This window comes from Vibrio sp. Isolate34, assembly GCF_022397915.1.
GTDB lineage: Bacteria > Pseudomonadota > Gammaproteobacteria > Enterobacterales > Vibrionaceae > Vibrio.
In genome coordinates, this window is the sequence record NZ_JAKEUO010000006.1 from 1 (window position 1) to 57,671 (window position 57,671).

Sequence of the window (57,671 nt, forward strand, 5' to 3'; positions counted from 1 at the left end):
GAAACGGTAATTGCCAAACGCAATTATGGACAAGATATAGACAAAGACAGTATGGATTGGTGTCTATACAAGTATCGTCACTTGGTCGAAAATGCCTTTGGGAGAATTAAGCATTATCGAGCTATTTCAAGTAGATATGACAAGCTAGAAAGGAATTATGCCAGCATGTTATCGCTGGCATTCATGTTAATGTGGCTACCGATGTATTGTTGAACACGAAATGTACAGCAAAGATCAACACGCCCTAGTTAATGCCACGACTTGGTCCCACATTTTTCACATTGGTATTCGTAATCACTGTCGACATAAAAACCGGGAACATTATGGTCACCTTTAAACAATAACGTCATCAAGTACTCCATCAACACGCCTAACTTCCATTGTTTCTTTTCAGATTCAGCATCGGAAGCGTTAACAGCAAGGTGCGGAGTAATTGCGTTACACTGTTCACAATGATAAGGGTGTTTAATATATTTATTATCAAGCATTTATATAAGCCAGCTAACATGTATAAAGTTGATGCATACTAACAACTTCTCACTCGGTTCTCGAACTTATTGTTGTCCATTAGAGTTTTATTAGAAAGAATTGAGACACAAGGTAAGTGCCATGCATCTTGAATCAGTTGTCATCGAGATCTCTATCATTGAACCGCTAAGGTATTAAATTAGATTTTATTTTAATAGCCCTTTGTCTGTGGCATCTTCAAGTTGCGCTTCTAGTTCTTTCCATAGATCACGACTGCCTTTAGAAATGCGTTCACCATTAAAAGTCATTACTTTATCTTTGGATATGTTGTGCTTCTTCCAGCTATGACCACCACCATGGATGTTATGAAGTAAAGGGGGCACTCTATCAATCGCTTTACCAAATCGAGCTTCTGGTGACTCTCCCACTTCGAATTCAAGCCATAGTTCTAAATACTCTGTTCTTAAATGGCTTGGCAATGACTTAAGCAAGCGCTCAACGCAGTTTCTCTCTTTGAGTTTATTTTCTTCGGTCTCACTGGCGTAAATGATCGTGTCGCCTGCGTCGATTTCCCCTAGGTCATGAATCAGAAGCATCTTCATCACTCGTGCAATATCGATTTCTTCGTTGGCATAGTCTTTCAACATAAGCGCGCTTAAACAGACGAGCCAACTGTGCTCAGCCGAATTTTCATATCGATCCAATCCAACCGGTTTTGTTTGTCGATGAACATCCTTTAGCTTTTCGATTTCAACCATGAATTGAAGAATTCCTTTAATCTCTTCCACGATGATCTTCCTTAACTTAACTTGAGTTGATGAGCTTAGATAGGTAAATGGTCAGCGTAATCAGCCAGAGCCATTAACCCCATTGAACCGCCATTTTGTAATAAGAGACACCCGATTTTTCGAATTCACTTCCCTCAACCGCCATCCCAAACCTTTGATAAAAACCTAAAGCAGAGGTTCGAGCGTCACACCAAAAGTAACTCACATTGAACGCTTGCAGGTCTTTGATGGTGTGTGCGATCACTTTAGATCCAATACCCTGCCCTTGAAATTCGGGCAACGTAGCGAACTTGCGCAGCCTTGCTTCGTCGCTTTCGACATAAACGGATGCAACACAAACTAATAACTCGCCGACAAACGCACCATAATGTGTAGCTTGTTCGTCACCTGGCACCATACAAAACGACATTGGTTTATCAGGCCATAACACCTGATGCCTAACCGGAAGCACCTCTGTCGCTGAAATCTTTCTAATTTCCATATTCGCTCTTTAAACTTCCGACTTGATTACATTGGTTACGATGTTTGGGGGCGGTACGTCATTAAGTGATAACGCTCTAAACCCTCTCCCTTAGTGGACGAGATTACAAAACCTTGCGAGTGATAAAAGCCAATGGCGTTTTCATTTGAAGTTAAACACTTCAATTTCAGAACGGAGTAATGCTCTTTGCACGTATTGAGTAAAGCAGAGCCCATACCAGAACGTAACGTTTGGGGGCAAACATAGAGATGATGGATGAAGCTCTCAGGCTCCCAAACGGAGACAAAGCCTAAGACCTTTTCACCAGAAACAGCCATCCACATTTGCTCACCTTGTGTGTCTTGGTCAAAATCAGACAACTTAAAATCGTTGGCATCGGCCCAATGAAAGGTGTTCTGTCTTGATTCTAGATAGAGTACCCGCAAAGCAGCTAAGTACTTGGGTTGATACTTTCTGACTTCCATGGCGTTCCTAAAAGTACGTATTACTAGGATTAAGGTTAAGGCTTACAAGCCCCTTTCATTTACAGTTGCCAAAAACCGAGTTCAACACCACTTTGAATGACAATGGTACATATTCCGTGACGTGGTAACTCCATTGGTGGTACTGCAACTACAGCACCGAGTGTCTCTGCTGCATTTACCGCTGATTGAATATCTTCAACTAACGTGTAATGGCGTACAACAGGCTCTTCTGTTTCACGAAGTAGCCCTCTGATACCAATAACGCCACCGTTAGACAATTTGGCAGTGCGAGCGCCTCCAAGGTTCATATCGGCATCACTGAACTTGACGTTATAAATTTGAGAATATGTAGCGCAAACTGCATCTACATCAGGGGTTACAATCTCAAGGTATTGAACTTTCATCGATTTTCCTTCTAATTCTCTATGTCAGACGGTTTTAATTGCACCACGCATTATGAATTGTGGACCAGCAGCCCCACCCAAATATTGAGCATTGGTATCTTCAAAGCCACCTTTTTTATAACAGTTAAATGCTGCGGGATTCTTGCAATTGACCGTTAAGTAAACCCAATCATACTTTTCGTAATTTGCTTTAAGGTACGGAAACAGAGCTCTTACTGTTCCAGTGCCGAGCCCCTTACCTTGTTGGTTTTTATCAAGGACAAATGCTCTCAACCCAAGGCTTCCCTCTGGACAGAAATCATAGTGAGTAGCGTAAGCGATATCGAGTTTAAAGAAACCAACAACGTTATTATCAGACTTGATGACATGCAAATGTGTGGTGTCGCTACCATCTAGCAAAAACTCGGCTGCTGTTCCCGCAAATTTCACTTGGTCATCCGCCAACTGAATATCGCGAACTGACGCTACCTGAGAGTCGTTAAGCCTTTCGATAGTTATCATCGTTATTCCTTTTTATCTATCTGGTTGTCCATGATTAAGAAACGGTGTTATTGCTGATGCCCCGTAATCCAATGAGAGTTGATTAGTAAGCCAAAATCTAACCGGCGAGATTAAAACTCGTCACGTGTATCGCGAGAGCTATGGTCAGGAAAATTAAACTTGAGGACGTTATTGTCTTCCAGTGTAAATAGCACACGCCCATTTTCCACACCGGTTTCATTCCTATCTGAACAACCTAGAAAAAGCTCCCAATCAAATGAATACTCAAGTCGGTATTGATTCGCGCTCACATGAACCACGTTTTTGATATTAATGCCGTTAACGACATGTGCCATTTCATCGATATACGACAAATCCGGAACAAGTTTACTTTCAAACTCGCTTGCAATTTCGGTTAAGAAATCGGTCAGCTCAGAGCATAATTTAGCGCCATCAACTGAAGGCTCAGATTTTCGGTCAAACAGCATTCCCATGCTCCTATGGCTAAATTTTAGTGTGAGTACAATGCCCGATTCAGGACAGCGATTATTATGCGAGTTTGTATTCCATTGGCTCCCTATCCCAGAGTTAATGTTTTTTCGTAACAAATGACTAGGGCATGTTGATCTTTCGAGAGTGTTTTTTGAACAGCATGGTAAAGAGTTATAATTTGCTTCGCCAAAAGTAAAAGTAAAACCATAACCAATACCATGCCAAGAACAATGTTAACTGATATTCGCTGGGAACTGTTACTCCAAGTTATGAAAAGTACAGGTCGTATTTACGATAAAATTGAACATCGAATGACATTTGAAGGGATACTTTATCGAATGAGAACAGGTATTCCTTGGCGAGATCTACCCTCTGAGTTCGGAGAGTGGAGTACCGTTTACAGACGATTTAATCTTTGGTCAAAGAAAGGGGTTTTAGATAAGCTTTTCAAAAGCTTATCTAAAACCCCTTTCTTTGACCAAAGATTAAATCGTCTGTAAACGGTACTCCACTCTCCGAACTCAGAGGGTAGATCTCGCCAAGGAATACCTGTTCTCATTCGATAAAGTATCCCTTCAAATGTCATTCGATGTTCAATTTTATCGTAAATACGNTGTTAACTGATATTCGCTGGGAACTGTTACTCCAAGTTATGAAAAGTACAGGTCGTATTTACGATAAAATTGAACATCGAATGACATTTGAAGGGATACTTTATCGAATGAGAACAGGTATTCCTTGGCGAGATCTACCCTCTGAGTTCGGAGAGTGGAGTACCGTTTACAGACGATTTAATCTTTGGTCAAAGAAAGGGGTTTTAGATAAGCTTTTCAAAAGCTTATCTAGCATGGCTGATTTTGAATGGGTCTTTCTTGATGGTTCTATAGTTCGAGCACATCAGCATAGTACAGGTGCAGCGACTGAAAGCTCAGAGCAAATAGGAAAAAGTCGCGGGGGCAACTCAACTAAAATTCACTTAGCTGTGGATAGTGGTGGCCTTCCGATTTGCTTTGATTTATCAGAAGGACAACGCCACGATATAGTGCATGCAGAAAGCTTAGTAGAGCAACTCGATGAAGTTAATACCATCGTTTGTGATAAAGGGTATGACAGCGAACCTTTCCGTACCTTTGTTAAGGAACGTGGCGGAGAAACGGTAATTGCTCAACGCAATTACGAACAAGATATAGACAAAGACAGTATGGATTGGTGTCTATACAAGTATCGTCACTTGGTCGAAAATGCCTTTGGGAGAATTAAGCATTATCGAGCTATTTCAAGTAGATATGACAAGCTAGAAAGGGATTATGCCAGCATGTTATCGCTGGCATTCATGTTAATGTGGCTACCGATGTATTGTTGAACATAAAATGTACAGCAAAGATCAACACACCCTAGTGAAAATACAGAATATTTCTGTCTAGTATGACCAAACTCCCACATTAAGAATCTGGTCAGGATAGCTTATTTAAGCTCGTCTGGAATGCGGCGATCTTTGTGGTAATACTCTCGGTCGCGTTCATTGATTTCTCGTACCACTTTGCACGGGTTACCGACGGCAACCACATTGGCTGGGATATCTTTGGTGACTATACTACCCGCTCCGATAACCGAGTTTTCACCTATGGTGACACCCGGTAAAACAACGGTGTGTGCGCCAAGCCATACATTGTTACCGATACGGACAGGAACGTTGAATTGCGCGGCCTTGAGCCTAAGTTCTGGACTGATGGGAGGTGTGCCTGTCGCGATGGTTACGTTAGGTGCAATCATTACGTTATCACCGATGAATACGTCGGTGTCGTCAACAAGCGTCAGGTTGAAGTTTACGTATACGTTATTACCTAGGTGAGTGTGACGACCCCAGTTGGCATGAAGTGGTGGCTCGATGTAACAACCCTCGCCGACATCTGCGAACAGTCGCTTCATGATTTGTTGGCGTTTGTCACCTTCACTCGGGCGAGTGTGGTTGAAATCGTAAAGCACTTCTAAGCATTGTGTTTGCTCGGCGACCAGATCAACGTCATCACAATAATAAACGTCTTGGTTGTGCATTTTAGCCTTTATATCCATGTTTTAACCTATTTGATAATTACCGAGAGCGGTATAAATTAAGCGATATATGGATAATTTGAAGCGTTTCACTGGCCTTAAAACAAGTTTACGGGCTAACGTGGCCTGATGTTCTCGGCAACACGCCATAGCACGCCACTTGGGTCAGTGATACAAAACTCAAGCATTCCCCAAGGTTGTTCGACAACCTCAGTAACGGTTACTTCAAATTCCGTCATTACATTAGAGTTTTGCACGTGTTGATACCAACTTTTTACGTCTTCCACCAGCAAGTGCATCATGTAATTGTGACAGTGCGCAGGTTCGTAAAAATCTTGTAAAAGGAATGCATAATCGCCGTGACGAAAATAAGCGATATCATGGAACTCCGACATGATTTGAAAGCCTAGAGTTTGATAAAAACGCTTTGATAAGCCGAAGTCTTTCGCGGGTACGAACGACTTTATTTCAGTGACTTTGACGTTTTCCATGATAAACAATTCCTTCTGTTTTAAAGCCCAGAAGCATCGCTAGGCTTTATGTTTTAATTTGTTTTAGGTTACTGGCTGAAAGAGCTAACTTCATCTTCGGTGAGATAGCGCCACTGGCCTTCTTCGACATCTAAACTGACTTCGCCTATTTGCTCTCTGTGCAGCCCTACCACTCGGTTTCCAACCGCAGCGAACATTCGCTTAACTTGATGGAACTTACCTTCTGTGATGGTCAGAAGTACTTCTTTGGGGCTTATCACTTCTAGTTCTGCGGGGCGCGTGGGATTCTTCTCACCTTGCAGTTGAACCCCCGCTTCGAACTTATCTGCGACATCGTCTTTGATGTCACGTGACAATGTCACACGATACACCTTTTTACACGACTTAGTTGGCAGTGTGATATTGAAAGACCAACGTCCATCATCAGTGATCAGCACTAAGCCTGTAGTATCGGCGTCTAACCGCCCTGCGATGTGCAGCTCAGAGGCTTTATCCACCTCAAGATGATTGAAAAGCGATGGGTACACTTCATCGATATTGGAACAGATAGTACCTGCTGGCTTGTGCATTAAAATGTATCGAAATGCGCGTAGCGTTAACACGTCGCCATTAAGCAGGATGGTGTTACTTTCATGAACCTGAATGGATTCATTAAGCACGACTTCACCGTTTACACTTACGTCACCATTATGGATTCTTTCAATCGCTTCTGGCTTAGTGAGATCTGTGCTTTTACAAAGGTATTTATCAAGGCGCATTAATCGTCGGCACCACATTTAGCACAAGGCTTGTAAGTGCGCTCACCTTGCTCAATCACCACATAATCACACACGCAGTTTTCACATAACGCCAGTTTTGGATAAGCGTCTTTCTGTTTCTTTGCGTTGATATCGCCTTCAGTGGTGTAGATCGTTCTCATTTGGAGCCTTTGTATTAATAACTTACGAAGAGAAATTGTATCACTGTTTGCTGTGCGTCGGCGGTTCACTTTGCGAATGATTGTTTGTTCCTCTCCCTCTTTTTGAGCTCTGAGCAACAAAATCAACGTGCCGCATCGTATCAGTGATAATATTAGAAGAGTAAGTTAACTAAGAAGCCACGAATGAAAGATTGTAATCAATGCGGAAAATGCTGTATCAAATATGGCGATGGTGACCTTGCCGCAACTCAAGAAGAGATTGATTTGTGGGAGCTGTTCAACCCAGACATCTTTGAATATGTTCGCGGTAGTGAGATTTGGTTTGATCCTGAATCTGGTGAGCGCCTAACTCGTTGTCCATTTCTAGAGCTCGTTCCGAATAAAGACACCAATGCCCAAGCCAAATACACATGCAGTATTTACTTAGACCGACCGGAAGATTGCCGACACTACCCTAGCCTAATCAATGAGATGGTGAGGGATGAGTGCGAAATGATTGAGGTGGTGGATCTGCAAGATACGAAAAAAGCTCAAAGAAAACTCGACCTTCTAATGAGAGATAGCCGTCCTTCAAGCTTTTCATAATAGGGATCTTTTGAGGATCGTGCTCTGCCGTTAAGCCAAGTACTGGTTCTCTTCTAACCAATCTAGCGCAACCAGTGCTGCTAATGAACATACTGCTCTGTCGTTGCTATCAACAAATTTAAGCTCTTCGATTTCAGCATCTGGAGACAGTTCACCCGTGTAATCTGCAGCGTAGCAAGTCAATTGCACCGATACACCTTCCGCTTTGCCATCGGCTTGTCCAGTAAACGTCTCAACGTATTTGATTGAATCAGGTACTAAATCGACTGAAATCTCTTCTTTGATTTCACGAACCAATGCTTGCTCGTCACTTTCGCCGGCTTCACGCTTGCCGCCCGGTAAGTAAAACAGTTCTTTGCCCTTTGATCTCACCATCAACAGCTTGCCATCTTTAATGAATGTCCAAGCGAGCTTATCAATTACCTTATTCATGTTCTTAGACCTTGTTATTTGGTTATTCTTCTAGTTAGCGCGATCGTATCGCTGTAGGCGCATGTTACATGTAGCAATAAACATATTCTATTAAATTACTTAGGGAACGGCCTTGAGAATAGATAGACGACAGCCTTCAAGGCGGTTCCTTCCGCTTACCACCAGCGACAACAACTTAGCCGCGAATCCATTAGTCAATCAGCCACTCAATGGCAGAGTCGTATTCTTCAAATGACTTAATATCGCCAGACACAAACCAGCTACCGACTTTTGATGCCAGCTCTTGCCAACTTTTATCGCCGCAAATCGCAATCTTGTCGATCTTAGAGTTGAGTTCTAGTCCGAGTTTGAAATCGTCCCATGCGGCGCGCAACTCCCAACCGGTTAATGTTGAGATGTCGACCAGTATCTTCAATGCGGAAGAGTCGAGCTCTTCTATTGTTGTTTTTAAAATTGGTATCATCGCTTGATAATCGTCGTGCGTTAGCTTTCCTTTCGCTTTAAACACGATGATGGTTTCGCAGCTAACACGTTCAATTCCAACCGATATTCCATGACGTTCAATACTCATAACCTAGCCCTTCTATCGAAATCTAGGCTTAGCTTAGAGCATTCAACAGATAACAAATGAGAGGTTGGCTTCAAAACAGACAAGCGCTTGATCTCGGCCGAATATCAGAGAGTTAGTCGTTCTTCTCCGACAGTTCGCTTAGAGATTTAACGTGCACGATATGGGGATGCCCTGACTTAAGTTCAGTTCCTTCCGTGTTCAGCCAAACCACTTGCAAGCCGCCTTCTAACGCAGGATAAATGTCTTTTTCTAGAGTATCGCCAATCATAGTGACATCTTGGGGGGCAATGTCGAGTTTGGCAATAATGGCAGGATAGAAGCCAGAATCGTATTTAGATAAGCCAATACTCGCCTTACAGAAGTAACCATCAATGTATTGGGACAATCCAACTCGCTCAAACGCGCGGATGATGTCAGTTTTGCTGGAATCGGCCGCATTAGTAGCGATGTAGATGTTGTGATGCTTGGACAATTCAGCGAGTAAAGCTTGTGCTCCACTCACTTCTTGTACGGTTTCCCAGTCACACATTTTCCCTTGTGCGTCTGGGAAGTCGATCATTAAGGTGTTACCCCAATCAAATAAGACGGTTTTGGTTAGCTTTGTTTGAACTGTTGATTTTGTAGCTTTGTTCATCATGCCTCCTGCATCGATGATTCTTTCTCATAAGCTAAGATATTATCAAAAGCGACAGTCTAAAAGCCACGCCTTGCAATTCAACAAGACACTCACGGTGACTTCATTATTGATGAACCACTTTGAAACGCTCAAGTACCAACATCATGTCTTCACTCGGTGTGATCTTGAGTTCTTCACATTCACGTGAGAAGAAGTTCCAATGCGCTTTTCTCCACCATGCTAGAGTTTTGTCACCCTCACCTTCTGCGGCAGCAAATTCAGCAGTCACTTCATTGTATGGACACAAGGAAACAGACGTGATTTCAACAATACAGATAGGCTTACCGTCCCAATCGGTAACAACTTGCAAGTGGCCAACAATGGGCATCACTTCATCTTCGTGGCTATACCAATATTCAAGGCTGCAAGACGCCTGCTTTTCGCCTTTCAATATCAGTTGTGCGCACAAATTGGCGTTGTATTCGTCTCCGCAGAAATAGTCGGCACTGAATGATGTGTGCTTCTTGGCCGTTTCTGTCGGCAGTGAGTTTAGGTAGTTATCGAGATAAGCTTGGCTTCTTTCTTCCATGATGGTTCCAATTTCAATATAAGGTTCAGTGAGTACAAGCCTTTGGGCAAACGACGGACTGTGATGTTGGTAACCTATCAAGGAGCGAGATCGGTGTAAACCTGACGAATGTCAAAATGGGGATTTGAGTGGACACGGTAACGGGAAGAAAGAGCTAAAAGCGTCTCTGAACTTTGCTTTCAGCTCTTGGTAGAGAGTATTTTGTAACTGCTGAAAAGCCTAACGGTTAAGGAATTCTACCGCTTTGTCTGGGAAGTCGGTAAACACGCCGTCGACTTTCACTTGGTTGTAAAACACATCCAACATGCCATCGAAATTATCGGCATAGCCCGGAATTCTGCCTGGGTCAGCACGGAACGTATACGGGTGAACGTCTAAGCCTGCGTCTTTGGCAGATTTCATCAACGGTTTAACGATGATGTTGTCTTTGGTCGATGCGTCGTCCACCAGCATAGGTTTCCACGGGCCAATACCATCTGCATAGGTTGCAACTTTTGCCATGCCGCCTTTCTCAAACATCCAATCGTAACTATAAGGTGTTGCCTTATCGCCCTTGTAAGTCATGGTTTCGTTCCAATCGGTGTAAGCCATGAGCTGAACGAGTTTCAAGTCCATTTCCATTGCTGGCATCAGTTCATCGTTGATGCGTTGAAGTTCGTTAGCGTCAAAACACTGCAAATAGACCTTATCGTCTTTTGTTAAGTAACCATATTGATGCAAGGTCGCCAGTACCGCTTTAGAGATGTCTTTGCCTTCATGAAGATGGAACCAAGGCGCTTTGATTTCTGGGTAGATACCTACGTCGTAACCAAGAGTCTTATTCAATCCTTGGATCATTTCGATCTCTTCTGCAAACGTTGGAACGCGGAAATCAGACTGCCACATTGGGAAGCGAGTTGGATACCCTGCCACTCTGTTACCTTGCTACTCTGTTACCTTGCTCATCAAGGTTAAAGCCTTCAGTCACCTTTAATGATTTGATCTCAGCAAGCGTAAAATCTATCGCGTAGTAACGACCATCTTCCCGAGCACGATCTGGAAATCGGTCTGCTACATCGGTAACGCGATCTAGATAATGGTCGTGAAGTACCACCAATTGATCGTCTTGAGTCATTACGACATCTTGTTCGATGTAATCAGGTTTCATTGCATACGCGAGCGCTTTTGCTGGCAGTGTGTGCTCAGGTAAGTACCCCGATGCACCTCGATGAGCAATAACTAAAGGATCAGCAAGTGTATTAGCCGATAAGCTCAGTGCCAATAAAGTTAGGGACAGTGACGTTGTTTTCATTGTTATATTCCTTGATAACAAAGAGGCAGGATATCCCTGCCTCTGTCATTTATTAGTATGGTTGTGTTTGTTAAAACTCACTTAACAAACAATCAAGTTAACGAGAGATTAAGCTATGGCTTCAAGGCTTTTCTCTTTGTGATGCTTACGTTCACCAATAAATGCGTACACCAAACAGATGATTGAAGCGATACAAGCGCCAACCAAGATAGTGAAACCACCATCCCAGCCGTAATGGTCAACCATAAAGCCTAATACTGCGTTTGCCGCAACCGCACCACCTAAATAACCGAATAGTCCTGTTAAGCCTGCCGCTGTACCCGCGGCTTTTTTAGGAGCAAGCTCAAGTGCGTATAAGCCGATTAGCATTACAGGGCCATAGATTAGGAAGCCAATCGCAATTAGAGCCAACATATCAACCGTTGGGTTACCCGCTGGGTTAAACCAGTAAACCAATACTGCGATAGTCACTAGCACCATGAACAAGATACCTGCAGGCGCACGGCGTCCTTTGAATAGCTTATCTGAGATCCAACCACACAATAACGTACCCGGAATACCTGCCCACTCGTATAAGAAGTAAGCCCAAGATGATTTATCTACAGAGAAGTCTTTCGCTTCTTTTAGATAAACCGGAGCCCAGTCAAGTACACCATAACGAATCAAGTAAACGAACGCATTCGCGATAGCAATTGACCACAACAGCTTGTTATTGAATACATACTTAAAGAAGATCTCTTTTGCTGTCATCTCTGTTTCGTGAGACTTGTCGTAATCATCTGGGTAGTCATTTTTGTGTTCTTCAATCGGCGGTAGACCACAAGACTGAGGCGTATCTCTTACAGTGAACCAAACGAAAATAGCAACGAGAGTGGCAAAAAATGCAGGAACATAAAAAGCGGTTCGCCAATCGTCATTGAAAGCCCACAGACCCAATAGGAACATTGGACCAATCAATCCGCCGCCCACGTTGTGAGCAACGTTCCATACCGACACTATCTCGCCACGCTCTTTGCGTGACCACCAGTGCACCATGGTTCGTCCACACGCAGGCCATCCCATACCTTGGAACCAACCATTCAAGAACAGAAGGATAAACATCGCGGTAATGCTGCCCGTTGCCCAAGGCATGAAACCAAAGCAGAACATCACAAGCGCCGACATTAATAAGCCGCCACTGAGGAAATAACGAGGGTTAGAACGGTCAGAAACGCTACCCATTAAGAACTTAGATAAACCGTAAGCAATAGAAACAGCTGCTAACGCAACCCCTAACTCACCTCGGCTAAACCCCTGTTCGATAAGGTAAGGCATGGCCAAACTGAAGTTTTTACGAACTAAGTAATAGCCTGCGTAGCCGACAAAAATACCAAGAAACAGCTGCCATCGTAATCGTGTGTAGGTGCTATCGACTTTATCTGATGATAAGCGATCGATATGCGCCATAGGTTTGAATATTCCAAACATAGGAACCTCATATTATTGGGCGAAGGAAGAATAAAATGCTCGAACGAAAAAATTTACGCTCATTCGAAAACAGGAGGGATTGTATGTGCTTCAGGATTAATTTCTGTGACAGAGATAGCCATTAACAATTAGTTACTTTAAATACAGCAAATTAGTTTCATTTAATTAGACTACGCTTCATATTTTCGACTACATGAATATTATTTAACCAACCAGTAACCGAATGAAAAATAGACAAAAATGAGCAATCGAACACAAAGCAATCAAAGCTGATCGCGTTATTCTTGTTAATGCATATTTGGAAAGACGTTTTTTGTCGCAAGATGAACATGGTTTATCGTTTCGGAGGAGACATATCGTAGATTACAGAGCTAAAAAAGGGCCTAGATTTCTCTAGACCCTTCAATAAATTGCTTTTGGCAGCTACTGAATGAGCTACTACATCTATTAGTCTTCGATGTAGTAAGCTTCTACAGTGCCTTTAAGAGTAATAAGCATTGGCTGACCACGACGATCTAGCGCTTTAGGTGAAGGGATCTTAACCCAACCTTCGCTGATGCAGTATTCTTCAACATCAGTACGCTCTTTACCATTTAGACGAATGCCGATTGGGTATTCGAAACACTCAGCCACGTGGTGTGGGCTGCGTGGGTTGCCTGCAAGATGATCTGGTAAAGCTGGTCTTGAATTAGTATCGCTCATGTTCATTACCTGTATGTACGTAAATAAAAAAAGTGCGTCATTCTAGTCAATATAGGCTTTGTGCTCAACAACTGCTGTAATAAATCGTATTGATAGTTTTAATCAGCGTCTAGTTGTTTGATTTATCGACAATAGTTGCAGTATTTCTAACAAGATTTTGCTTGCTCGTTTCTAACCAATCATGGATAACTTGCAGAGCAGATTCAGACGGCGGTGCATTTCTTTTGCCACAGATTTGGTCAATTTCAAACGGAAATACTTTGCTCGGCACACGGCGCAAGCCTATGGTCAAACGCTGAGGTTTCAATACTCTAAACACCACATAACGGTCGCTCATGATTCGATTATGGTACACCCCTATACAGTGTTTTTGCTCGATGCCCTCTTTCTCGAGGTCGTAGTAATCGGTAATTGGGTGGATGTTGTCATTACCAAGCAGAGGCACAGGATAAGGAATATCCATGTCTACTGGGCGACTGCCTTCTAAACGACGCAGTTGACGCTGTTCCGCCCAACGGTCATGCAGTTGCTCAAACATCGCGAACGAGTTTTGACTGGTAATCGAGCGCAGCGGATCATCGATTTCTAAATCCTGCCCTAACAAAATTGCATCTTGGAACATCGCCATCTTCGATGGAGCATTGAGCCTGCCCTCTTCAACCATCGCAATACCGAGTCGACTGCCTGTCAAAAATGGGGGCACTTGGTCTAAACGCAGCGCTGTGTAGCCAACCTTTGAGTAGTGCTTAAACTTAAGAACGCGTCTCTGTAATGGCTCGAGAATTCGAACAATGTGATCGAGCTCATCACCAACGTTGTAGTGTAGCTCTAGCTTATCGATAAATTTCAGCGTCGCTTTACTGCTGTCTAAGCCCAACTTGGCTAAGATCTTCTTTTGTCCTAAACGGCTGAGCTCTAGCGCCTTTTGGTTATCAACACTGTATTTCATGCAAATCAGCGCCAAGATAACCGGCCTTAATTCAAGCAGTTGCGCCGCTTCATAGGTGTTCGCAGCCAACCATAGCATTTGATACTGATACTCGGGAAAGTCATCAGTGATTTCACGATAACGAGCAGGCAAGGATTCTAACCAGCGACCATTAACATCAAACTGCTCCACAAGATTGAGACTTAACCCAATGCCACCATCGAGCGGGCGTCTACCATCTTCAAACACATGAAAGCCCACGAGCTTTTGCGACCAATCACTGATCTCAATATCGTAATCAAAGCCGAGTGTTCGAGTGGGAATGGTAAGTAATGCTGTCATTGATGCCTCTTCGTTAATGGCGCGTTGAACTGTCGAGCCTGTCTCCTAGCATAAGCTAACGCTCTCACCACTATAACAACCTTTTGTAAATTTCTTATCAATCAAAGCGATATAAATACGAGGGTACTTAGAAGATCTTTGAATGATGATTTTGCGCAATATGAGACATCTTCGATATCATTTGCGCCAACAAAAACTATGCTTAATACATAACCCACAATAAAAGGCTTAAATTATGGAATACCGACATATTCTAGTCGCCGTTGAACTATCTGAAGACACCAAAGTACTTATTGATAGAGCGGCTTTCTTCGCCGATAAACTCGATGCGAGTATTTCGTTTGTTTATATCGACGGTACTCATGGTGAAATTTATCCTGAACTCGTTGATATTCAAGAAAACGACGGTGATTTACCCATCAATGAAGATGCAGTTAATCATCTGAAAGAGTTTGAGGCTTATGCAAAGCACCCTATCAAGCATATCTTCGTGGGTACCGGCGATTTGAACGATAAACTCAAAAATACCATCGAAGCAAACAACGTCGACCTATTGATGTGTGGTCACCACCATGATTTTTGGCATAAGCTTATTTCCCATTCGAAACAGATCATCGACACCTCTCCTATCGATATTCTAGTCGTTCCTATGGAATAGAGGCTTTAACACAACTCCTATAAACATCCTGTCTTGCCAACCTCTATCGGTATTATTGGTTGGCTTATCCTACCCCTATTAAATCACCTTCTTAAACCCAATCTAACTGTCATTCAATCGCTGAAATCATTTGTGATCTTGTTAGCCTATCAACTCGTAAGCGTCTAATAATTAAAAAATAACGAGTGTAAGCAATGAAAAAGATTGGCCTCTATCTGTTTACAAATGACTTAAGAATCAATGACAACCTTTTGCTACATCATGCCACGCAGAGTGTCGATGAACTCATCTGCGTGATTGTAGAACCAACTTTATCTCAATTCTCCGCAGACTTCGCCCAAGAGCTTGAATACGGTTCCCATCGTCGTGATTTCGTATCACAATCCATAGTCACTCTTGCAACGAATTTAGAAGGCCTTGGGCAGAAACTCATTCTTTTAAGTCAGAACCAACTGGAGCCTAATACAACCATTCAAACACTCAGTCGTGTTATTGCTTCACAAAACGTCACACACTTTTTCGCAAGCGCACACTGTGGTTACGACGAACGATCTTTAACGAACGAATTGTTAGACAAACACCCAAATTTGATATCGAGTTTGTCGCACCAATCCACCTTGTTTGAGCAAGATGAACTGCCGTTTGAGTTATCAAAACTTCCACGTTCGTTTACCAAATTCAGAATGCAAGTTGAGCACATAGACATTGATATTGGCGAAACGATCATTTCCCATCTTCCACCAGCTCCAGCATCTCTATCTGAGGAGTCTGAGGTTTTGACTGAGAGTCCGCTCTCTACGCTATATGTGGGTGGCGAAACAGCAGGTTTGGCGCATTTAAAACACTACTTTTCACAAAGCTATGCTCGCTCTTACAAACAGACCCGGAATGCGTTTGATGGCATTGAAAACTCAACCAAATTCTCGTCTTGGTTAGCACTTGGCTGTGTTTCGCCGAAAACAATCTATCGCCACTTAAAGCAGTTTGAAGCGCAACATGGAGCAAACGACTCAACTTATTGGATCTACTTTGAGTTGTTATGGCGCGAGTTCTTCTATTGGAAGGGCTTATCGCTCGGCTCGTCACTGTTTGGTACAAGCAATGAACTCGATAATCAAAACACCTCAACAACATCTAACCTCTGTTTCGCTAAATGGAAAAGTGGCAACACCAACTACCCAATTGTCGATGCCTGTATGCGCCAGCTTAATGCCACAGGTTATATGTCTAACCGAGGAAGACAGCTTGTCGCAAGCTGTTTGATTTATGAATTAGGGATCGATTGGCGACATGGTGCGGCTTACTTTGAGAGTCAACTCATCGACTATGATGTGGCATCAAACTGGGGTAACTGGGCATATATCGCGGGAGCGCTCAACTCTCAAGCAAACAGTCAGGACAACAAGCAAGACAGTGCCAATCAAACGCAACCTAAATCACGTCATTTCGACTTAGTTAAACAGATAGAGATGTATGACCCGAACCATACATTTATCAATAAATGGCAAGCCAAAGATGATACTTCGGTCTCACTTAGCCTTCAGGAAGTGATATGAAATACAAAACCGTGCGCCTTATTTTGGGTGACCAACTCAACATCGAGCACTCTTGGTATGCTCAAGTTAACGATGACGTTATCTACATAGTTGCAGAGCTCAAACAAGAAACCGACTACGTCGCGTCACACGTACAGAAAGTCGCTGCGTTCTTCTCTGCTATGGGCTACTTCGCTGAAGAACTGACACAGCGTGGTCATCAAGTGTTACATCTAACCTTGGATGACACGGCACAATTCAACAACCTCGATGCATTGCTACAGCACTACACACATGAGTTTGACGCTGAAAAGTTCGAATACCAAAGGCCCGACGAATACCGCCTATTACAACAGTTGAACCAGCTAAAACTAACCAAAGCGATCAAAGGTTGCTGCGATACAGAGCACTTCCTGTTCCCATTTGACGAAATTGAACAGCAGTTTCCTAAAGACAAACACATCATGATGGAACACTTCTATCGTCGAATGAGAAAGCGTTTCAACATTCTATTAGAAGACGGAAAGCCGGTCGGTGGTAAATGGAACTACGACGCAAACAACCGTAAGAAGCTTAAGAAGCAAGACATTGAAAACCTCCCCCAGCCTTTGATGTTTGCTAACGATATCTCCTCTATCTTAGAAAGGATCGAACGCCATCAAGTAGAAACCATAGGACAAGTGGGTAACCAGTTATTATGGCCGGTCAATCGGGCGCAAAGCTTGTCTCTACTTGCCCACTTCTGCCAAGTTTGTTTGCCGCTATTTGGACACTTTCAAGATGCGATGACCACAGAACACGACTCGAAATGGAGTTTGTATCACAGCCGCATTTCGTTCTCGTTGAACAGCAAACTTCTTAGCCCCAAAGAAGTCATCGATGCGGCGCTCTCCGCCTACCAAGCATCTTCCAAGGTAAACGCTACAACTATCGATATTGCACAAGTCGAAGGCTTCGTGCGTCAAATTCTGGGGTGGCGTGAATACATACGTGCGGTGTATTGGGCGAACATGCCTGCGTACGCCAACAAAAACCACTATGCCGCCGACCGCCAATTACCGCATTACTTTTGGGATGGTCAAACCAAAATGAACTGCATGAAGCACGCGATTGGTCAGTCATTAGAGTTTGCTTACGCGCATCATATTCAAAGGCTCATGGTCACTGGCAACTTCTGCTTAATCACGGGGATTGCGCCCGACCAAGTCGACAGTTGGTACCTTGGCATTTACGTTGACGCGATTGAATGGGTCGAAATGCCAAATACGCGAGGTATGGCACTGTTTGCCGATGGCGGGATCGTAGGAACCAAACCATACTCTGCCAGCGGTTCGTACATTAATCGCATGAGTGACTACTGCAAAGGCTGTCATTATCAAATTAAAGAACGCAGTGGTGAAAACTCGTGTCCATTCAATAGCTTGTACTGGCGTTTTATGAATCAACACCGTGAAGCATTAAATCGTAACCCACGAATGGGGATGCTGTATCGCTCTTGGGACAACATGGATGAACAAGACCAGCAAGCAATACTCGATACCGCAGAACAACGCCTGACTAACTTGGAGGACTTATAATGGTGGAGCAACTCAGATTACACATATTGGTTATTGGTGGTAACGGCGGCATCGGTTTTGCCGTGGTTAAGCACCTATTGTCTGAGCTGTCTCGCTTTGATTTTCTCGATGTGCATGTCGACGCCACTTATCACTCGCAACAACCTGAACTAGAAGATCACCGTTTACATTGGCACCAAGTCGATGCGACTAGCGAAGTCGATATAAAAGAGCTCAGCACTCAATTTGAAAGATTAGATTGGTTAATTAACTGCGTCGGTATGCTGCATACGCCAGACTTAGGGCCAGAAAAGAATCTATCGTCTATCGACCCAGATTTCTTTCTGAAAAACATCTCCGTCAATACCCTACCTAGCTTGCTATTGGCTAAGCACTTCACTCCAATCCTTAAAGCCAGCGACAATCCAAAATTTGCTGTGGTATCAGCTAAAGTAGGCAGCATTTCAGATAACAGGTTAGGCGGTTGGTACAGCTATCGTTCATCCAAAGCGGCACTGAACATGTTCATAAAAACCATGTCAATTGAATGGCAACGAACACTCAAAAAAGGCACGGTGTTAGCGCTGCACCCTGGTACAACTGACACCGCTCTATCGAAGCCTTTTCAAAATAATGTGCCTCAAGGAAAGCTGTTTGAATCGAGTTATGTCGCCCATCAATTGGTCGATATCATCCGCACTGCGACACCAGAACAAAGCGGGCACTTTTTCGCATACGATGGTGAGCAACTGACTTGGTAATGACGAATAAAAGAAAACCCAACAGAGCAGTTGTTCTGTTGGGTTAATTCGTTTTAGAAAGAGATGGTTCGAAACAAAGAATAGCGAAAGGCTTAAGATTCAGCCCAATTAAACTTGCTCTCGTCCACTCCGTCTTTCTCTTCCTTAGCACGTTCACGTCGATGTTGCTCTTCAATTCTGGCCGCGTCTATCTCATGCATAATCGCGTCGATGTCTGCCAAAGCATCACTTTCTGTAAACTCGCCAGTTAACTTGCTGTCTGGCTTAAGGTCGCCTTTTTCGTAGAGCGCCCACATTTCCTTGGCGTACTCAGTTTGTGCCAACTCAGGTGCAAACTGTGCGTAATAATCACGAATGTTATTGATATCACGAGTCAGCATCCACTCGGCATTGTTATTCGCCGAAGCATCGACCGCTTGTGGTAAATCGATAATCACTGGGCCGTATTCATCAACCAAGACGTTGAATTCAGACAAGTCGCCATGGATCAAACCGACACACAGCATCTTAACCACGTAGGTCATCATCACTGCGTGATCTTCAATAGCTTGCTCATGTGACATCACCACATCGTTCAGTCTTGGAGCAACGTAACCTTCGTCGTCCGTAACCAGCTCCATCAGTAACACACCGTCAAAACAACCATATGGAACAGGCACACGAACGCCCGCTTCGGCTAGCTTATACAGAGCATCCACTTCTGCGCTTTGCCACACCTTCTCTTGTTGCTCGCGACCAAAACCAGAGCCCTTTTCCATCGCTCTCGCTCGGCGGCTATTACGCACCTTTCGGCCTTCTCGGTATGCAGTCGCCTTTTTAAAGCTACGCTGGCTAATTTCCTTATATACCTTGGCACAACGGATCGTATCGCCGCAGCGCACAATGTACACCGATGCTTCTTTGCCACTCATAAGTTGGCTTGTCACCTCGTCGACTAAACCATCGTCAACTAAAGGTTGTATTCTTTTAGGTATCTTCATGCCGCCTTTATACATTACTTATCTTACAGATAGAAATATAAACTTAAGAAATGAAGGGATAAGCGATTAAAGACTTTTTAAATGAAACAGAAACGAAAGGAGATCTTCAGTTTGGTGTTACGAAAGTTGGATTCTATGCGGAAGGATCTGGTGAAGGCTTAGGTTTGTGACGACGACACCGTTCAGAGCAATAGATGACTTCATCCCAGCAGCGCTGCCACTTTTTACGCCACGAGAAAGGTTTGTTGCAAACGGGACATGTCTTGGTTGGGAGGTGTTGTTTCTTATGCATACCCGACTCCTTCTGTGTGAGACACTCTCCACTCTACATGCTAAACAGCGAGATTCCCTATTGCACTCGTTCAGACTGTTGGGAGTGACGACAGAGTGATTGATGACAATTCCCGACTCTTTCATCCTCGAGAAGGAGGAACGACTGAGTCGGGGATCTGCTTTTACCACAACTGAATCCATTTCGGTTCAACTGGCTATGCTTCCAATATCAAGCACCAGTCACATGGAAATCACGCGACAACTTTGTACTGCTTCTCCATCTCACTGACACCAAGACCAGAGTGTTTCGTCACTTTCAATTGAACTGGCACACGCTCTTTTAGTGCTTCAACGTGACTGATGACACCAATCATCTTGCCAGACGCATTCAGGTTATCGAGCGCGTTCAGTGCGATGTCTAATGTGTCGCTATCAAGCGTGCCAAAGCCTTCATCCAAGAACAGAGAATCAATACTGGTTTTGTAACTCACAAGATCAGAAAGTGCTAATGCCAACGCCAAACTCACCAAGAAGCTTTCGCCGCCTGATAGAGTTTTGGTGTCTCGCATCACATCGCCCTGCCAAGTATCCAATACTTGCAGCTCTAAGCCATCGTCTGCTTTACGTTTTAGCTCATAACGACCGTGCAAACGCTGAAGTTGCTTGTTCGCCAAATATACCAAGTTTTCCAGAGTCAGCCCCTGTGCAAACTTACGGAATTTGTCGCCATTCTTAGAACCAATTAAAGAGTTCAGACGAGAAATGTCATCAAACTCAACTTGCTGCTCAGAGATCTGCTTGAACAAGTCTTGTTGGTTACTACGATTCTGACGATCCGTTTCGAGGTTGGCAGAAATCGCACCGATCTTCGTCGCATGGCTTTGTTGCGCGTTTTGGCATTCAGTTGTCGCTTCTTCAACTTGCTGTTGATCTAGAGCTTGCCATGCGTGTGCGTTGTCGTGGTTTTGTAGCTCCACTTGGCTTGCTTTAGCGGTGTTTAACCTTGCTTGCGCACTAACAATCGCTTCATCTAACGACTTCTTAAGGTTTTGCAGTTGAGTTCGAACTTCTTCGTCTAACAATGCGGCTTCAAAATCAATTTCAGCTTCGAATGGGCTCGCTTGTAAAGCTTCGATCCAAGCAGTCGTTGCTTGCGTGTGGCTTGATTGCTTACTCACTAATTCATCAGAAAAACCAGTGTGTTTGGTTTGCTCGGTTCGATGTTCCAGTTCACAGCGATTGAGAACCAGCTGAGCAGCATCAAATGCCGTTACTGCATCCGTCACTTTTTGTTTCATGGCATTACTGGCAATTTGAATATCTTTATCACCAAACAATTGCACCCTTTCCGCACTAATGCGAGCCAATTCCGCCGCTAACGATTCGGTCTCTTTTGTCAGCATATCCAGCTCTTGCTGCGCACTGCTTAGCTTGTCATCCAACGTTTTTTGCTCAGCAAATTGAATAATCAGTTGCTTCTCTAGTTCGGCGTGTTGCTGCTTGGTTTCCATCCATGTGTTTGATGCTTGGAGCTTTTCAGTGAACCAAGCGTCAATATGTTCAAGTTCAGGCGCTTGGATAGAAGTTTCAACAATACTCTCTCTTAGCGAGTTCCATTGTTGATCTTTCTGTTGAGCCGTGTGGTTTATCTGTTCGTTTACACTTTGGTTTTGCTTGTTGATATCAGCTAAGCGTTGCTCGGCCAGTTCTAGGTTTGCTTGCGCTTTTTCTGCCGTCATACTCGCTGATAAACGCTGCTTCTCGGCTTCAGCAAACAAAGTTTTAGCATCGACGAGTGCTTTTAACTGTTGCAAGGTTTGATTAAGTTGAAGCTCACATTGCTCAACAAACGTCGTCACTGCAGCTTCATTACCTAAGTCGTTAACCGTTAACAATGCCAACTCTGGAGCTGTGTTAGGGAAATCAGACAAACTCTGTTGAAGCTTGCCAACTATACCTTGCCAGTTCATTTGAGCTTGTTGAATATCCGCTTGAGCACGTTGAATATCATCGTTAAGCGCCGAAATCATAGGAGCAAGAGAATCCAGCTGCTGACGATGCTCTTGACCGTCTTTCTTGATAATTGCTAACTCATGCTTTTCACGCTCTTGTTGAGCAACCAAGTTTGCAATGTCTTGCGATTGCTCAATCGAATGGTCAGTTGAACCACACAATGGACACTCAGATCCAGATTCCAGTGCTGCTCGGTATTTCGCCAGCTCTCCCTCTTGCGCAATCAACAAGGTTAGGCGTTCAAGTGATGTCTCTTTCTCTTTGTAACGCTCAACTAACACTTCGCGTTCTTTCGATAGCTTGTCAGCTTGCTGAGTATTAATTTGATGCGCTTGAGTTTTAGCCCCAAGCTGTTGCTGGGCGTTTAAAAAATTACGGTTAATTTCCAGTAACGAGTGCGTGTTGCGATTCCAGAACTCCAACAATTCTTTTTGAGTATGTAACACTTGTTCGCTGGTATTGCCTTGTAAGGCTTCCCATTGCTGCTTGGTAGTGTTTTCTGCCACAACCAATTCGGCTAAGGTTTGATCTTGTGTTGCTTTGGCTTGTTGCGCACTTTTGATTACCGCTTGCTGAGCATCAAGCGCCGACAAAGCTTGCTTAGCCGAGTTTAACTGCTCTGAATGCTGACGCTCTAAAGCACGAACTTGTTCGACTTTGGCTTGCCACTGACCTAAGTATTTTTCTAACTGTTGGTCGGCTTGGTGTGTCGTTAAGTAATCAGAGCTGCGCTTTTCTTGTTGTTTCAACTCATCAATCTGCTGCGTTAATACAAGCTGATGATTTCGCTGCTGCGAGTGTTGTTCATTGAGTGCATTCACTGATTTAACTGCAGCAGATTGCTTGTCTTTAAGCACCGCGATTTGGTTATCTAGCGGACGAACCTGTTCAATGATCTTTTCTTGATCTTGTTGTTCGGTTTTTACCTGTTCGACAATGGCACTGCTTTGAGTCAGCTTAGCTTGTGCGTCTTGTTTCTCCACGTCACGAACCGCCAGTAATTTAGTGCTGTTATTTAGGTTAGCTTGAGTGGTAATAACCTCTTGCTCGCAACGCTTTAAATCTTTATGCAGCGGGCGCAGTTTTTCAGCTGGTTCGCTGTTTGCCAGGCGTTCTAACGATGCTTGGTTATCTTGCAAGTCACCCTGTGCAGTTTTTAAGTCGTGCTCGCTCGTCGCAATCGTGTGTTGCACTTTGGTCACGTCTTTCCACCAGCTCAGGTGGGCTTGCCACTCTTTGAGTTGCTCGGCTAAACGCTTCTGCTCTGCTTCTAGCGTGTCACGTTCTGCTGTGAGTTCTTGGATTTGATCTTCAGACAATAAGCTCACACCCTCGGCTTTCGCTTTCAGGTGGTTCAGTGCTTCTTCACTCGATTTAAAGTGATCGTAAATACGCTCTGAAATTAGGCTATAAACTTCGGTACCCGTTAGCTCTTCTAACAGCTCGGCGCGATCATTTGCATTGGCATTGAGGAATGCAGCAAATTCGCCTTGAGACAACATGATCGATTTAGTAAATCGTGAAAAGTCCAAACCCGTTACCTGCTCAACTAGCTTGGTCTTCTTGGTTAACATGGTTTCTAAGACTTTATCGGTGTCGGCATCTGCAAATTCACAAGTCGGTGTTTGCAACGCGCCATCGTGTTTACCGCGCGCTCGCTTTTGATGAAAGTTAGAACGGTAGGTTTTACCTTGAACTTCAAATTCAAGCTCAGCAAAACATTCGCCAGTACCGCGCGTCATCAGTTCATTATTGCCTTTCGCAATACTCTTCAAACGCGGCGTTCGGTGGAATAACGCTAAACAGATCGCATCGAGAATGGTGGTTTTACCCGCTCCAGTTGGACCTGTAATGGCAAACAGACCATTTTCTGCAAACGGTGATTGGGTAAAGTCGAGCTTCCAGCGACCTTTCAAAGAGTTCAGGTTTTCAAATTCTAGGCTTAAAATCTTCATACTCGTTACTCTTCTACTTTGTTTGGTGCTTGAGCGCTTTCAGACACTTCGACCATTACTTGCTTAAACTTCACCGTCATTCGCTCTAAGCGCGCTTTTTCAGAGTCCGTTTCAAACTCCTCTAAGGCAATACGTTTAGTAAACACATCCATAGGGCTCAGTTCAGACAGCGTCTCTGCTGATTCTTGTTCTAAAGCTTGGTTGCGACGTTCCCTTGCTCGGCGAAGTTGCAACACTTCTACGTTCAAGCCTTCAGTCAAGGCACGCATACGTTCTTGGAGATCTGAAAGGTAATCTTGCGCTTGAACTTCAATCGACAACCAGACACTCAGTTCCCCATCTGAACCAATGTATTGGTTCAGTTGAGATTCAATTTCGCTCAAGTCGCCTTTGATTTCAGCAAGGGGTTGGAATGTTGGGACTACCAGTTGAGAAATCGTGCGCTCGCCTTCTACAAATTCGACCACACAAACCTGTTTCTGAGACTTAAGCTCATCAAAACTGAGGGGGATCGGAGAGCCGGAATAGCGAATGTATTCACGCTTTGCCACCACTTGTGGGCGATGAATATGACCAAGTGCAATGTAATCAGCATCTGGGAAACCATCAGCTGCAAAACCATCGAGGTTACCAACATAGATATCACGCACTGAATCTGACTGTTGAACACCCATAGCAGTAAGGTGTCCAGTGGCGATGATCGGCATGTTGTCGCTGTTTTCAAACGTGTCACGCTTTGCGACCGCCGCATCGTAAACACTTTGATAATGCTGCTTAATGGCATCACCTAATTGTTTTTGGCGCTCAACACCAGACACACCAGCTTGACTGATCAGCACATCTCGCGGACGAATAAAGGGAATGGCACACACCAAGGCTTCTACATCACCCGTTTTACCTTTGAGCTCGACAACCTGAGTCGCGTGATCTTCATTGGTGTTCGGAATCACGTCTGCGCCCATGTATTTGAGCAATTGCTGTGTCTCTTTCAACACAGACACCGAGTCGTGGTTTCCACCTAGTAGCACCAACTGGCAGCCGATCTTATTCGAGTCGACAACAAATTTGTTATACATCTCACGCGCATAACTTGGCGGCGTACTGGTATCGAAAATATCGCCAGCAACAATAATCGCGTCGATGTTGTGCTCAGTAACTTGCTCAAGTAACCATTGTAAAAACCGTTCGTGTTCATTCTTACGGCTTTTATTGTAGAAGTTTTGGCCAAGATGCCAATCGGACGTGTGAAGAATCTTCATTGCTGCTCACTGGAAGTCGGTAATACTCATAATCTACCAAAATAGTTCAGATATTTCCTTTTTATAAGCTTGTGAAAACCAACTAATTTCAGGCTTTGTCGACTCTGTGTTCAACACTTCATTGAACGTTGTTTGTTATATAAAAAAACCGCTCAAAGTTAGAACGGTCTTTATGTGTAAATCTAGCTAAGTTGAAACTTAATGGTTTGGGCGATTTAGTTGAAGTAAATCCCACTTGTTGCCGTAGAGATCTTGGAATACAACCACAGTCCCGTACTCTTCTACTCGTGGTTCTTCATTGAATACAACGCCATTTGTTTTCATCAGCTCATAGTCGCGCCAAAAATCATTGCTCTGTAGAAATAGAAAAACACGGCCACCGGTTTGGTTACCCACGGACTGCTTCTGCTCTTCATTACTTGCTTGAGCCAGTAATAAGTTCGTTCCGTTTGAATTCGGAGGAGATACCTGTACCCAACGTTTTCCGCCACCTAGGTTGGTGTCTTCGATCAGAGTGAATTGAAGTTTCTTAGTATAGAACTCGATCGCATCATCATAGTTCTCTGCGACTAACGCGATATTTCCGATTTGTTGTTGGATTAGTTCAGACATCCGTATTTCTCGATTTTCAAAAGAGGAATTCTATCGTTAAACCCAAGATTAGACGAACCCTCTCGACAACCTTTTTTTGGCTATTAACTTTTGAACTCGTACTAGCGCAGTTCGATCGTCATAAATTGACTGTGAGGATCGAGCTCGTAATCTGAAAAAGGTTCGCAATAACCAAAGCCAAATTTCTCGTACAAGTTACGCGCAGGTTTAAAGTAATCTTCAGAGCCAGTTTCCAAACTAATCTGTCGATATTGGCGAGTGCTTGCTGTATCCAAAACATGTTGTAATAGTCGGCTAGCAACACCAGACTTACGCGCAAACTGAGAGGTTCTCATCGATTTAAGTTCAGCATGTTGAGTATCCAGCTCTTTAATCGCGACACAGCCCAGTAACTGGCTGTCTTTCCATGCGCTGAAAAATGTTATCTCTGGTGACTTTAGCCCATCAAGATCAAGGGCATGAACGCTTTCTGGTGGTGATGTTGCGTACATATCAGCTAAATGTTCTTCAAGTAGCCCAATCACCTCTCCGCCAGACAAGTCATCAATTTTTATTTCCATAACTCTTTAATTATCCTTAATAAATTTTTAATCCGTTCTCGATACAGTAAAACCACGGTACTCTCGATAAATCATGAATATCATACTTCGCTTCCATAGTCTCGCGGCAATTACTGCGCCTTATTGCATGGTACTTGAAATTCTCAAAGCCTACTTTGAAGTTCATATCTTTGAACACGATTACGATAAGTTGTTGCCGTGGGATACCCAATCGGGCAATGCTCTCATCACCTGTGTCAAAAGCTAACACTTGTCGACACCTAAGCTCGCTCAAGTTACGAGTTCCCAAATCAAAAGAACCCACACTCGCTAATCTCTTTATAGAGTCTCCAGCCAGTGTGGGTTCTTTGTTTTATATGTTTCTATCTACCGAATCATACACAGGTTGATTAGAAGTCTGCAGTCATACCTACGTAGTAAGTACGTGGCTCTTCAACATAACCAATGTACTCTAACTCTTCCGATACTGACTCATCTGTTAGATTTGAGATACCTGCGCGCAGTCGCACTGAATCATTCACATTGTAAACCGTACCGAGGTTCAACGTTGTGTAAGCATCTTGCGTTAGGTCGCCGTCAATCTGACGCTCACCACGGTAACGCGCACTCACGAAGGTACTTAGATAGTAAGTTGGGTTCCAGTTAAGCTTCACAAAGCCTGAATGCTTGTAACGCTCAAGTAACTCTTCACCTGTCGACTTGTCTTCTGTATCTAGGTAAGTGTAGTTACCAGAAACGGCCCACTCGTCAGAGATTTGGTACATACCGCCAAGCTCAACACCTTGAATGATAGCTTCAGACACGTTTTGATACGTCTTCGCGCCTAAATCTCCCGTTGGTGTACCGTCAGGGTTTTCACATTGAAGAGCACTTTCGTTCCAATCACCACCTTGCGGGCAGTAACCCTGCGTTCTTTCGATTAGGTCATTAATCTCATTACGGAATAATGCTGCTTCTACATTCCAACGTGGTTGTGTGTATACCGTCGCAAGTTCGTAGTTAATGCTTGTCTCTGGATTTAAGTCTTCATTCCCCACTAACGCACAACCGCCCTTACAGCTTGAGACTGTGTAGTCGGATTGGTTTTGAGTCAATGTTGGCGCCTTGAATGCCTTGCCAACACCACCTTTGATGATTAGGTCATTCGTTGTTTGGTGAACTAAATACACACGTGGGCTGAACTCTTCGCCGTACAATTCGTGCTTATCCAAACGACCACCAATCGTTGCGGTTAGGCTGTCTGTCATGACCCATTGGTCTTGTACAAACAATGCACCTTGATATGCCTCAGACGTTCCGCTCGATAGGTTTTCTTTGTTAGTTAGTTCACTTAACTGGTAGTCCATACCAAATGTCAGCGTGTGGCTGTCACCAAGGTAAGTCGTAGCAGATGCTTCAACGATTTGAGTTAGCTCTTCGATATCGCTGCTGAAGTTGTTGCCTAGATCAGCTGCATCATTATCTGTTACGTTCTCGCGTGAATAACGAACTTGAGTATCACCCCAGCTCCAGAAGCCACTGTGTGTAATTGCTTGGCTGTGACGTACTACACGAGTGTCGGACTCAATAACTGATTTTGCACTTTCTGCCGCTGATTCACGTTCGTCGTCGCTGTAACCAAAATCAAAATCGATGGTTTGATTATCCGTCGAATGCCATGACAGGCTTGCTAATAGGCTAAGAGTGTCGCGGCCTTCTAGTGCAGTAATATCTTCACGATCATAACCAGAACTGTGTGTACCTGAGTATGGCTGCCATGCATTACGACTAGTTTGGTTTACAGAAACACGTGCGTACAACTCATCTTCAATTAGAGCACCTGATGTCGTTAAGCCAACCGAGTATTCTTGGCCGCCGTTACCATCCATAGGTGAAGAGTTGTCCATGCTTAGTGTAGAGCTCCAATCATTTTCTGGAGCCTTAGTGATGATGTTGATTGTACCGCCCATACCATCTGAACCGTAAAGTGCAGACATTGGGCCACGAATGATTTCAACACGCTCGATCGAATCAGCAGGGATAGTAGATAGGTCGAAGTCATTACCACGTATGATAGCGCTCGCCGAACTTAGACGACGACCGTTTACCATAATAAGCGTGTAATCAGAATCCATACCACGAATAGAGATCATTTGACGGCCAGCACGCGTGCTATCGAAGTCAGACTCAACACTCGTTGATTCAGCAACGATGTCTGCCAAGGTAATACCTGGGCTGTCTTCGATGTCTTGAGCGGTGATAACCGACATTGAAGCTGGTGCTTGTTTTAGTGCCATTTCGGTACGAGTTGCCGTAACTACCATTTGCTCATCTGTTGCTTGCGCTTCTTCCTGCGCTAACACGTGAGCTGAAAGCGAGGTACAAATAACAGCGACTGCGATCGAAAGGGGTTTGCGAATCAAAAGAGATCTCTCAGACATGATATTCATTCTTATATGTGATTGGTAATGATAATGGTTTGCATTAAACAACCAGTTACCATTCTTATCAACGAAAGTTTCATACCAAAAATCGATTCTCGCTATTCACCATTCAAATAGCAAAAGAGATCCATATTCAATTCGATAAGTACCTATAACTTCCATTCACCTTGTGGATGGAAGTTATGTATAGAGCTCTTTAAATATATTGCGAACCCAACGACACATAGGGTCATTATGAAAGCGCTTATGCCAGTATAAGTAGACATCTTCTGATGGGTGGCGCAACGCTTTAGGCACACGTTTGCAAACAAGATCTCTTTGCTTAGCGGCTTGTTGAGCAAAAGGTGTCGGTAAATGGAAAATGATGTCGGTTGCTTCAGCCATATCCGGTGCAACGTTAAAATTGGAAAGCTGAATTGGAATGGACAACTGGCGTTGCTTATCAATTAAGCCAAGATCTTTAAATCGACTTTCGATCGAGAGCTTCTTATCCCCTTGCAATGAGATTTGACCAAGTTGACTATTCAACAAGTCATCGACTGTGATCTCTTTATCTGCCAACGGATGGTCTTTGCTCATCAATAAACGGTAATCACGGCTTATCACGAACATTCGATACAAGTTTTGCTCTGAGCTTAAAGGTTCATGGGTCGACAATACAAAATGCGCATCCCCCGACAACAAAGGTTCGAAATGTCGTTTCGGAATAGAATCGATATCAACGACCATGTTTGGCGCTTGCTTGCGGATCTCCGCCACTACCTTTGGCAATAAATGCGAAACCTGAGGAACCAAACCGAAGAAACGAACAGTACTGTCACTCGTTTGTGGTTCGAACACATCGCCATGAACCAACTTTTCTAAGCGTGTAAGGACAGAATTGAGGTCTTGCTTAATGGCTTCTGCTTTTGGTGTTAGCTCATAGCCGTAAGCCGCTCGCACCAATAGGTCATCATTGAAAACGGTACGCAATTTTTGCAGTGATCGGCTCACCGTAGGTTGGCTCATATCCAGTGCCAATGCCGTGTTGGAAACGTGCTTCTCTTCAAGAAGGTGTTTAAGAATAACGAGTAGATTGAGGTCGACTTGAGCAAGATTCATTTTGCAAATATTAATAATATAGAAAATTCAATGAGTGCATAGTGCAACTTACTAACAAGTAATACAATTGATAATCACTCTTATTTTGATCTGGAGCAAGACAATCTACGGCTTAAGATAAATAGTCGTCTTACACATCGGGAAAAGTGAACCGACACAACACAATTTTGACTAAGAAAGGACACTGAGCTTTAGCTACAATAGTATTCTCAAGCGCTCGAACCAATGGTTCAAAACTCTCCTAGTATCGGAGAAAGATTATAGAGCTACTAAAGCGAATACCGATTTTTTAAACACACGAACTAAACATCAATCAACAGAGTAAACATATGGACTCAGCCTCGTATATTGCTACTATACGTACCATCATAAAAGTTTAAGCCGTACAACAAGGTGTTCCCTTTTGGAGGGAGTCGAAACACTACGATGGCAACGGTTATAGCACACTTAATATAAAGAACATTATGGCAAACATAAGAGACGTCGCGAAAGAAGCTAAGGTATCCGTTGCTACTGTATCGAGAGTAATCAACAAATTACCTCATACGAGTGAAACAGCAACGAAAGCAGTTCACGAAGCGATGGAAAGATTGAATTATCGCCCAAATGCGAACGCAAGAGCTCTTGCAAATAAAACTTCGTCTTCCATTGGTGTGTTAGTGGCAGACGTATCTAACCCATTTTATGGTGCTATGGTTCAAGCTATTGACGAAATCGCACGTGAACACAAAAAGCATATACTGATTACGCATGGCTACCACAACGAAACCTATGAAAGAGAAGCGATCGAGCTGTTGATAAACAACCAGTGTGAGCATCTTGTGATTCATAGCAAAGGTCTATCGGATCAAGAGCTGATTGAGTTTTCGAAACAAATCCCTGGTCTTATCATCATTAACCGCTTTATCCCAGAAATAGCGGAACGCTGTGTCGCTTTAGATAACATTCGAGGCAGCAGCCTGGCACTAAGCCACCTAATCCGCTTTGGCCATAAGAGAATTGGTTACTTAGCCTCTTCTCATAATATCGATGATTCAATAGATAGAAAACTGGGTTATCGTTCTGAACTAGAAAAGAACCAACTGCCCTACTCGGAGGCTCTGGTGGTGTCCGGCGAACCGAATGAGCTTGGCGGCGCAGATGCCATGCGTAATTTGTTAGCGAAGAATGAACCGTTTACCGCGATTGCTACATACAACGATTTAATGGCTGCAGGTGCCATTGCAGTGCTTAAAGAAAACAACCTACGCGTACCAGAAGATGTCTCTGTCATCGGGTTTGATGATGCCATGATAGCCAGCTATTTACAGCCTACCCTGACCACCGTCCGCTACCCAGTACAGATCATGGCGAGCCAAGCGGCAAAGCTGTCTATCCAGTTGGTAGAAAAGTCTCCTCACGAGCATAAAGGAAACCTTTACCTTCCTACACTGGTGAGCCGTAATTCCATTGCTTCACCTAACAATTAACCTATGATTTGTTAGGGAATCAACACTGAATACAAGCTTGGCTTTAGGCTCTTATTCTCGCATTCTGTTTATAAAAGAAACCCCAGCCTTATTCAGACTGGGGTTTCTTTATTATTACTAGCTAAATTTTACGTTATAGTGAGCCAACAAATGTCACCGTTGAGCGCGGAGGCACAAGGTAATCGTCTTGTTCTTTTTCTAATTCAACCAACGCCAAATCATGCTGTGCATTGGTAATGTGTGTTGTATAAGTGGCAGAATTAACAACGCCTTCTAAGTTAATAGAAACACTCTCTACCTTGTCACTCGTATTAACGGCAACAATCACCACTTTATCTTGTGTTGGACTGACATAAGCCGATGCCATCAAGCCATCAAGATTGTCTACCCCACTCAGTTCTACACGCTGATAACCCGGGCGAACAAAGCGACTGAAGTTACCGACAGTCCACATCATTTTCGAATCTTCTACCGTATTGGCTTCTAAAGATGGGTCAATTTTCACCATACCATCTTTGTAATCATATGGCGTCAAACCTAACCACCAATGCCATGCTGAAGCGTTCAAACGAGTCAGGTCTCGATGCATGATACGTCCCACATGTAACGCATAATCCATATCATCAGCCTCAAAACCATGACCATCAAAGTCACGAGAATAACCGCCACCGCCCAAGATACTCATTTCACTCATCCAAATTTCTGCACCCGGAGACACATCTTGTAGGTTTCCATATGTCATATCACGCAGCTTGCCTAAACGGTCTGGCCAAGCGTCAGAAAAGTAGCCATGTACTGAGATTTGGTTACCAATGATGTCTCTAATTTCAGGATCCCCTAACAGTTCATCAATGTAGTTTCGGTACAAGCCAACACCACGAGAATTCATGCCATTAGTTTGAGATGAACCGTCAAAGTTACGCTTATAAGCATCACGAAGTGCTGCTGTGAATTCGACCACTTCACCGCCATCAATATGAATGTCGCTACGAATACCCGCTTCGTTCAGCTTTTTATCTAAACTACGGTATACCGCTTTAACTTCTTGCATATTGTAGCGATTGCCTTCTTGAGTCTGTCCTTCCCATTCCCACGTTGGCTCGTTAATTGGGCTGATGTAATTAACCGGGATCCCTACTTCTTCACTACGTAAGTAGGCCAACACTTCAACCAAAAAGTCGGAAAATGCATCCACACTTTCAGGTTTAAGGTTAGTAGAGCCTAGGTCATCCGCTGCCGTTGGGTGAGTTAAGCCGTTTTTTGTTAGGTAATGGGGGGGGCTATTAGAAAACGCGATAAAGTTATCGACACCACGTTGATGAGCCTCTTGCATGAAACGAATTTGTCCTTGCTGCTTAGTCGTGTCTATTGCGCCACCCGGCTCAGGTACCAATAATTCTGCACGGCGTAATGGATCACGAATAAAGCTACCATCACCTTGCTCGGTACTGCCTGCACCTATATTAAATCGCCACGCTGTTAAGCCAATACCATTGTCAGTAGAGAACAATAAATCAGCGAGGTGGTCGATAGCCGCATCGTCCCCTTTTTTCTGCCACTTGTTAATTGTTGGGTTAATAGACCAAGCATCCGAAGCGCCAAAGCTGTGTATTGTTTGTTTGGTATTTTCAATTTCCACATCTAGTGTTTGGGCATAACTCGGCACTGACAGTATTGATGCGACTGCCATTGATAATAATATTTTTCTCATTTCACATCTCGATATTATTAATTTAATAATCGTATAGATTTAGGATATATTCAGGATTAATTAGAAAGAACGGCGATATCCAAGTTTCACAAAGAAATAATCATCTTCCCATTGATTTTGGTTCCAATCCTGCTCAAAGTTTTCTTTGTCTTCAGTTTGGTAATAGGTTTCGAATACAAACTTAGACTTATCATCTATTTTGTAATCACCCCAGAAGCCCGCTCGAATTCGCAGTTCGTCTTTATCACCGTAATCAACACTCTCTGCATTTCGGTAGAAGGTATAACGCACAAATGGCGTTATAGTCAGGTCATTGAATGTTTGTGTATAGTTCATACGCACTTGCCACTCTACGCGCTTTTCTTCTTCCCAAGCACGGTTATCCCCTTCGAACTCACTTTGCTTACTAACTTCACTATATAACGTTAGTTGCAATGTTTTGTCGTAAGCTAAACGAGAGCGAACACCAAAATCTATCTCGTGATAGTAATCAGTATAGCTGGTTCTTAGGTCGTTGTTAGCTTCATCCTGACAACCATTTTGGCCGACACAGTCTTCACCACGAGGGCGATTTCTAACACCAACGGGGGCTATAAAGCCATCAAGGATTAAGTCATGGTCTTCTGCTAGATAATACGCCATATTGTTATAAAATCGATATTCAGTGCGGCGTGTATCATTCGCGTACATTTCATTGCGAATTTGGAACTTAGGTCCCCACCAAAAGTCTTTGTAACCCTCGGACCAACCGATCGCGACATCCTGTCGAGAACGGTCATTCCAGGTGCGCTCTTCACTTTCAATCATATGACGGTAGCTGAAGTTAGCGTACAAAAACATGGATGAATCTTCGATTGGATTAAACTCCATAGCTATGTACGGCATGGTATTCGAGCGTTGCTCTTGGTCACCCCAGTTCTCATACTCATTACCTAGCTCGATATAACCAGCCATGGTCGATGAAGAAAAAGCAAGCGCGGAGCACATTAAATAAGATGCCTTATTATTTAATTTCATTGTTAACCTTTATTATTGGATATAATTATGTAGAAGAAATCTCTTTTAAAACCATATTTTGATATTCACCATTCAAGCGATATGTTTTTTGATAAATATAAGCGCTAAGTAATACTAATAATGTAGGAATACCAACCATTAACGCTCTTAGACCTAATATAGTTTCTTCACTCTGCTCAATATTAGGAACATAACCCACTGCGGTTAATCCAATGCCGACAAAGAAGCCTGAAAGCGCACCTGCAAATTTAACTAGCATGGTTTGAATAGAGAAAATAATACTTTCACTGCGGTGCCCTGTTTTGTATTCTCCATAATCGACTACGTCAGCTAACATCACTGTCGATAGGCCGTTTGATAAACCACCACCAAATTTGAGCGCTGCACCAGCAATACCGACTAAGATGCCGTTTTCAGGAGCGAAAATGCCCGTTAGAACAAGAATTAAGCTACACAGCAGCGGGAACAGACATGCTACCAGCCACATAAACTTTCGGTTGATTAAGTTACAAAGCTTAGGGAACAAAAACACGCCAGCAATTTCAGCCATACCAGATACTAAAGCGAACATTGGGAACAAATCTTCACGCCCAATTGCGTAACTGAAGTAATAGATAGCAAAGCCGCCAACCAACTGAATAGCGATATTGAACGTTAGCACTACGCCAATTAGTGACTTCAATTGATCATTTTTGCCAATAATGTCTTTTACATCTTTGAACGTGAATTTGTCTGTAGATACACGCTTATCTTTAATGCGTTCCTTGACGTTAAAGAACGTAATCAACGCGCTCGCTATGAATGCCGCGATAATTGCCAAGCTCAGATATACAAACCCAGAACCCTTGTCTTCACCACCAAAGAAACCAACTAAATACAGTCCGTACGTCCCCATTAGTGTCCATGCACAACTAGCAAACAGACGGGGCCAAACCACTAATTTTTCACGCTCAACGCGCTTTGAAGACATTGAAGGAATCATTGACCAGTAAGGAATGTCCATGATTGTGTAAGTTACACCCCATAGAATATACGTGACCGTTGCGTACACATACACCATATTCCCTTCAATATTATGGGTGTTAAATACCAACAATAAGAATACCGAATTGACGAGCGTACCTATCACAATCCAAGGTCGAAACTTACCAAAACGAGTTCGAGTGTTATCAACAATCATGCCCATAACAGGATCTGTCACTGCATCAACAAATCGCGCGACAAGAAATAGCGTACCAACGAAGGCGGCAGAAATACCAACCACATCGGTGTAATAGAACATAAGAAAAATGTAAATAATGGAACAAGCGAAGTCTTTTCCCAGCGCACCAAGGCCGTAAGAAAATTTTGTTTTTATCGATATACTACCTTCAGACATATAAGGCTCCTTAGCCTTTGTAGTTAAAATAATTCAGAGTTCAGAGGGTGGCTCACCCCTCAATGGAGGTGAGCTCAAGTTGTTATTTTAAAACGAATTTCCATTGATATTGGTTGCGTAGCAAGCGATATTCAGGTCGAACACTTGGTGTCCAAGAATCATCCCCGCCTACTCCCATATGGAAGCCATCGAAGTAAACAAATAACCCCGGTTGCCTTTCCAGTTCATAAGTATGTTTAGCTCGAGCGAGTTGTTGCTGCCCGTACTGACTAACACTGAAATAGAAGTGACCTAATAGCTCAATGTCACCGATTTGAAGTTGTTGGGTATCGCAACGTAATCCGTTATCAGACGGGAATATGTATGGCGTATGCATACTCGCAATTGGTTGAATCCAACGGCCAAAGTCAGCACTTGCCTTACGGTCAGGATAGTTTTCATGCGGACCTCGCCCTAGCCAAGCCACACTTTGAGGACACTCGCTCAAATGCATTTCAGCGCCAATTCTTGGCATTGGTGGCATTGAGTCATCAACATCGACAGATACCGATACTTGAGCCTCACCCTGCTGCGTAAAGCGGTAATCCCAAACAGATGTTAAAACCAACTTATCGTCTGAAAAATACGCATGCCGCACACGTACTTCTCCAATCTCGACATTAACCTCAACACCCTTACAGCGGTGCTCTAAGTCAAACAATCCCGCATTTTGCCAACGAACCATCCAAGCATTTGGGTCTTGGCGGTCGACTTCACTCACACCAATATCGTTATCAAGTGGTGCTCGGAAGAAGTTATCGCGAATTGGAGAAAGCAGCTGTTCACGGTCCGCTTTTTTCCAACTTTCCACTTCACCGGTGGTCGCATTGATATACCATTGATTATCCGCTGCCGTGACACGCAGCCCACCATCAACCTGTTCGAATTTAGCGGGTACAAATGTTTTGCTCTCAGCGACTTCAAGCTGAAGTTTTTTGCCTAATGTAGCCTGATGTTCCGCAACAATATGTCCAGCATTTGCCCAGTTAGTATCTTGCTGCAATCGAATAGCGACATTAAGATGAGCCTCAGCGTTAAGCAGTCCAAACTCAGAATCTAATTCAATCAGCTGCGTCTGTTGAGCTGGTAGATTTAGGCTCAATTCACCACTTCTAATGACAGCCCCCTCATCATCAATGACTGTCCAATCTAAGCTGTGGTGAGCCGTATCAACAAACAAATGTTCACTGGTCACTTTAATTGCAAGCGGTTGTGAAGATACAAGTTCAAAACTGAATGGTTGCTGAGCCCGTTTTGCTTCGAATAATGTAGGGTGTGGTGTTCTGTCAGGAAAGACTAAGCCATTAATACAGAACTGACGGTCGTTAATTTCGTCACCGAAATCGCCACCATATGCCCAGTAATGAACACCATCTTCGCTGATTTTATCTAGCCCTTGGTCGACCCAATCCCAAATAAAGCCACCTTGTAGACGTGGGTGAGCTCTAAATGCATCCCAATACTCTGCGAAGCCACCAAGGCTATTACCCATAGCATGCGCGTATTCACACAAGATGATGGGACGGTTTTCATCACCAATACCAACCCATTTCTTTAATGAAAGTTTAGGTTCATTGGTATGCCCTTGCTCTTGATCAGCGTCGGTTCTAGCATACATAGGACAGATAATATCGGTGACGCTTGTGTTAGAACCGCCTCCCTCATACTGAATAGCACGAGAAGGATCGACTCGTTTGGTCCACTGATACATCGCGTTATGGTTTGAGCCATAACCAGACTCATTGCCAAGTGACCAAATAATGATACAAGGGTGATTAAAGTCTCGCTCCACCATGCGGGTCATTCGCTCTAAGAAAGCACTCGCCCACTGAGGGTCATCGGCAATTCGTCCCATTGGTGTCATGCCGTGAGTTTCAATGTTCGCTTCATCGACAACGTATAGACCTAAGCGGTCACACAGGCTGTAAAAGCCTGGCTGGTTAGGGTAATGAGAGCAGCGGACAGCATTAAAATTATGTTGTTTCATCAGCTTTAAATCTTGCTCTACGCGTTCAAGGCTTTCTGCATGACCTGTTGTAGGATCGTGCTCGTGCTTGTTTACACCACGAATCATCAGTGCTTGACCATTGATGCACAACTGACCCCCTATGACTTCGATTTTTCGAAAACCGACATCGTAGGCTTCACACTCAATCACATCGCCTTCACTTGTCACTAAGCTCACAACCAGACGGTAAAGGTTTGGAGCTTCAGAACTCCACTTCTTTGGATTGTTTGTCTTTAACGTAGCGAAACAACGTTCGCTGTATCCGCCTTTTTCATCGACTGGCGCCGTACCGACTTCCGTAACATTTGACGCAATTTCTTTCTCACCATCATACAGTGAGGTTTTAACCGACAAGCCGTCACCATTCATGGTATCGACATTGATTTTCAGCTCACCATCTCTATAAGCTGCATCAAGGTCTGGCGTCACTTTTACGTCTTTAATGTGGCGAACTGGTTTATTGAGTAGACGAACAGAGCGGAAAATACCACTCATCCACCACATGTCCTGACCTTCCATGTAACTGCCATCACACCAACGAAGAACTTTGACGGATAATGTGTTATTGCCTTCGGTTAGATATGGAGTAAGGTCAAACTCAGCAGCAAGGCGACTATCTTGTGAGTAACCTACAAACTCACCATTGCACCAAACGTAAAATGCACTATTTACCCCATCGAAAATGACTCGCGTTTGCGACTCTCGCTCCCAATTCTCAGGTAGTTCAAAAGTCGTCTGATAACAACCTGTTGGATTCTCTTTTGGAACAAATGGAGGGTTGCATGGAAATGGGTATTTCACATTGGTATAAATTGGGAAATCATGCCCCTGTAACTGCCAGTTACCTGGAACTGTAATTTTCTGACTCGGAAGTTGTTCATCAGCCGTCCAGTTTTCAGGAACAGAATCAGGAGACGGAAATAGTGCAAAATCCCATTCTCCATCTAGGCTCATAACCGATGAGCTTATACCTCCAGCCTGAGCACAAGATTCACTACGCCAACTAGATAGTGGCGTGTGTGCTCGTAGTCGATTGAAAGAAGTAATTTCTGGACTTTCCCAGACACGTGTATTCGTAGCGTACATTTCAGGACCTAACGTTTTAAATGATCTTGGAATCATGTTAACGAAGACATTTAAACCACACCGTGATTAAAGCCACAGTAATTGTAACCGGTTACAATTAGAGCCAAAAATACCCACTCCATCTAAACCTCACACTCTCTTAAGCACTTTATCCTACAAATACTACAATTTAGATGCTTAAATGAAATTTAACACCACTAAAATCCAAAAAAAAGGGTTAACATCGAAACCAGTTCATTCACTAAACCCATACATCAACTAGGTGCTATGCAGTAAAGTTAAGATGCATTTGTAATTACATATAAAATACCTGTATTACACGTCATGTTACAGTGTTCGTTACAGATGGTGTTACAGTAACTATTTATAGTATTTGCACCGCACGTTACTTTAATCGTTCATAGATCATTTACCGTGAGAGTCACGTTCAACTTCGGTAAAGTTGGTTAAATTTATAGCGAAGCTCACACCTTTTTAGGTTGCTTTATAGATTTCAAATTCCCCAAATAAAAAAAGAGAGGCACGATCGCCTCTCTTTGATCATTTACTTTATGCCACTAAGTCTACTAAGTTAGTAGATTAAAGCTTTGTCCAAGCATCTTGCCAATATTGGCTATCTCCTGGAGTATAAGATGCGCTTGCACACCACGCTGTGTATGGCCAAGGCTTACATTCGTATAAGCCATTGTCACTGCCTACTACAATATCGCCCGCTTCGTAATTCGTTCCGGCTTCATATGGAGGGTAGTTACCCGGAGGAGGTGTTGTGCCGCCCTCTTCTTTTACCGAGAACGAGTTATCTACCATCACCATTTCACCGTCAGTCGCTTTACCAACGACTTCAAGCTTGTATTGGCCTTCGGCTACATCGTACATGTCCATTGTGATTGCACGGCTGTCAGTTAGGTTAACTTTCGTCTGCTCAACTACAGTACCTGCGCTGTTAATCACCATCGCTGTTACATCTAACGCTTCGTTTGATATCAGTGTGAACTCTAAATGTACATTGCCGTTATCCAGTACATATTCCGACTTAAGGCCAGTTACGTTTAGCTCTAGATCGCCACCTGGGTCTGGGTTACCGCCACATGAGCTGTCTGATGCTTTGCTCCAAACGCCCCACTCACCGGTTGTTCCCGGCTCTTCGCCGCGAGTGTACCAACCTGCGTCCCACGTTGCTCCGTCATGTGATACTTGGTCACCTTCAACATACACGGTGTTAGCATCCCATGCAGGCGCACAGTTAGAACCATCAGTCACAGACACTTTACGCTCTGCAGTTACAGTTTGGTTAGCGCTATCTGTTACACGATATACCAGCGTGTAGTTGCCAATTTCATTCACATCGACACTACCCGTGTGTGTTATAGAACTGGTTAGGTCACCATCTTCTGCGTCATTAGCAGTCACACCAGCCATTGGGTCAAATGCAGTACCAAGTATGACTGTTGTATCCGATACGCCATCGAAGACTGGTTTCTGGCTGTAAACCTCTACCGTTCTTGCTTTGGTTGTCTCATTGTTGTCGCTGTCTTTCACACGGTAAGTCAGAACATAAGTACCGATAACACTGGTTTCAACGTAACCTTCAACATCAATAGATGATGTTAAGTCGCCATCTTCTTTATCTGTTGCTGTAACACCTTCCATTGGGTCGAAAGCCGTTCCATGCAGAATGCGCGAGTTCTCAACACCTTTCAGTACGGGTTCACCTTCAACTGGTGGGGGTGTCACTTGACCATGAACAAACGGGCCGTAGTCTTTAATAAACTGTTCGTTGTATTGCTGACCGTTCTTGTTAGTGCCCATGTCCCAGTTGATAGACCACGTCATCACACCACGCAAAGGCTGACCTTGCGCCGTTAGGCTATCGAACGCGTCGTACAAATCTTGTGGCTCTTGAACAAAGCCGGTTGCAGCTGCATCGATACTTGAAGGGATACCAAACACAAGTTTGTCGTGTGGGATCTTGTGGAAGCCACGCGTACCGTTGATTAGAGAATCAGAAATGTAATAGATGAACTCTTCTTTTAACGCATCATTGTTTTGAGCGATCCAACCGACACCTTCAACCCAGATACCATCGCCACCTTGGTTGTAAAACTGTGGGTTAATCCAGTCGTAGTAACCTTCTAGATTGTCGATGTAAGGTACGTATTTTCCGCCCGTCGTAAGATACGGGAACTCAGGCGCCATAGTAATAAGGAAGTTTTTACCTTCAGCACGGTAGTGATCTTTCACTAGCTTAAGCGCATCTGGAATTACGGTTTGGTTGTTTGCTGCTGTTACTGCCGCTTGCTCAAGGTCGATATCAAGACCATCAAAGCCGTAGCGTTCAGTAAGTCGAATGATCTCATCAGCAAAGGCTCTTTCGTCACCAGTTTCTAGCTCTACGTGTGCATCTGCACCACCCAGCGCTATCAGTACAGAGCGACCTTGCTTGTTGAGCTCAGAGATTTGGTCAATAAATTGTTCTTCTGAAAGCCCGATGGTTGGGTCCAGTTTAAAAGTTGGGATTCGACCATCAGCCACGTCGTAAACCTTCATGAATGAGACATTCACAATGTTGTACATTGGGTTCACTTCGTCCAGTGTCACACATGGCGCATTACCGCCTTGGTAACCACCACCGTCACACCAGTTGTGCCAATAACCCACCACGACACCAGAATCTGGATTTGTCATATCTGAACCATTCGCATAAACAGCGCCAGACATAGCCGCCATACCGACCGATACTGCTAATTGTAGAGCTTTACGTTTCAACATTAGTCCCACTTCCTTACTCAACAGCTGTGCCAATCACAACCGAACCAATTCATTTTAGCCATGAATATTTATAGATAAGTAATGGAATTTATAGGAAAAGATGACCTTTGATTTAACTTGTGATTTTAAGTCACAGATTGAATATTAGAATCAATATGATTTTGACTTTTCATTCAAATTGAAATGCTAAAAGTAGATATTTATCGCTCGAATCATATATCAGGAAAATAAATTAAGTCACTTAATTCACTGAGGTAATTAAGTGACTTCTAAAATAATCCAATAGGTGAAAATGTTGAGTTGAAAAATAAAAACCAACCTTCGCAGAGCCCGCTATCACTGGCGATAAGAAGTTTGCATTGCGAGTGATATCACTAAAATCAATGAGCATCAATAGCTTAAAATATGCTAAAGGTTTTGGTCAGGAATTGAAGTTTAAAGTAATAAAGCATACTTTTTGGCGGTTTAAATCTTAAACTTTCAGGCTATTCATTCGCCAAAAGATGAATAATAAGTCTCAATTTTTGAAATAAAATTCATCTTATTATTTTCATTAAGCTGATTAATACCAGCTGCGGCTTTTCTCCCACCACCCGTATCAAAACTAGAGCAAATTTCGTCAGCACCCGTTCTATTAGATAGCGGCGCTCGCAAACTCACAGTATAAGATTCGCCATCTTGATTTTTGGTTAACACGGCTTGCGCTCGATCTGGATCTTGATTAACGATTTCATTGCCAAAGACACCACTAATACGCCTTGCCCAAGTTTCCCCTGGCAACTCAAACACTCGTGCGACGTCACTCTCGTAGATTGGGCTTAGGTTTGATAATTGTTGGTTGTCAGTTTGATAAGCGGCACGAAGTTGATAAAACACGGAGTCTTTATCATCCAAGAGATCAAACGGGTTCGAATATTGATAAAGAGCTTGGTAAAGCTCAGTTGGCGTGAAGTGCAAATCACTTAACGACGAGCCATAGCCGTTGTAATTAATGAGCGTACCCAGTTCTTCTAAAAAGTCAGTTTGAGATTGGTCAAAGCCACTAGATGTTGCTAGTCGTGTCGCTACCGCTTTTAAGTTATCACCAAATGCCGCCGCGATTGCCCATGCAACATACTCACCCTTTAGCTTTTGGTTGATTAACAAACTGGTGCAACATTCCGGAGCTGTGTTAATCAGCGTATCAAGGTACTTAGACTTAGGTATATCTCCCGTGCGGTGGTGGTCGCAGTAGAACACCTCTATATCGTCGTCGAGTAACGACTGTAATGCAGGTAAGTTCTTCTCCATCGACACATCCAACACAGTGACAAAGTGTACGCTCGCGTGATCGTCTTGTTCTTCGATTTGGGACACGGCTTGAGAAACCAACTTAACATCACGCTTTACGCCAGTAATGAGCACGCTCTCTTTTGGCTCTTTTAAGCGCAATTGCAGTAAGGCGATAATGCCGTCTGCATCTCCATTGAATACGTCGTAATGCATGTTGTTCCTCTTCCTATAGATTTAACCGCTTGCTAGAAACGCGCCAATTTGTTCATGTGTTCGACAGTCTGTCATTATTTTAGTTATATTTCACAGATACTTAAGTCTATTTTGGAATGCCTTATTCTCATTAGATTCAAAAGATAAACATATTAATAATATTGTATGATTTATATCACAGTAAAAGCACATAAAAACATTATAAAATAAGCGCCTCCCACTTAATGATAAAGAGACGAATGAACACTACCACCACTCTTGTTTATGACACTTTGAAAAGCCTTGCTGCTCACGCTCCTGAGCAACATGCCGAGATTCGCCAGCGTTTATATGAGCAGTTGAGCCTGCCATTTAACAAGCAGCTCTCGTTATACGCTAATGTGCTTGGTCCTATCAGCTCAGGTAAGTTAGCGGGATGCGACAATATTGATAAAGCGGTTGAACTGGCACTGGATGTGCTGGAAGGCCGAAATAAGTAATACCCCTTTAAATACCTAATATCACGGCCCAGCTCTTCCCCCAGATCGGGCCGTTTTTTTATTCTTGTCTTTTATCTATATGAATTTCAGGCACAAAAAAGGCGCAGATGAGCCGCGCCTTTGGTTTTAGTTAGTTCTATATGGTTTAAGAAGTCTTGAACTGCGCTACGGCTTGGTCCATATCATTCGCTTGCTCTGCGACTTTATCGACTTCAATCAAACAATGTTGAGCTGAGGCGTTGTTGTCGTTCGAGATGGTGTTCAGCTCTGTGATTGAATCACTCACTTGCGCCATTACAGCACCCTGCTCTTCAATCGCTGACGCGATACGTTCAGAGTTACCTTGAATACTCTCCATGTCACTTAAGATCAGCTGTAGGCTAGCATCCAGTTCTTCTGAATCTTTAAGCGTCAGTTGACCTTGTTGGTTACACTCGCCAATCTCGGTCATAGAAGCGTTCATTTGACTTTGGATCGCAGTAACAACACTGGTGATTTCAGTAGTTGATTGATGCGTTCGGCTTGCTAGCGCACGTACTTCGTCTGCTACAACGGCAAAGCCTCGACCTTGCTCACCCGCACGCGCTGCTTCGATCGCCGCGTTCAATGCCAGCAGATTGGTTTGTTCTGCAATACCTTGGATGATGTTGACTGCATCGCCGATTTGATCAACATGATGATTCAGTGAGCTAATTGAGTCTTGGCTACTTGATAGACGTTCAGACAACTGAGTAATGTTGTTGATGGTGTCGACAACCACTTCACGACCTTTAACGGCATTCACTTTCGCTTGATGAACCCCTTCAGCTGCAACCGATGTACTTTCCGAGATCTCGCCAATCGTTAGCACCATCTCTTGTACGGATGTGGTCATAGTCGAGGTGTGGTTTGCTTGAACCTCAAATTGTTTGATTACCGACTCTAACTCATCATGCATGTTTGAAGTACTTTGAGTCAGTTGCAGAGATTTAGACTGAGATGCAGCAATCAAACCTTCAAGTTGATCCAACAGTTGGTTGAAGTACTCGCCTAGCGTGCTGAGTTCGTCTTTACCGTCTAGGTGAGAGCGAATAGACACATCGTTTGAATTTACGATATTGCGGATCACTGAGAGCAGAGACTCAATCTTACCAATAATAGAACGGACGATTAACCAGCTGAACAGAATGATCGACACAAGCAATGTGACGCAAAGGATGTTGTTGATCAGCGATAGTTTATCCATCTCTTTCTGTGTTTGTTGGTCTAACACCGCCGAAAACTCTTTAAATTGAGTTTCGATAACGTGTGAGCCAGAACGCGTTTCGCCTAGCAAGCCTTCGTTATGTTTCAAACCGATCACGCGCTTCTGCTCAACCACTTTGCGAGCAGCGTCAATCAAAGCAGCTGAGCTACTCATATTCGAAGTTATAGAAAGAACACTCGAGTCGAATTCGCCCTTCTCAATTAAGTCATTGAACAGGTAAAGTTCGATTTTTTGTTCAGCACTCGCTGTTGCGCTGATGTTATCGAGCAAAACATGAAACTCGCCTAACATGCCTTTTTCACGTGCTAACCCATAGACTTCACTCGCTTTAACTAGGTTAACAAAGCTGGTGTGGTAAGTTTCGATGTCTTCCCGTAGGTGTGTGCTGTTGGCTAAACCTAAATCACTGAGCACTGCATTTAGCTCCGATTCAGACGCTAAAAATTTGTTGTAGTTTACGTCGAACTTGTCGAGGTATTTCATATCACTACGCAGTAAGAAATCTTTCTCGTTACGGCGAAGGTTGAGCAAGCGCACTTCAAGTTCTTTGGTAATTTGTTTAGCTTCACTCATTCGAGCTGTGGTGTCTGCAAATTGTGATGTGGTAAACAGCAGTGAAATCATGCCGAAGATGGAGAACATCCCCAACGAATAGAGCTTTTTCTTTATATTCATATACGTGGCTCGTCTTTACTAAATTAACTATGAGTATCTAAATAAATCGCGTCAAGAATGGATATCCAACTTGCGCGACCTGATTGTTGTTATGGTTTTTATATAGATAATGAGCGTCTAAAACTGTGGCTTCTAAGTCCACTCGCTATGACGTTCCCAATTGCATTTAAACAGCAAATGAAGCAGCCAACTAAAGTTAATTTTATCAATAACACAAATTTATTACATGTACATCCGTTGCGTTATAAATTTGGGAGACGGGTATTTGACGAGGCAAGTACACCTCGCACAATAGGCCACACAAGACTTTGAATTGAAAGGCTTTAGCGTTTCATTGGCCTTTATATCGGCAATGACATTATTTTGGCTCATCAGAGGAGCCGGAATGAGGTTTAATATCTAGATTTATAAAAAATGGACCGCCCCTATTCGGATACGATCCACTTGTCTGCCTTCGTGACCGGTGATTAGTGATTGTTGATTCGACTTTCTGCTAAAACTAAAACTAAAACTAAAACGCTTTAACCATCTTAGTCAGGCATTTCAACAATACGGCTTTCTCATCTTCTTCGATGTCTTGCGTTAGTTCATTAACGAGGTTCAAGTGAAGTTGGTTGTGGTGAACGTGGATCTTCTGACCTTCATCGGTCAAGGCCACCACAATCGCACGACGATCAGTTGGGTGCTCATGGCGCTCGATCAACTCTGCCTTAACCAACTTCTCAATTTGAACAGTAAGTGTGCCAGTAGTGATGCCTAGCTTTTCTGCCAGCTCTTTCATTCTTAACGCACCATGCATACCAAGCACTTCGATGGTATGTACTTGCGCTAAGGAGTAACCCGTTTCTTTGACAACAGATTGCTCCCACGAAGACATTTTATCGTAGAACTCAGTCAGTATTTGATTAAGCTGTTCTATATTTCGCATGGCCGTTTGAGTGCACTTCAAGAGTAAGATGACTAATCTTATCAAACTTGGCGAGAATTTGTTTATATTCAGAGACGCTTTTATCGCTGTTTGATTCAAGAGTAATCGCTGCTGAGTAGTGATGCCCGCTCACCTTCCACATGTGTAAATCGGTTACGGCGGCATAAGGAGCTAAAGCTTCAGTTATGTCGTTACGGTACTCATCGTCAATATTTTGGTCGAGCAAGATTGGACTTGTCTGTTTCATGAGGTTCATTGTCCATTTGGCAATCACAACCGCACCAACCATACCCATTGCGGCATCCAACCAGTTCCAACCGTAAAACTTACCAAATAGCAGAGCAACGATCGCCAACAGAGAAGTCAATGTATCGGCCAAGACGTGCATGTAGGCCGCTCGCAAGTTGTGATCGTGATGTTGCCCTTTGTGCTCTGCGTGTTCTTGATGCCCATCATGTTGATGATTGTGGCTGTGTCCCTTATGTTCAGAATGAGAGTGTTCGTGTCCATGAGCATGTCCGTGGTCATGATGATGATCCCCTAGCAAAAACATACTCACGACATTCACTGTCAAACCAATACACGCAACAATAATCGCTTCATTAAACTTAATCGCTTGTGGATTAAACAAGCGATGTACTGACTCCACCAGCATCAACAACGCCACAATACCCAATGCTATCGCGCTGGTGTAGCCTCCTAACACACTGACTTTGCCCGTACCGAAAGAGAAGCGTTCACTGTCAGCATGCTTCTTCGCATAACGGTATGCGAACAAGGTGATACCAAACGCTGCTGCATGCGTTCCCATGTGCCAACCATCAGCAAGTAATGCCATGGAACCGTAAATGGTACCGGCAACGATCTCTACAACCATGGTGGTGACAGTTAACAAGAGAACGTAGAAAGTGCGTTTTTCACCTTGTTGATTGTGTGAAGAGAAGTTGTGTTGATGACGTGTTGGAAAACTCAAAATGGCGTCCTTAGATTGTGTTAGTAGTTAGACGATCTTTCTTAAGAAGAGAATTTTGATTAACAAGTAGTTTGACAATCAAATCAATTGATTGAAATTTAGTTTGATAATCAAACTTTGTCAACGATGAATTTTGAGGCTCTGATTTACAGAAGGAATGGATGATGAGAGCTTTAAGTTGTTTCTCTAGTCTATTGCTCTGAGCAAAAACAATGCTTTACCTGCACAAAAAAGCCCACACGCGGTGGGCTTAGATAGATCTAACAGAAAGATGGAGTTATTGGTTTTGCAACAGGGTGATCTCATCATTCACCCAGCCTAATAGCTGCTTGGTCGCTTTCGACAAGACTTGGTTCTGCCTCACGATGTAGCCAAGGCTGGTGCTAGAGAAATTGGTCAACGGTGTCACTTTGGATTTCAGATGCTGCTTGGTTGAAATCGCAAACTCTGGAATGATTGCCACACCAAACCCCGCTTCTGCCCAGTCGATTTGAGCGTCGACGCTCCCTACTTCCATGACCCTGTGATTAGGTAGGTTTAAGCTCGGTAAACCTTCATCGATGAAGTCACGCGTTCTCGTATCATGACCCAGTAGAATCAAAGTCAATTCCGCTTCTGCACCTTCATCTTCGAACTGACTTTCTATCGAATTATTTGCGCTTTGGATATCTAATCCATCGCCAAGTGCACACCATGAAAGCTCTTGCAGCTTGGTAAAATAGAGTGACTCGTTTTGCTGTTCTTTCGCTATCACGAACCCAAGATCTGCCTGAGCATTCTTAACCAAACTCGATGCCTGAGACGACGTGGTATTCAACAACGTGAGATCGATACCCGGATATTGCGCTTTGAATTTTTGGAACGGACGAATCAGCAAGAATCGAGAAATGATGTCACTCACAGCGATGGTTAGCGTCCCTATTTTAAGGTCGTTGATCGCATTGAGATCAGCCTGACAAATCTGGAGTTCGAGTAGCGTCCTTTGGCTTGTTTCCAACAGCCGTTCACCCGCTTGAGTCAGTTGAAATGGGCTTCGCTCTATCAACTTTATGCGTGTTTGTTGTTCTAACTGCTTTAGATGCAGGCTCACATTAGGCTGCGTCATGTGCAGTGCATTAGCCGCTTTCCCGAAATGTTTGTACTCCGCGAGCGTCACAAACGTTTTCAACAAATTAATATCAAGCATCATGTCCTCTCTCGGTCCATTTACACATCTTCTAAAGCGAAGGATATCCCCACCTCGTCATTCCCTACAGTAAGGGACGAACGTCATAGGGAACCTCGCTTATGGGTTAAGAATTTAAGAGTATATGGAATCCTTATCAAGATAATAAAGATAATTAATTTCTCTTATTTTTATTGCAGGACTAACATGATTTCTCAATCAGTCAGGAGAAAAATTATGCCATCTATTGTTGTTGTAGGCGCAAACTGGGGCGACGAAGGCAAAGGCCGTATCGTTGATTTTTTAGCAGATCAAGCTTCTGCTAGCATTCGCTTTCAAGGCGGAAACAATGCTGGCCATACCGTAGTAAACGACTTCGGTACGTTCAAACTGCATCAACTACCTAGTGGTATTTTTAATCCTGATTGTACGGCGGTTCTTGGCCCTGGCATGGTGATCAGCCCTGCTGCGCTAACTGAAGAAATTGCAGAAGTACAAGCAGCTGGTATTGAAGTTAAGATGGCTATTTCAGACCGTGCGACACTGTGTCTGCCTTTACACGCACTTGAAGATACACTTGAAGAAGAACGTTTGGGCGATGGCGCTTACGGTTCAACACGTCAAGGTATTGCACCTGCTTACGGCGACCGCGTGATGAAGAAAGGTATTCTTGTGGGTTGGTTGAATCAGCCTGAAATTTTAGAGCAGCGTATTCAATTCCTGCTTGATTGGAAAATGCCTCAGCTTAGAGCGCTATACCCTCAATGTGATTTCACTCAGACGGCTTCTGAAATGACAGCGTGGCTACTTGAAGTGACTAAGGCTTGGCGTCCGTTCATTTGCAACGTGACTGAACCACTTAAAGCACTGCAATCACAAGATGCAAATCTATTGTTTGAAGCTCAACTAGGCGCAGGTCGTGACCTTGTCTACGGTGAATACCCTTGGACGACGTCTTCTAATGTAACTGCAGCTTACGCAGGTATCGGTAGTGGCTTACCTGCACTTCGCCCTGAGCGCGTTATTGCCGTTGCTAAATCTTTCAGCTCGTCTGTTGGTACTGGCACACTAGTGACTGCAATGGAAGAGCAAGACAGCTTCCGCGAAAGCTCTAACGAATACGGTGCAACAACAGGTCGCCCGCGTGATATGGGTTACTTTGATGCGGTAGCAACTCGTAATGGCGTTGACCTGCAAGCCGCGACTGAAATCGCACTGACTAAGATTGATTGCCTGTCTGGCTTATCTGAACTTAAGATCTGTACCGCTTACTCAGGTGAACACACTGAGAACCCAATTTGGCCACAGACTGCTGAACTGAAACCTGTTTATGAAGATATGGCTGGTTGGGACGAAGACATCACGGGTTGCCGCACGTTTAAGAGCCTTCCTCAAGCTGCACAAGATTACGTAACTCGTATCGAAGAGTTGATGGGCGTGCCAATTGTGATGGTATCGGTCGGTCCTGAGCGCGAGCAAATGATCATTCGAGCTTAGTTTAGAAAGCTAAACCATCTACATCTACATCTACATCTACATCTACATCAAAGCCTACATCCAGTGGGCTTTTTTACAGTTGTCATCAACGTCTAAATCTTGTGCTTCTTATTGAGGTACATGTTTTCATCGGAAGACTTTATTAGATTAATGATGTTGAAACTTCGGGATTCCGCAATGCCACAACCATATGAAAAACCGAGTGGTACCTCATCATCACAACGAAAACCTTCAATGAAATCATCAAATTCAGCGTGAATTTTACTGATTAAATCAGAAGCATAACCCGGCTCTTCTGAGTGTATGACGACAATGAACTCATCCCCACCGATTCTTGCCGAGATACTGTTATACGTTGAGTTGTTTTTTATGCACGATGCAAACCCAGAGATATAATCATCACCTTTGAAGTGGCCATAGGTATCGTTTATGTACTTCAAATTATCCAAGTCGAAATACAAACAAACGATCTCGCCATCGCTGATGTTTGCTTTGTTGAATTCGTGGAAAAAGCCTCTTCGATTAAGAAGCGTAGTCATAATATCAAAATGACTGTTCTTGTATAAAATCCGACTCTCTTCTTTTAATAGGATCTCAGAACGCAGCAAGGTTGAAATGTTTTCAATCAAGTTAATTTGGCTTTGCGAATACGTTGTTGGCCTCAAATCGAACACCAAAAGAACCGCAAACACTTCACCATCGACATCCCTTACAGGAACGCCGCAAAAAGATTTGTAGGCATCCGCTCCTTTTGCAGTCGTGGATTCACCATCAGAGTGACCACTCAAATAGACCGTGCGATTTTCGTTGTGTACATACTCACAAAAGAGACTAATTTTGCTCTTATGTTGGTTGCACGATATGTTTGAGGAGCTCCAAACAATTTCAGAACCAGAGCAGCTCAAATCAGAGATCATAATGATACCTGCGTTAGACGCGTCCATTATGTCTCGTATGTTATCCAATATTGATACCCAGGTATCTATATCGATATTTTTTTCCATCCCTTCAGAAGAGATTTTATCAAAAAGCATTAATATTTCTTTAGTGTAAGACAGTTAAACTTGATTGAATATTCATTAGTATACGTTGTAACAAAAATTCCAAGAGCGATAATTTAGGGCGGTTATTACCTAGTACTAAGAACTAAGCAAGCACCAAGTTACAACCAAACCCAATCGTGCATCTTAATTTTCTAATTCGACGCTATCATTTTCAGAAGACCAAATCTCGGAGCGTCTATTCTGCGCTCTCCCCTCTGCGGTTGCATTGGAAGCTATAGGCTTACTTTCACCAAACGAACGAATAACGAGGCGGTTTTTCTCGATACCATCTGCGATTAAGCCATTCGATGTAGCCAGTGCTCTCTGTAGCCCTAACGCTTGGTTGTAACCTTCTGAGCCCGTGCTGTCAGTGTGACCATCTACAGTAATTGAACTGCCATTAGTCTGTAATTCACCTGCTAATTGGCTCAATGCTTTGCTGCCCATTAGCGTTAAGTTGTGTTGGTCGAAACCAAAATGAAGGCGAGCCAACAGCCCTCTGCGCTCTTGGTTACTGATCCAAGTTTTACAGCCTGATTGATTCATGCCCAGATTGGATTGGCCTGCTAACGCTTGTTTTAACTCGCTGCTGTTAGACGACTGATCTATTTGTAGAAAGCCTTGTCTATGCTGTGCAATGCCGACGACATCATCGACTCTTACACTATGCTGATATTCACTGAATGCGGTGTCGCAATAAACACTGATACCTTCTTCCGCATGGACGATAAAACTAAGTTGCAATGTCGATAGGACGATTGAACTGATCATTAACTTTTTCATATTTTCCTCTAGTACAACTTAGTGATTCCGCTTGTTTTTGAGCCTTTACGGATGAGTTCTTCTATCTTTTCAATCAATTCATCTAGGTTAGATACATCGATGATGTCTTCATTTGGGTCTTCCACACAGTCTTGAAAACCACTTTGTTGGGATGCTCGAAAATCGATACCAATAACACCTATGTATAAGCCCGGTATCTCTTCTCTTGCTTTGTCACACATGCCTCTGTCGACTAACCCTCTGAGGATGCCGTTATCAGGGCTTTCCTGACCATCACTTAAAATGAGCAGCATCTTGATTTTCTTGTTGTAGGCTTGCTGTTCTTCTTGATCGGCGCTGTTCGGGTCACCGTCATGCAAGATTTGCGAACCTCTCAATATCCCCTGAAAGGCCGCAGTTCCCCCGTCTGCCCACATCGAATTAATCGGATTCAAGTCTGAAAGCTTGTTCGATAGGCGAATGTTGGAGAACTGAGACGAATTGGAAGAACCATGCGCGTTAAATAGCTTTGTTCCACTCACACCATAGAAATCAGGTTGTAACCCCGACTTGTCCGTAAACATGGTCGACACTGATGTCGATAAATCTACATAGTTATAAACATCAGCAACGGCGTATCGATCTGCATTGATCACATCCTTTATACGTTTGGCATACTTTTGGTTATCCGATTTTGGATTTGAACAATATGACTGCCAATTCGCACAGTTGGTCACTTGATTTTCCGAATACGTACGCCAGTAATCCCAGTCGACATCGTTGTAGGAATAAGGTGATACGTTGGTTTTATAGTTATCTTTGTAGCTTAATTGGCTTGTTGCGTTGGCTTTATTACCCGAGACGATTTCCCTCGTTCGAACGTTAAAAGGCACAAAGCCAACTCGGTTAAGCAGTTTGTCTCCAGTTGTATCTTCACCCGGCTCATCGCACACGTCTTTGAATTCTCCATCGACATTCTCTTGATCAATCGATGTGCAAAGGATTTTGCTGGATATTTCATCGATGGCCGTTTTCAGATCATCGATTTTTATGTGTCTACTTGAGCCCCATCTTTCGTTCATTGAACCGGAAAAGTCCGACACAAAAACAATGTCGATGTTGTTGTCACCCAAATAAACCGGGTACTTTCTCGCTAGCGAGCGTCCCGCTAAGTCTTGCTGCTCATCAAAAGATGGAATAAAGCTACTCGCAAACCAAGAGTCATGTGTCGTCTCGGCATTCACTGTGTATTGGATGTATTCAAGAACCCCTGCACCCTCGTCTTCTGCTTGGTGGAAACGGTCTGCAGAAAGGTGGGTTGATTTAATATCACGAACATAGTTTTCGACATATTTGGTCGCAAGAGTGCGAGCCTGATCCGGTTGATCTTCAATCGTCACCGCTATGGCTGCCGCCTCTGCTGAATCTCGTAATCGACTGGTCTCTTGAACGTAACGTGTGCCTTCAACCGCCCAAAAGGTCATGCCCATGATTGGAACAAGCAATAAGCCCATCCACACCGCGGCAACCCCTTGTTGTCTCTGGAGACTGATATGCTGGCGATTGATATGACGCCCGTGCTGCATTTTCATTTCACTATCTCCCTGGCATGATTGAAGATGACCCAATCTTAACCGTGGTACTCGTGCCACCGTTGAAGAAGGGTTTGAACCAAGAGCTCTCCTCTTCACAAAGGCTGATGCGGTACAATGGATAAACGACTCCCTTCTCTACGGGCGCCAAATCTGCATGATCGAGAATCGAATCGGTTTGGCAATTTAAGCTTCGGTACTTGCTGGTTGAGAATTCAGCGACATTAACTTTATTAGTCAGTGACTCTATCTTGATCGCCACGTTATCGACGGGTGTATTGAGCATTCGACTTGCCACTTTCGCCATGTCTTCTAACTCAGCATTGGTTACGGGTAGGTTTTGTCCTGCCAGCACGTCGGCTTCAAAGTAACGAGTGCGCTCTTTAATGACATTCACCAAAGCAAAGCTGGATCGATCGAGCTTGGCACGCACGAGCAGCTGGTAACTCAGATCTGCAGCAAACAGGTAAACGCCCCACAAAGCCACAAGGATGAAAACTAGTTCAATGGTGTAAGAGCCTTGTTGGCGACGTTTCGAAAACATCCCTTGATTACGGAGCATCATCTGCCCACCCCTCGTGTTCTAGGTTCAAAACCATGGTGCGTGAAATATCTCTATCTGCGGCTCCGGCCAACTTAATGACTGGGGTATAACGGTAGGTCACGGTGATCTCGGCTAAGTCGTAATTGAAGTTCAAGCCTTGATCTGAGTGACCCCTGTTCGCGATAAAATCGTCATAGGTTTTGAAATACTGACCTGCAATAGAGAAACGAGAGCTATCAATTAAGAAGCTCCAAAGGTTGTCATCGTCTTCAATTAACGACCGAAACTTATTCTCGTACTGTTCATTGATCCCTTTACCTTCATATATCTTGGTATTCCTGATAGTTTCTCTCAGCGAATACTCAGTCATGTTCACAACGTAAATTTGGTAACTCGATTCGAAGATCGCAAAGGTGGCAAAAAACAGTACAAGCGCACCTAATACAAACTCAATCGCAGTCACACCCTTCTGCTTATTAAGACGCTTCATCATTAACTCCTACTTGAGTCAATTCAGCGGCGATGCTCTGGATCTCTTCCGCTGAAAAATCGCCTTTAAGTAACTTTTTGGCTGAGTCGATTTGCTGAGTTTTCATTAGTGCGATAGCTAGGTTCGCTTTAACGGTTTTATTCGCAGGGTCTTCTTTTAAAACCGGGGCCAGCGTTTCTATTGCCTGTTGATACTCGCCATTGGCCATTTGAATCATCGCAATATTATTCTTAACAACAACATCGTCGTAACCACGTAAACGAGCTCGATTCAGTTCTTGGTAAGCTTCATTAAATCTTCCAACTTTTGTGTATGACACGCCGAGTAAGACGTGAATTTGCCCCGTGGTATTCCCCGTATCTACTGACGCCATGTAAGCAGCAATCGCACTTTCAACGTCATTTCTTGCATCAAACACTTGCCCTTCTAACTGGTACAAGTTGGGATTTTCAAACCCCTCTTTTTGCAAATGTTGAACATAGAAGTCTGCCGACTCGATATCCCCTTTATGGAAATATGCCCAAGCCAGTTTCTCTTTAACTTCTGGGGCTTCGGAGCCCTGCTCTAGCTCGGATTTGTAATAACTAATCAAGCCGTCATAGTTGTTCACTTTCTCCATGCTCGTGACGTCGGTAAGCTGCAGGTCTTGTGGTGAAGGGGCCGATTGACAACCCGCCAATACACTCAACGTGAGCAAAATGACACCGATGCGTTTTCCAATCATTCGTAATTCTCCCTAGATGCTCAATGTCATTTGCATGATGCTCGGCGCGAGAATCAGGATAACGATCGGGAACATGATGAAGAGGATCAAAGGCACGCTCATCTTCGCTGAGAGCCTACCCACCTTTTCCTCGACCGTAAGAATCTGGACCTTTCGCATATCTTCTGCGAGATCACTTAACACGTGCGCCACGGATGTGCCGTATTGCAGGTTTTGAATGATGGTCAATACAAAGCTTCGAACAGGTGGCGTCGGAATACGTTCACTCAAGTCATTGAGCGCCTTTTCTAGACCGTGAATTTTCGCAGAGTCGGAGGTGCGCTTAATCTGGTAACAAAGGTCGGAATCAAATTCCGCTAACTCTTTGCCCAAATAGACTAGCGCCGCTTCAATCGTCATACCGGTTTGAACACAAACCGACATCATGTCGAGCAAATACGGCAGTTGAGCTGAGGTTCTGCTGATTAACATCTTGCGTCGCATTTGCAGCAAGGTATCTGGCACTACGATGACGGCAATCAGCGAAAAAATAACCACGAGCAGCTTGTTAGTGGATGTCATATCCCCTAATAACACCAACCCTGAAATCAACGCCAATACCAATAACTTGGCTGGGAAATAGAATTTCGCCCACTCGGTGTTGTAATAGCCGGCCTCAATCATCTTTTGCTCAAGCTCGTGTCGATGTTCTTTACCAAAACGAACAAAAAAGCGGTTTACACGCGAAGGTGCGCGAACAGCATCATCGCCAATATAGAGTGCAACTTTCTTATGTCGCTGCTCTTTGCGAATCGAGTCGACTATTAGAAAGAGTAACGAAAAGAACAGCACAATAAGGGAAGCCAGTAACATCATGCGCGCACTCCTCTTACTAATAACCAAACAATGAACAAACCAAAAAGCTCACTGCCCAACACGTAAAACAATATGATTCTTCCCTCTGGATCATAGAGAACAAAATCCACATTAGCGGGATTAACATAGTTAAGAATAATCATAAAAATCAAAGGAATGGCTGCAACGATTTTGGCGGATATTCGGGCTTCTGAAGTCATTGCCATCTTCTTTTTTTCGAGAGTTCGAGAGTCAACCAAAACTCTAATCAGACGTGCTAACACGCCCTTAAGTTGACCACCTCGAGCGATGTTTGCCCTGATTGTCACGGTAAAGAATAGAAACTCTGGGTACGGGTAGTTTTTGCACGATCGCTGAAGAACCACTTCTGGAGACTCACCTAACTTCAGTCGCTCCCCCATTAGCTTGAACTCGCGCCCTATTGGGTTGTGCATCACATCGCCAACATAACTGATGGCTTGCATTAAGCTGTCACCCGCAGTAACCGCACTCATCAGAATATTCAGCGCATCAGGGAAGGTGTTTTCAAAATCACGTCGTCTTCTGGTGACCAGAAAACGATAGCCGAATAAGGTAAACATCAAAGAGGAACCAAGCACCAACCAAGAATTAGTGATTGAGAGTAGATCGGTAACGATGTACCAAGATGCAATCAGGCTGCCCGTAATATAGAGCGCGATGTATAACGTCGAACGCGGCCCCAACACCATCAATGTCGGTGATATGGACTCTTTGAACTTTTGCCATCCTTGCTTGCGCACTAACGATTTAACATTGATAGCATTAAAGTTTTCCGCTTCCGCTTCTTCCATATTGAAAAACTGGTGAACGTTTTTGACCTTTGAATCTCGGATCAAAAGCAGCACAAACGCAAACAGGATTAATGAAACCCAAAGCATGCTATGCCCCCTTAAACGATGCGATAAGCTCGTCATAGAGCCCAAAGAATTGCGCTTTTTTGACTAGCTCAGAACGTTGCATGATGCCGTCAGTAACAAATTCACCTTTAACGTTTTCACCGTAGTGCGCATCGTCATAACGAAAGCGATAGATCTCTTCCATCACCACGCTCTCACCCTCCAAACCAACAATCTCAGAGATGCTCGTGATCTTACGAGAACCATCACGCAGTCTATTAACCTGAACAATCATCTGAACGGCACTGACGATCGTTCTTCGAATCGCATCTAGAGGTTGATTCAAGTTCGCCATCATCACCATGGATTCAACACGGGCAATCGCGTCACGCGGTGTATTGGCGTGCAATGTCGACATTGAGCCATCGTGACCGGTATTCATGGCTTGGAGCATTTCGAACGCTTCAGAGCCACGGCACTCACCCAGAATGATTCGGTCTGGACGCATACGCAGTGCATTGATCACCAACTCTCGCTGGGTAACCGCTCCGGTCTGTTCAACACTCGAAGTACGCGTTTCCAAGCGAACTAAGTTGGGTTGCTGGAGGCGCAGCTCGGCCGCATCTTCAAT

55 protein-coding genes and 4 pseudogenes (1 of these 59 running past the window's edge) are annotated in these 57,671 nt (G+C 43.7%); 12 read left to right on the forward strand and 47 right to left on the reverse strand.

All coding sequences use genetic code 11. The annotated features are described in order from the left end of the window. Positions 1-213: transposase (locus tag L1D22_RS08220; RefSeq protein WP_157933609.1), on the forward strand; the 213-nt coding region annotated here is incomplete at its 5' end. Positions 214-248: 35 nt separating this feature from the next. Here L1D22_RS08220 and L1D22_RS08225 read toward each other — a convergent pair. The 7 genes from L1D22_RS08225 to L1D22_RS08255 all read right to left on the reverse strand — a co-directional run bounded on the left by L1D22_RS08225 (position 249) and on the right by L1D22_RS08255 (position 3,573). Continuing rightward, positions 249-488, reverse strand: coding sequence for a hypothetical protein (locus L1D22_RS08225; RefSeq protein WP_239829370.1), 240 nt, complete (start codon positions 486-488; stop codon positions 249-251). Between the two features lie 186 nt (positions 489-674). Next, complete coding sequence (locus L1D22_RS08230) at positions 675-1,256, reverse strand: HD domain-containing protein (RefSeq protein ID WP_239829371.1); 582 nt, start codon at positions 1,254-1,256, stop codon at positions 675-677. A 73-nt stretch (positions 1,257-1,329) separates the two neighbouring features. Continuing rightward, positions 1,330-1,737 carry a GNAT family N-acetyltransferase gene (locus L1D22_RS08235; RefSeq protein WP_239829372.1) on the reverse strand — a complete coding sequence of 136 codons (408 nt, stop codon included), beginning with the start codon at positions 1,735-1,737 and terminating at the stop codon, positions 1,330-1,332. A gap of 35 nt (positions 1,738-1,772) precedes the next feature. After that, the gene (locus tag L1D22_RS08240; protein WP_239829373.1) at positions 1,773-2,201 is read right to left on the reverse strand and encodes a GNAT family N-acetyltransferase; all 429 of its coding nucleotides are present in this window, start codon (positions 2,199-2,201) and stop codon (positions 1,773-1,775) included. Positions 2,202-2,260: 59 nt separating this feature from the next. Next, entirely contained in the window at positions 2,261-2,605 is a 345-nt protein-coding gene (locus tag L1D22_RS08245) for a hydroxylase (RefSeq protein WP_239829374.1), read from the reverse strand. Positions 2,606-2,629: 24 nt separating this feature from the next. After that, positions 2,630-3,106, reverse strand: a complete 477-nt coding sequence (locus tag L1D22_RS08250; RefSeq protein WP_239829375.1) for a GNAT family N-acetyltransferase — start codon at positions 3,104-3,106, stop codon at positions 2,630-2,632. 110 nt (positions 3,107-3,216) lie between these two features. Next, the gene (locus L1D22_RS08255) at positions 3,217-3,573 is read right to left on the reverse strand and encodes a hypothetical protein (RefSeq protein WP_239829376.1); all 357 of its coding nucleotides are present in this window, start codon (positions 3,571-3,573) and stop codon (positions 3,217-3,219) included. Positions 3,574-3,795: 222 nt separating this feature from the next. On the opposite strand from L1D22_RS08255, the pseudogene L1D22_RS08260 reads away from it, so the two are divergent. After that, positions 3,796-4,038 (forward strand): annotated as a pseudogene (locus L1D22_RS08260) (transposase); the annotation flags it as partial. On the opposite strand, the pseudogene L1D22_RS08265 reads toward L1D22_RS08260, so the two are convergent. Further along, positions 4,023-4,187: pseudogene (locus L1D22_RS08265) on the reverse strand (transposase); the annotation flags it as partial. The pseudogenes L1D22_RS08260 and L1D22_RS08265 overlap by 16 nt on opposite strands. Between L1D22_RS08265 and L1D22_RS08270 the strand changes: the two are divergent. Continuing rightward, positions 4,167-4,940 carry an IS5 family transposase gene (locus L1D22_RS08270; RefSeq protein WP_239829377.1) on the forward strand — a complete coding sequence of 258 codons (774 nt, stop codon included), beginning with the start codon at positions 4,167-4,169 and terminating at the stop codon, positions 4,938-4,940. The pseudogene L1D22_RS08265 and the gene L1D22_RS08270 sit on opposite strands and share 21 nt — an antisense overlap. Before the next feature lie 101 nt (positions 4,941-5,041). Here the strand turns inward: L1D22_RS08270 and L1D22_RS08275 are convergent, their stop codons facing one another. The 4 genes from L1D22_RS08275 to L1D22_RS08290 form a co-directional block, all read right to left on the reverse strand. Then, positions 5,042-5,650 carry a sugar O-acetyltransferase gene (locus L1D22_RS08275; protein WP_239829378.1) on the reverse strand — a complete coding sequence of 203 codons (609 nt, stop codon included), beginning with the start codon at positions 5,648-5,650 and terminating at the stop codon, positions 5,042-5,044. A 95-nt stretch (positions 5,651-5,745) separates the two neighbouring features. Next, positions 5,746-6,120, reverse strand: a complete 375-nt coding sequence (locus tag L1D22_RS08280; RefSeq protein ID WP_239829379.1) for a VOC family protein — start codon at positions 6,118-6,120, stop codon at positions 5,746-5,748. A gap of 68 nt (positions 6,121-6,188) precedes the next feature. Beyond that, entirely contained in the window at positions 6,189-6,896 is a 708-nt protein-coding gene (locus L1D22_RS08285) for a pseudouridine synthase (RefSeq protein WP_239829380.1), read from the reverse strand. Next, complete coding sequence (locus L1D22_RS08290; RefSeq protein ID WP_239829381.1) at positions 6,878-7,039, reverse strand: hypothetical protein; 162 nt, start codon at positions 7,037-7,039, stop codon at positions 6,878-6,880. Before L1D22_RS08290 ends, L1D22_RS08285 begins: the two co-directional genes overlap by 19 nt. A gap of 183 nt (positions 7,040-7,222) precedes the next feature. On the opposite strand from L1D22_RS08290, the gene L1D22_RS08295 reads away from it, so the two are divergent. After that, positions 7,223-7,624 carry a YkgJ family cysteine cluster protein gene (locus L1D22_RS08295; RefSeq protein WP_239829382.1) on the forward strand — a complete coding sequence of 134 codons (402 nt, stop codon included), beginning with the start codon at positions 7,223-7,225 and terminating at the stop codon, positions 7,622-7,624. Between the two features lie 30 nt (positions 7,625-7,654). Here the strand turns inward: L1D22_RS08295 and L1D22_RS08300 are convergent, their stop codons facing one another. The 8 genes and pseudogenes from L1D22_RS08300 to L1D22_RS08335 all read right to left on the reverse strand — a co-directional run bounded on the left by L1D22_RS08300 (position 7,655) and on the right by L1D22_RS08335 (position 14,562). Further along, positions 7,655-8,056: an NUDIX domain-containing protein gene (locus L1D22_RS08300; protein WP_239829383.1), complete on the reverse strand. Its 402-nt coding sequence runs from the start codon at positions 8,054-8,056 to the stop codon at positions 7,655-7,657. Between the two features lie 190 nt (positions 8,057-8,246). Continuing rightward, a complete protein-coding gene (locus L1D22_RS08305) occupies positions 8,247-8,627 on the reverse strand; it encodes an STAS/SEC14 domain-containing protein (RefSeq protein ID WP_239829384.1) in 381 nt (126 codons plus the stop codon). A 112-nt stretch (positions 8,628-8,739) separates the two neighbouring features. Next, positions 8,740-9,261, reverse strand: coding sequence for an HAD family hydrolase (locus L1D22_RS08310; RefSeq protein WP_239829385.1), 522 nt, complete (start codon positions 9,259-9,261; stop codon positions 8,740-8,742). Between the two features lie 106 nt (positions 9,262-9,367). Continuing rightward, positions 9,368-9,832 carry an ASCH domain-containing protein gene (locus L1D22_RS08315; RefSeq protein WP_239829386.1) on the reverse strand — a complete coding sequence of 155 codons (465 nt, stop codon included), beginning with the start codon at positions 9,830-9,832 and terminating at the stop codon, positions 9,368-9,370. Positions 9,833-10,051: 219 nt separating this feature from the next. Beyond that, a pseudogene (gene glpQ / locus L1D22_RS08320) lies at positions 10,052-11,123 on the reverse strand (glycerophosphodiester phosphodiesterase). A gap of 108 nt (positions 11,124-11,231) precedes the next feature. Beyond that, a complete protein-coding gene (glpT, locus tag L1D22_RS08325; protein WP_239829387.1) occupies positions 11,232-12,590 on the reverse strand; it encodes a glycerol-3-phosphate transporter in 1,359 nt (452 codons plus the stop codon). A 447-nt stretch (positions 12,591-13,037) separates the two neighbouring features. Beyond that, positions 13,038-13,292, reverse strand: coding sequence for a DUF3297 family protein (locus L1D22_RS08330; protein ID WP_239829388.1), 255 nt, complete (start codon positions 13,290-13,292; stop codon positions 13,038-13,040). A gap of 109 nt (positions 13,293-13,401) precedes the next feature. Beyond that, positions 13,402-14,562: a PcfJ domain-containing protein gene (locus L1D22_RS08335; RefSeq protein WP_239829389.1), complete on the reverse strand. Its 1,161-nt coding sequence runs from the start codon at positions 14,560-14,562 to the stop codon at positions 13,402-13,404. 235 nt (positions 14,563-14,797) lie between these two features. Between L1D22_RS08335 and L1D22_RS08340 the strand changes: the two genes are divergently transcribed. The 4 genes from L1D22_RS08340 (at position 14,798) to L1D22_RS08355 (ending at position 19,072) form a co-directional block, all read left to right on the forward strand. After that, a complete protein-coding gene (locus L1D22_RS08340) occupies positions 14,798-15,220 on the forward strand; it encodes a universal stress protein (RefSeq protein WP_239829390.1) in 423 nt (140 codons plus the stop codon). Positions 15,221-15,414: 194 nt separating this feature from the next. Further along, a complete protein-coding gene (locus tag L1D22_RS08345) occupies positions 15,415-16,776 on the forward strand; it encodes a DASH family cryptochrome (RefSeq protein WP_239829391.1) in 1,362 nt (453 codons plus the stop codon). Next, complete coding sequence (locus L1D22_RS08350) at positions 16,773-18,332, forward strand: cryptochrome/photolyase family protein (protein ID WP_239829392.1); 1,560 nt, start codon at positions 16,773-16,775, stop codon at positions 18,330-18,332. Before L1D22_RS08345 ends, L1D22_RS08350 begins: the two co-directional genes overlap by 4 nt. Then, positions 18,332-19,072 carry an SDR family oxidoreductase gene (locus tag L1D22_RS08355; RefSeq protein ID WP_239829393.1) on the forward strand — a complete coding sequence of 247 codons (741 nt, stop codon included), beginning with the start codon at positions 18,332-18,334 and terminating at the stop codon, positions 19,070-19,072. The genes L1D22_RS08350 and L1D22_RS08355 overlap by 1 nt, the downstream gene beginning before the upstream one ends. Before the next feature lie 92 nt (positions 19,073-19,164). Here L1D22_RS08355 and L1D22_RS08360 read toward each other — a convergent pair whose 3' ends face one another. The 6 genes from L1D22_RS08360 to L1D22_RS08385 form a co-directional block, all read right to left on the reverse strand. Next, positions 19,165-20,052 (reverse strand): PA4780 family RIO1-like protein kinase, encoded by an 888-nt coding sequence (locus L1D22_RS08360; protein ID WP_345772804.1) that lies wholly within the window; start codon positions 20,050-20,052, stop codon positions 19,165-19,167. 133 nt (positions 20,053-20,185) lie between these two features. Next, entirely contained in the window at positions 20,186-20,344 is a 159-nt protein-coding gene (locus tag L1D22_RS08365) for a DUF2256 domain-containing protein (protein ID WP_239829395.1), read from the reverse strand. A gap of 232 nt (positions 20,345-20,576) precedes the next feature. Further along, a complete protein-coding gene (locus L1D22_RS08370) occupies positions 20,577-24,293 on the reverse strand; it encodes an AAA family ATPase (protein WP_239829396.1) in 3,717 nt (1,238 codons plus the stop codon). A gap of 5 nt (positions 24,294-24,298) precedes the next feature. Beyond that, a complete protein-coding gene (sbcD, locus tag L1D22_RS08375) occupies positions 24,299-25,552 on the reverse strand; it encodes an exonuclease subunit SbcD (protein ID WP_239829397.1) in 1,254 nt (417 codons plus the stop codon). 198 nt (positions 25,553-25,750) lie between these two features. Continuing rightward, complete coding sequence (locus L1D22_RS08380; protein ID WP_239829398.1) at positions 25,751-26,164, reverse strand: VOC family protein; 414 nt, start codon at positions 26,162-26,164, stop codon at positions 25,751-25,753. A gap of 101 nt (positions 26,165-26,265) precedes the next feature. Continuing rightward, positions 26,266-26,724: a GNAT family N-acetyltransferase gene (locus tag L1D22_RS08385; protein ID WP_239829399.1), complete on the reverse strand. Its 459-nt coding sequence runs from the start codon at positions 26,722-26,724 to the stop codon at positions 26,266-26,268. A 130-nt stretch (positions 26,725-26,854) separates the two neighbouring features. On the opposite strand from L1D22_RS08385, the pseudogene L1D22_RS08390 reads away from it, so the two are divergent. Continuing rightward, positions 26,855-26,971: pseudogene (locus L1D22_RS08390) on the forward strand (SAM-dependent methyltransferase); the annotation flags it as partial. A 142-nt stretch (positions 26,972-27,113) separates the two neighbouring features. Here L1D22_RS08390 and L1D22_RS08395 read toward each other — a convergent pair. Both L1D22_RS08395 and L1D22_RS08400 read right to left on the reverse strand, forming a co-directional pair. Continuing rightward, entirely contained in the window at positions 27,114-29,144 is a 2,031-nt protein-coding gene (locus tag L1D22_RS08395; protein WP_239829400.1) for a TonB-dependent receptor, read from the reverse strand. Positions 29,145-29,327: 183 nt separating this feature from the next. Next, the gene (locus tag L1D22_RS08400; RefSeq protein WP_048664919.1) at positions 29,328-30,248 is read right to left on the reverse strand and encodes a LysR family transcriptional regulator; all 921 of its coding nucleotides are present in this window, start codon (positions 30,246-30,248) and stop codon (positions 29,328-29,330) included. A 464-nt stretch (positions 30,249-30,712) separates the two neighbouring features. Here L1D22_RS08400 and L1D22_RS08405 point away from each other — a divergent pair, with 464 nt between their 5' ends. Further along, complete coding sequence (locus L1D22_RS08405) at positions 30,713-31,717, forward strand: substrate-binding domain-containing protein (protein WP_239829401.1); 1,005 nt, start codon at positions 30,713-30,715, stop codon at positions 31,715-31,717. Positions 31,718-31,850: 133 nt separating this feature from the next. On the opposite strand, the gene L1D22_RS08410 is transcribed toward L1D22_RS08405, so the two are convergent. The 6 genes from L1D22_RS08410 to L1D22_RS08435 form a co-directional block, all read right to left on the reverse strand. Then, the gene (locus L1D22_RS08410; protein ID WP_239829402.1) at positions 31,851-33,428 is read right to left on the reverse strand and encodes a glycoside hydrolase; all 1,578 of its coding nucleotides are present in this window, start codon (positions 33,426-33,428) and stop codon (positions 31,851-31,853) included. Positions 33,429-33,488: 60 nt separating this feature from the next. Beyond that, positions 33,489-34,445 carry a hypothetical protein gene (locus tag L1D22_RS08415; RefSeq protein ID WP_239829403.1) on the reverse strand — a complete coding sequence of 319 codons (957 nt, stop codon included), beginning with the start codon at positions 34,443-34,445 and terminating at the stop codon, positions 33,489-33,491. Between the two features lie 25 nt (positions 34,446-34,470). Beyond that, the gene (gene melB, locus L1D22_RS08420; RefSeq protein ID WP_048611272.1) at positions 34,471-35,823 is read right to left on the reverse strand and encodes a melibiose:sodium transporter MelB; all 1,353 of its coding nucleotides are present in this window, start codon (positions 35,821-35,823) and stop codon (positions 34,471-34,473) included. Between the two features lie 82 nt (positions 35,824-35,905). Continuing rightward, positions 35,906-38,956 carry a beta-galactosidase gene (locus L1D22_RS08425; RefSeq protein ID WP_239829404.1) on the reverse strand — a complete coding sequence of 1,017 codons (3,051 nt, stop codon included), beginning with the start codon at positions 38,954-38,956 and terminating at the stop codon, positions 35,906-35,908. Between the two features lie 579 nt (positions 38,957-39,535). Beyond that, positions 39,536-41,725, reverse strand: coding sequence for an immunoglobulin-like domain-containing protein (locus L1D22_RS08430; protein ID WP_239829405.1), 2,190 nt, complete (start codon positions 41,723-41,725; stop codon positions 39,536-39,538). A 489-nt stretch (positions 41,726-42,214) separates the two neighbouring features. Then, positions 42,215-43,210, reverse strand: coding sequence for a DHH family phosphoesterase (locus L1D22_RS08435; RefSeq protein ID WP_239829406.1), 996 nt, complete (start codon positions 43,208-43,210; stop codon positions 42,215-42,217). Between the two features lie 239 nt (positions 43,211-43,449). Here L1D22_RS08435 and L1D22_RS08440 point away from each other — a divergent pair, with 239 nt between their 5' ends. Continuing rightward, a complete protein-coding gene (locus tag L1D22_RS08440; protein ID WP_004733935.1) occupies positions 43,450-43,689 on the forward strand; it encodes a PAS factor family protein in 240 nt (79 codons plus the stop codon). Between the two features lie 145 nt (positions 43,690-43,834). Here L1D22_RS08440 and L1D22_RS08445 read toward each other — a convergent pair whose 3' ends face one another. The 4 genes from L1D22_RS08445 to L1D22_RS08460 form a co-directional block, all read right to left on the reverse strand. After that, positions 43,835-45,559 carry a methyl-accepting chemotaxis protein gene (locus L1D22_RS08445; RefSeq protein ID WP_239829549.1) on the reverse strand — a complete coding sequence of 575 codons (1,725 nt, stop codon included), beginning with the start codon at positions 45,557-45,559 and terminating at the stop codon, positions 43,835-43,837. Positions 45,560-46,121: 562 nt separating this feature from the next. Then, on the reverse strand, positions 46,122-46,538 hold the full coding sequence (locus L1D22_RS08450; RefSeq protein ID WP_017059185.1) for a MarR family transcriptional regulator: 417 nt from the start codon (positions 46,536-46,538) through the stop codon (positions 46,122-46,124). After that, positions 46,516-47,511 (reverse strand): CDF family Co(II)/Ni(II) efflux transporter DmeF, encoded by a 996-nt coding sequence (gene dmeF / locus L1D22_RS08455; protein ID WP_239829407.1) that lies wholly within the window; start codon positions 47,509-47,511, stop codon positions 46,516-46,518. Before dmeF ends, L1D22_RS08450 begins: the two co-directional genes overlap by 23 nt. Positions 47,512-47,788: 277 nt before the next feature. After that, positions 47,789-48,700 (reverse strand): LysR family transcriptional regulator, encoded by a 912-nt coding sequence (locus L1D22_RS08460; RefSeq protein ID WP_239829408.1) that lies wholly within the window; start codon positions 48,698-48,700, stop codon positions 47,789-47,791. A 213-nt stretch (positions 48,701-48,913) separates the two neighbouring features. On the opposite strand from L1D22_RS08460, the gene L1D22_RS08465 reads away from it, so the two are divergent. Continuing rightward, complete coding sequence (locus L1D22_RS08465; RefSeq protein ID WP_239829409.1) at positions 48,914-50,173, forward strand: adenylosuccinate synthase; 1,260 nt, start codon at positions 48,914-48,916, stop codon at positions 50,171-50,173. A gap of 92 nt (positions 50,174-50,265) precedes the next feature. Here the strand turns inward: L1D22_RS08465 and L1D22_RS08470 are convergent, their stop codons facing one another. The 9 genes from L1D22_RS08470 to L1D22_RS08510 form a co-directional block, all read right to left on the reverse strand. Then, positions 50,266-51,207: a sensor domain-containing diguanylate cyclase gene (locus L1D22_RS08470; protein ID WP_239829410.1), complete on the reverse strand. Its 942-nt coding sequence runs from the start codon at positions 51,205-51,207 to the stop codon at positions 50,266-50,268. Between the two features lie 153 nt (positions 51,208-51,360). Next, positions 51,361-51,999 carry an OmpA family protein gene (locus L1D22_RS08475; RefSeq protein ID WP_239829411.1) on the reverse strand — a complete coding sequence of 213 codons (639 nt, stop codon included), beginning with the start codon at positions 51,997-51,999 and terminating at the stop codon, positions 51,361-51,363. An 8-nt stretch (positions 52,000-52,007) separates the two neighbouring features. After that, positions 52,008-53,564 (reverse strand): TadE/TadG family type IV pilus assembly protein, encoded by a 1,557-nt coding sequence (locus L1D22_RS08480; protein WP_239829550.1) that lies wholly within the window; start codon positions 53,562-53,564, stop codon positions 52,008-52,010. A 10-nt stretch (positions 53,565-53,574) separates the two neighbouring features. Next, complete coding sequence (gene tadF, locus L1D22_RS08485; RefSeq protein ID WP_239829551.1) at positions 53,575-54,132, reverse strand: tight adherence pilus pseudopilin TadF; 558 nt, start codon at positions 54,130-54,132, stop codon at positions 53,575-53,577. After that, positions 54,122-54,604 carry a TadE family protein gene (locus L1D22_RS08490; protein WP_239829552.1) on the reverse strand — a complete coding sequence of 161 codons (483 nt, stop codon included), beginning with the start codon at positions 54,602-54,604 and terminating at the stop codon, positions 54,122-54,124. The genes tadF and L1D22_RS08490 overlap by 11 nt, the downstream gene beginning before the upstream one ends. Next, the gene (locus L1D22_RS08495) at positions 54,591-55,328 is read right to left on the reverse strand and encodes a tetratricopeptide repeat protein (RefSeq protein ID WP_239829412.1); all 738 of its coding nucleotides are present in this window, start codon (positions 55,326-55,328) and stop codon (positions 54,591-54,593) included. The genes L1D22_RS08490 and L1D22_RS08495 overlap by 14 nt, the downstream gene beginning before the upstream one ends. A 12-nt stretch (positions 55,329-55,340) precedes the next feature. Further along, positions 55,341-56,183: a type II secretion system F family protein gene (locus L1D22_RS08500; RefSeq protein ID WP_239829413.1), complete on the reverse strand. Its 843-nt coding sequence runs from the start codon at positions 56,181-56,183 to the stop codon at positions 55,341-55,343. Continuing rightward, positions 56,180-57,082, reverse strand: coding sequence for a type II secretion system F family protein (locus tag L1D22_RS08505; RefSeq protein ID WP_239829414.1), 903 nt, complete (start codon positions 57,080-57,082; stop codon positions 56,180-56,182). The genes L1D22_RS08500 and L1D22_RS08505 overlap by 4 nt, the downstream gene beginning before the upstream one ends. Position 57,083: 1 nt before the next feature. Then, positions 57,084-57,671, reverse strand: the end of a protein-coding gene (locus tag L1D22_RS08510; protein WP_123487204.1) for a CpaF family protein. Its footprint extends 684 nt past the window's final position; the window shows 588 of its 1,272 coding nt (coding positions 685-1,272); its start codon lies off the right edge, out of view — the gene reads right to left on this strand; it ends in the stop codon at positions 57,084-57,086.

Bases quoted from the DNA above. Each gene is read 5' to 3' on its own strand.
- L1D22_RS08355 (WP_239829393.1), top strand. From the start codon at position 18,332: ATGGTGGAGCAACTCAGATTACACATATTGGTTATTGGTGGTAACGGC.
- L1D22_RS08335 (WP_239829389.1), bottom strand. From the start codon at position 14,562: ATGACAGCATTACTTACCATTCCCACTCGAACACTCGGCTTTGATTAC.
- L1D22_RS08300 (WP_239829383.1), bottom strand. From the start codon at position 8,056: ATGAATAAGGTAATTGATAAGCTCGCTTGGACATTCATTAAAGATGGC.
- L1D22_RS08255 (WP_239829376.1), bottom strand. From the start codon at position 3,573: ATGCTGTTTGACCGAAAATCTGAGCCTTCAGTTGATGGCGCTAAATTA.
- L1D22_RS08370 (WP_239829396.1), bottom strand. From the start codon at position 24,293: ATGAAGATTTTAAGCCTAGAATTTGAAAACCTGAACTCTTTGAAAGGT.
- L1D22_RS08490 (WP_239829552.1), bottom strand. From the start codon at position 54,604: ATGAAGCGTCTTAATAAGCAGAAGGGTGTGACTGCGATTGAGTTTGTA.
- L1D22_RS08445 (WP_239829549.1), bottom strand. From the start codon at position 45,559: ATGATTTCACTGCTGTTTACCACATCACAATTTGCAGACACCACAGCT.
- L1D22_RS08285 (WP_239829380.1), bottom strand. From the start codon at position 6,896: ATGTGGTGCCGACGATTAATGCGCCTTGATAAATACCTTTGTAAAAGC.
- L1D22_RS08240 (WP_239829373.1), bottom strand. From the start codon at position 2,201: ATGGAAGTCAGAAAGTATCAACCCAAGTACTTAGCTGCTTTGCGGGTA.
- L1D22_RS08275 (WP_239829378.1), bottom strand. From the start codon at position 5,650: ATGGATATAAAGGCTAAAATGCACAACCAAGACGTTTATTATTGTGAT.
- L1D22_RS08310 (WP_239829385.1), bottom strand. From the start codon at position 9,261: ATGAACAAAGCTACAAAATCAACAGTTCAAACAAAGCTAACCAAAACC.
- L1D22_RS08495 (WP_239829412.1), bottom strand. From the start codon at position 55,328: ATGATTGGAAAACGCATCGGTGTCATTTTGCTCACGTTGAGTGTATTG.
- glpT (WP_239829387.1), bottom strand. From the start codon at position 12,590: ATGTTTGGAATATTCAAACCTATGGCGCATATCGATCGCTTATCATCA.
- L1D22_RS08465 (WP_239829409.1), top strand. From the start codon at position 48,914: ATGCCATCTATTGTTGTTGTAGGCGCAAACTGGGGCGACGAAGGCAAA.
- L1D22_RS08460 (WP_239829408.1), bottom strand. From the start codon at position 48,700: ATGATGCTTGATATTAATTTGTTGAAAACGTTTGTGACGCTCGCGGAG.
- L1D22_RS08470 (WP_239829410.1), bottom strand. From the start codon at position 51,207: ATGCTTTTTGATAAAATCTCTTCTGAAGGGATGGAAAAAAATATCGAT.
- L1D22_RS08245 (WP_239829374.1), bottom strand. From the start codon at position 2,605: ATGAAAGTTCAATACCTTGAGATTGTAACCCCTGATGTAGATGCAGTT.
- L1D22_RS08380 (WP_239829398.1), bottom strand. From the start codon at position 26,164: ATGTCTGAACTAATCCAACAACAAATCGGAAATATCGCGTTAGTCGCA.
- L1D22_RS08385 (WP_239829399.1), bottom strand. From the start codon at position 26,724: ATGGAAATAAAAATTGATGACTTGTCTGGCGGAGAGGTGATTGGGCTA.
- L1D22_RS08330 (WP_239829388.1), bottom strand. From the start codon at position 13,292: ATGAGCGATACTAATTCAAGACCAGCTTTACCAGATCATCTTGCAGGC.
- L1D22_RS08500 (WP_239829413.1), bottom strand. From the start codon at position 56,183: ATGATGTTACTGGCTTCCCTTATTGTGCTGTTCTTTTCGTTACTCTTT.
- L1D22_RS08235 (WP_239829372.1), bottom strand. From the start codon at position 1,737: ATGGAAATTAGAAAGATTTCAGCGACAGAGGTGCTTCCGGTTAGGCAT.
- L1D22_RS08440 (WP_004733935.1), top strand. From the start codon at position 43,450: ATGAACACTACCACCACTCTTGTTTATGACACTTTGAAAAGCCTTGCT.
- L1D22_RS08415 (WP_239829403.1), bottom strand. From the start codon at position 34,445: ATGAAATTAAATAATAAGGCATCTTATTTAATGTGCTCCGCGCTTGCT.
- L1D22_RS08365 (WP_239829395.1), bottom strand. From the start codon at position 20,344: ATGCATAAGAAACAACACCTCCCAACCAAGACATGTCCCGTTTGCAAC.
- L1D22_RS08480 (WP_239829550.1), bottom strand. From the start codon at position 53,564: ATGCAGCACGGGCGTCATATCAATCGCCAGCATATCAGTCTCCAGAGA.
- L1D22_RS08350 (WP_239829392.1), top strand. From the start codon at position 16,773: ATGAAATACAAAACCGTGCGCCTTATTTTGGGTGACCAACTCAACATC.
- L1D22_RS08475 (WP_239829411.1), bottom strand. From the start codon at position 51,999: ATGAAAAAGTTAATGATCAGTTCAATCGTCCTATCGACATTGCAACTT.
- L1D22_RS08450 (WP_017059185.1), bottom strand. From the start codon at position 46,538: ATGCGAAATATAGAACAGCTTAATCAAATACTGACTGAGTTCTACGAT.
- melB (WP_048611272.1), bottom strand. From the start codon at position 35,823: ATGTCTGAAGGTAGTATATCGATAAAAACAAAATTTTCTTACGGCCTT.
- L1D22_RS08290 (WP_239829381.1), bottom strand. From the start codon at position 7,039: ATGAGAACGATCTACACCACTGAAGGCGATATCAACGCAAAGAAACAG.
- L1D22_RS08315 (WP_239829386.1), bottom strand. From the start codon at position 9,832: ATGGAAGAAAGAAGCCAAGCTTATCTCGATAACTACCTAAACTCACTG.
- L1D22_RS08435 (WP_239829406.1), bottom strand. From the start codon at position 43,210: ATGCATTACGACGTATTCAATGGAGATGCAGACGGCATTATCGCCTTA.
- L1D22_RS08250 (WP_239829375.1), bottom strand. From the start codon at position 3,106: ATGATAACTATCGAAAGGCTTAACGACTCTCAGGTAGCGTCAGTTCGC.
- L1D22_RS08430 (WP_239829405.1), bottom strand. From the start codon at position 41,725: ATGTTGAAACGTAAAGCTCTACAATTAGCAGTATCGGTCGGTATGGCG.
- L1D22_RS08340 (WP_239829390.1), top strand. From the start codon at position 14,798: ATGGAATACCGACATATTCTAGTCGCCGTTGAACTATCTGAAGACACC.
- L1D22_RS08295 (WP_239829382.1), top strand. From the start codon at position 7,223: ATGAAAGATTGTAATCAATGCGGAAAATGCTGTATCAAATATGGCGAT.
- L1D22_RS08400 (WP_048664919.1), bottom strand. From the start codon at position 30,248: ATGAATCTTGCTCAAGTCGACCTCAATCTACTCGTTATTCTTAAACAC.
- sbcD (WP_239829397.1), bottom strand. From the start codon at position 25,552: ATGAAGATTCTTCACACGTCCGATTGGCATCTTGGCCAAAACTTCTAC.
- L1D22_RS08345 (WP_239829391.1), top strand. From the start codon at position 15,415: ATGAAAAAGATTGGCCTCTATCTGTTTACAAATGACTTAAGAATCAAT.
- L1D22_RS08360 (WP_345772804.1), bottom strand. From the start codon at position 20,052: ATGAAGATACCTAAAAGAATACAACCTTTAGTTGACGATGGTTTAGTC.
- tadF (WP_239829551.1), bottom strand. From the start codon at position 54,132: ATGCTCCGTAATCAAGGGATGTTTTCGAAACGTCGCCAACAAGGCTCT.
- L1D22_RS08410 (WP_239829402.1), bottom strand. From the start codon at position 33,428: ATGAGAAAAATATTATTATCAATGGCAGTCGCATCAATACTGTCAGTG.
- L1D22_RS08280 (WP_239829379.1), bottom strand. From the start codon at position 6,120: ATGGAAAACGTCAAAGTCACTGAAATAAAGTCGTTCGTACCCGCGAAA.
- L1D22_RS08405 (WP_239829401.1), top strand. From the start codon at position 30,713: ATGGCAAACATAAGAGACGTCGCGAAAGAAGCTAAGGTATCCGTTGCT.
- L1D22_RS08395 (WP_239829400.1), bottom strand. From the start codon at position 29,144: ATGTCTGAGAGATCTCTTTTGATTCGCAAACCCCTTTCGATCGCAGTC.
- L1D22_RS08425 (WP_239829404.1), bottom strand. From the start codon at position 38,956: ATGTACGCTACGAATACACGTGTCTGGGAAAGTCCAGAAATTACTTCT.
- L1D22_RS08305 (WP_239829384.1), bottom strand. From the start codon at position 8,627: ATGAGTATTGAACGTCATGGAATATCGGTTGGAATTGAACGTGTTAGC.
- L1D22_RS08505 (WP_239829414.1), bottom strand. From the start codon at position 57,082: ATGCTTTGGGTTTCATTAATCCTGTTTGCGTTTGTGCTGCTTTTGATC.
- L1D22_RS08225 (WP_239829370.1), bottom strand. From the start codon at position 488: ATGCTTGATAATAAATATATTAAACACCCTTATCATTGTGAACAGTGT.